54 protein-coding genes and 5 tRNA genes (2 of these 59 cut by a window edge) are annotated in these 55,930 nt (G+C 69.8%); 20 read left to right on the top strand and 39 right to left on the bottom strand.

Annotation, left to right across the window (positions count from 1 at the left end; translation table 11 throughout):
- The 4 genes from ACWGIH_RS26375 to nsdA form a co-directional block, all read right to left on the bottom strand.
- On the bottom strand, window positions 1–818 hold the 5' portion of the coding sequence (locus ACWGIH_RS26375) for a [protein-PII] uridylyltransferase (protein WP_453443619.1). It extends 1,636 nt beyond the left edge of the window; 818 of the gene's 2,454 nt are visible here — the first part of the coding sequence; it begins with the start codon at window positions 816–818; its stop codon lies beyond the left edge, outside the window.
- A 77-nt stretch (window positions 819–895) separates the two neighbouring features.
- Entirely contained in the window at window positions 896–1,234 is a 339-nt protein-coding gene (locus ACWGIH_RS26370) for a P-II family nitrogen regulator (RefSeq protein WP_150493276.1), read from the bottom strand.
- Complete coding sequence (locus tag ACWGIH_RS26365) at window positions 1,231–2,598, bottom strand: ammonium transporter (RefSeq protein WP_453443621.1); 1,368 nt, start codon at window positions 2,596–2,598, stop codon at window positions 1,231–1,233. The genes ACWGIH_RS26370 and ACWGIH_RS26365 overlap by 4 nt, the downstream gene beginning before the upstream one ends.
- A gap of 301 nt (window positions 2,599–2,899) precedes the next feature.
- Complete coding sequence (gene nsdA, locus ACWGIH_RS26360) at window positions 2,900–4,375, bottom strand: transcriptional repressor NsdA (RefSeq protein ID WP_453443622.1); 1,476 nt, start codon at window positions 4,373–4,375, stop codon at window positions 2,900–2,902.
- Between the two features lie 421 nt (window positions 4,376–4,796).
- Here nsdA and ACWGIH_RS26355 point away from each other — a divergent pair, with 421 nt between their 5' ends.
- Entirely contained in the window at window positions 4,797–5,459 is a 663-nt protein-coding gene (locus tag ACWGIH_RS26355) for a bifunctional DNA primase/polymerase (protein ID WP_453443624.1), read from the top strand.
- An 88-nt stretch (window positions 5,460–5,547) separates the two neighbouring features.
- On the opposite strand, the gene ftsY is transcribed toward ACWGIH_RS26355, so the two are convergent.
- On the bottom strand, window positions 5,548–6,756 hold the full coding sequence (gene ftsY / locus ACWGIH_RS26350) for a signal recognition particle-docking protein FtsY (RefSeq protein WP_453443626.1): 1,209 nt from the start codon (window positions 6,754–6,756) through the stop codon (window positions 5,548–5,550).
- A gap of 198 nt (window positions 6,757–6,954) precedes the next feature.
- Between ftsY and ACWGIH_RS26345 the strand changes: the two genes are divergently transcribed.
- Window positions 6,955–8,409: a purine-cytosine permease family protein gene (locus tag ACWGIH_RS26345; RefSeq protein WP_453443627.1), complete on the top strand. Its 1,455-nt coding sequence runs from the start codon at window positions 6,955–6,957 to the stop codon at window positions 8,407–8,409.
- 124 nt (window positions 8,410–8,533) lie between these two features.
- A complete protein-coding gene (locus ACWGIH_RS26340; protein ID WP_453443629.1) occupies window positions 8,534–9,514 on the top strand; it encodes an LLM class flavin-dependent oxidoreductase in 981 nt (326 codons plus the stop codon).
- Window positions 9,515–9,558: 44 nt separating this feature from the next.
- Here the strand turns inward: ACWGIH_RS26340 and ACWGIH_RS26335 are convergent, their stop codons facing one another.
- From ACWGIH_RS26335 to ACWGIH_RS26320, 4 genes are all read right to left on the bottom strand, one after another.
- A complete protein-coding gene (locus tag ACWGIH_RS26335; protein ID WP_453443630.1) occupies window positions 9,559–10,986 on the bottom strand; it encodes a sugar porter family MFS transporter in 1,428 nt (475 codons plus the stop codon).
- Window positions 10,987–11,216: 230 nt separating this feature from the next.
- Window positions 11,217–14,792, bottom strand: a complete 3,576-nt coding sequence (gene smc, locus ACWGIH_RS26330) for a chromosome segregation protein SMC (RefSeq protein WP_453443632.1) — start codon at window positions 14,790–14,792, stop codon at window positions 11,217–11,219.
- Between the two features lie 304 nt (window positions 14,793–15,096).
- Window positions 15,097–15,300 (bottom strand): hypothetical protein, encoded by a 204-nt coding sequence (locus ACWGIH_RS26325; RefSeq protein ID WP_135333243.1) that lies wholly within the window; start codon window positions 15,298–15,300, stop codon window positions 15,097–15,099.
- A 383-nt stretch (window positions 15,301–15,683) separates the two neighbouring features.
- Window positions 15,684–15,965 (bottom strand): acylphosphatase, encoded by a 282-nt coding sequence (locus tag ACWGIH_RS26320; RefSeq protein WP_361838089.1) that lies wholly within the window; start codon window positions 15,963–15,965, stop codon window positions 15,684–15,686.
- Between the two features lie 132 nt (window positions 15,966–16,097).
- Between ACWGIH_RS26320 and ACWGIH_RS26315 the strand changes: the two genes are divergently transcribed.
- Together ACWGIH_RS26315 and ACWGIH_RS26310 are read left to right on the top strand one after the other, a co-directional pair.
- The gene (locus ACWGIH_RS26315) at window positions 16,098–17,039 is read left to right on the top strand and encodes a CAP domain-containing protein (RefSeq protein ID WP_453443633.1); all 942 of its coding nucleotides are present in this window, start codon (window positions 16,098–16,100) and stop codon (window positions 17,037–17,039) included.
- Between the two features lie 75 nt (window positions 17,040–17,114).
- On the top strand, window positions 17,115–17,534 hold the full coding sequence (locus ACWGIH_RS26310) for a winged helix-turn-helix transcriptional regulator (protein WP_453443635.1): 420 nt from the start codon (window positions 17,115–17,117) through the stop codon (window positions 17,532–17,534).
- On the opposite strand, the gene mutM is transcribed toward ACWGIH_RS26310, so the two are convergent.
- From mutM to ACWGIH_RS26265, 9 genes are all read right to left on the bottom strand, one after another.
- Window positions 17,504–18,367, bottom strand: coding sequence for a bifunctional DNA-formamidopyrimidine glycosylase/DNA-(apurinic or apyrimidinic site) lyase (gene mutM, locus ACWGIH_RS26305; RefSeq protein WP_453443636.1), 864 nt, complete (start codon window positions 18,365–18,367; stop codon window positions 17,504–17,506). The genes ACWGIH_RS26310 and mutM overlap by 31 nt on opposite strands.
- A 103-nt stretch (window positions 18,368–18,470) precedes the next feature.
- Complete coding sequence (rnc, locus tag ACWGIH_RS26300) at window positions 18,471–19,337, bottom strand: ribonuclease III (protein WP_453443637.1); 867 nt, start codon at window positions 19,335–19,337, stop codon at window positions 18,471–18,473.
- Window positions 19,338–19,344: 7 nt separating this feature from the next.
- A complete protein-coding gene (gene rpmF / locus ACWGIH_RS26295) occupies window positions 19,345–19,518 on the bottom strand; it encodes a 50S ribosomal protein L32 (RefSeq protein WP_003965982.1) in 174 nt (57 codons plus the stop codon).
- A gap of 2 nt (window positions 19,519–19,520) precedes the next feature.
- Complete coding sequence (locus tag ACWGIH_RS26290; protein WP_453443732.1) at window positions 19,521–20,165, bottom strand: YceD family protein; 645 nt, start codon at window positions 20,163–20,165, stop codon at window positions 19,521–19,523.
- A gap of 166 nt (window positions 20,166–20,331) precedes the next feature.
- Window positions 20,332–21,387, bottom strand: coding sequence for a cell division initiation protein (locus ACWGIH_RS26285; RefSeq protein ID WP_453443639.1), 1,056 nt, complete (start codon window positions 21,385–21,387; stop codon window positions 20,332–20,334).
- Between the two features lie 98 nt (window positions 21,388–21,485).
- Window positions 21,486–21,965, bottom strand: a complete 480-nt coding sequence (gene coaD, locus ACWGIH_RS26280; RefSeq protein WP_453443734.1) for a pantetheine-phosphate adenylyltransferase — start codon at window positions 21,963–21,965, stop codon at window positions 21,486–21,488.
- 26 nt (window positions 21,966–21,991) lie between these two features.
- The gene (rsmD, locus tag ACWGIH_RS26275; RefSeq protein ID WP_453443641.1) at window positions 21,992–22,585 is read right to left on the bottom strand and encodes a 16S rRNA (guanine(966)-N(2))-methyltransferase RsmD; all 594 of its coding nucleotides are present in this window, start codon (window positions 22,583–22,585) and stop codon (window positions 21,992–21,994) included.
- An 80-nt stretch (window positions 22,586–22,665) separates the two neighbouring features.
- Window positions 22,666–24,876, bottom strand: coding sequence for an ATP-dependent DNA helicase RecG (gene recG, locus ACWGIH_RS26270; RefSeq protein WP_453443642.1), 2,211 nt, complete (start codon window positions 24,874–24,876; stop codon window positions 22,666–22,668).
- A gap of 70 nt (window positions 24,877–24,946) precedes the next feature.
- Window positions 24,947–26,677 carry a DAK2 domain-containing protein gene (locus ACWGIH_RS26265; RefSeq protein ID WP_453443644.1) on the bottom strand — a complete coding sequence of 577 codons (1,731 nt, stop codon included), beginning with the start codon at window positions 26,675–26,677 and terminating at the stop codon, window positions 24,947–24,949.
- A gap of 154 nt (window positions 26,678–26,831) precedes the next feature.
- On the opposite strand from ACWGIH_RS26265, the gene rpmB reads away from it, so the two are divergent.
- A complete protein-coding gene (gene rpmB, locus ACWGIH_RS26260; RefSeq protein ID WP_160507429.1) occupies window positions 26,832–27,017 on the top strand; it encodes a 50S ribosomal protein L28 in 186 nt (61 codons plus the stop codon).
- A gap of 114 nt (window positions 27,018–27,131) precedes the next feature.
- On the opposite strand, the gene thiD is transcribed toward rpmB, so the two are convergent.
- Window positions 27,132–27,953, bottom strand: a complete 822-nt coding sequence (gene thiD / locus ACWGIH_RS26255; protein ID WP_453443645.1) for a bifunctional hydroxymethylpyrimidine kinase/phosphomethylpyrimidine kinase — start codon at window positions 27,951–27,953, stop codon at window positions 27,132–27,134.
- Window positions 27,950–28,918, bottom strand: a complete 969-nt coding sequence (locus ACWGIH_RS26250) for a thiamine-phosphate kinase (protein WP_453443647.1) — start codon at window positions 28,916–28,918, stop codon at window positions 27,950–27,952. Before ACWGIH_RS26250 ends, thiD begins: the two co-directional genes overlap by 4 nt.
- Window positions 28,919–29,127: 209 nt before the next feature.
- Here ACWGIH_RS26250 and ACWGIH_RS26245 point away from each other — a divergent pair, with 209 nt between their 5' ends.
- Both ACWGIH_RS26245 and ACWGIH_RS26240 read left to right on the top strand, forming a co-directional pair.
- Entirely contained in the window at window positions 29,128–29,361 is a 234-nt protein-coding gene (locus ACWGIH_RS26245) for an Lrp/AsnC family transcriptional regulator (protein WP_016642988.1), read from the top strand.
- A 26-nt stretch (window positions 29,362–29,387) separates the two neighbouring features.
- Window positions 29,388–29,870, top strand: a complete 483-nt coding sequence (locus ACWGIH_RS26240; protein ID WP_453443736.1) for a DUF3515 domain-containing protein — start codon at window positions 29,388–29,390, stop codon at window positions 29,868–29,870.
- 16 nt (window positions 29,871–29,886) lie between these two features.
- Here ACWGIH_RS26240 and ACWGIH_RS26235 read toward each other — a convergent pair whose 3' ends face one another.
- The 3 genes from ACWGIH_RS26235 to ACWGIH_RS26225 are packed head-to-tail and all read right to left on the bottom strand — an operon-like array spanning window position 29,887 to window position 32,898.
- Window positions 29,887–31,065 carry a D-alanine--D-alanine ligase family protein gene (locus tag ACWGIH_RS26235; RefSeq protein WP_453443649.1) on the bottom strand — a complete coding sequence of 393 codons (1,179 nt, stop codon included), beginning with the start codon at window positions 31,063–31,065 and terminating at the stop codon, window positions 29,887–29,889.
- Window positions 31,066–31,099: 34 nt separating this feature from the next.
- Window positions 31,100–32,110: an NAD(P)H-dependent glycerol-3-phosphate dehydrogenase gene (locus tag ACWGIH_RS26230; protein WP_453443650.1), complete on the bottom strand. Its 1,011-nt coding sequence runs from the start codon at window positions 32,108–32,110 to the stop codon at window positions 31,100–31,102.
- Window positions 32,107–32,898 (bottom strand): lysophospholipid acyltransferase family protein, encoded by a 792-nt coding sequence (locus ACWGIH_RS26225; protein ID WP_453443651.1) that lies wholly within the window; start codon window positions 32,896–32,898, stop codon window positions 32,107–32,109. Before ACWGIH_RS26225 ends, ACWGIH_RS26230 begins: the two co-directional genes overlap by 4 nt.
- Window positions 32,899–33,062: 164 nt before the next feature.
- On the opposite strand from ACWGIH_RS26225, the gene cofC reads away from it, so the two are divergent.
- Both cofC and ACWGIH_RS26215 read left to right on the top strand, forming a co-directional pair.
- Entirely contained in the window at window positions 33,063–33,698 is a 636-nt protein-coding gene (gene cofC, locus ACWGIH_RS26220) for a 2-phospho-L-lactate guanylyltransferase (protein ID WP_453443652.1), read from the top strand.
- A gap of 13 nt (window positions 33,699–33,711) precedes the next feature.
- A complete protein-coding gene (locus ACWGIH_RS26215) occupies window positions 33,712–33,915 on the top strand; it encodes a hypothetical protein (RefSeq protein WP_160507421.1) in 204 nt (67 codons plus the stop codon).
- Window positions 33,916–33,988: 73 nt separating this feature from the next.
- On the opposite strand, the gene ACWGIH_RS26210 is transcribed toward ACWGIH_RS26215, so the two are convergent.
- The 4 genes from ACWGIH_RS26210 to leuC form a co-directional block, all read right to left on the bottom strand.
- Entirely contained in the window at window positions 33,989–34,672 is a 684-nt protein-coding gene (locus ACWGIH_RS26210; protein ID WP_453443654.1) for an HU family DNA-binding protein, read from the bottom strand.
- A gap of 173 nt (window positions 34,673–34,845) precedes the next feature.
- Window positions 34,846–35,082: an SCO5555 family protein gene (locus ACWGIH_RS26205; RefSeq protein ID WP_363212500.1), complete on the bottom strand. Its 237-nt coding sequence runs from the start codon at window positions 35,080–35,082 to the stop codon at window positions 34,846–34,848.
- Window positions 35,083–35,331: 249 nt separating this feature from the next.
- Window positions 35,332–35,925 carry a 3-isopropylmalate dehydratase small subunit gene (gene leuD, locus ACWGIH_RS26200; protein ID WP_453443655.1) on the bottom strand — a complete coding sequence of 198 codons (594 nt, stop codon included), beginning with the start codon at window positions 35,923–35,925 and terminating at the stop codon, window positions 35,332–35,334.
- 5 nt (window positions 35,926–35,930) lie between these two features.
- Entirely contained in the window at window positions 35,931–37,364 is a 1,434-nt protein-coding gene (gene leuC / locus ACWGIH_RS26195; RefSeq protein WP_453443657.1) for a 3-isopropylmalate dehydratase large subunit, read from the bottom strand.
- A gap of 180 nt (window positions 37,365–37,544) precedes the next feature.
- Here leuC and ndgR point away from each other — a divergent pair, with 180 nt between their 5' ends.
- Window positions 37,545–38,261 carry an IclR family transcriptional regulator NdgR gene (gene ndgR, locus ACWGIH_RS26190; RefSeq protein ID WP_053137572.1) on the top strand — a complete coding sequence of 239 codons (717 nt, stop codon included), beginning with the start codon at window positions 37,545–37,547 and terminating at the stop codon, window positions 38,259–38,261.
- 107 nt (window positions 38,262–38,368) lie between these two features.
- Here the strand turns inward: ndgR and ACWGIH_RS26185 are convergent, their stop codons facing one another.
- The gene (locus ACWGIH_RS26185) at window positions 38,369–38,827 is read right to left on the bottom strand and encodes a DUF4188 domain-containing protein (protein WP_453443737.1); all 459 of its coding nucleotides are present in this window, start codon (window positions 38,825–38,827) and stop codon (window positions 38,369–38,371) included.
- Window positions 38,828–38,960: 133 nt separating this feature from the next.
- Between ACWGIH_RS26185 and ACWGIH_RS26180 the strand changes: the two genes are divergently transcribed.
- Window positions 38,961–39,614 (top strand): MerR family transcriptional regulator, encoded by a 654-nt coding sequence (locus ACWGIH_RS26180; protein WP_453443659.1) that lies wholly within the window; start codon window positions 38,961–38,963, stop codon window positions 39,612–39,614.
- A 61-nt stretch (window positions 39,615–39,675) separates the two neighbouring features.
- Here ACWGIH_RS26180 and ACWGIH_RS26175 read toward each other — a convergent pair.
- The 9 genes from ACWGIH_RS26175 to ACWGIH_RS26135 form a co-directional block, all read right to left on the bottom strand.
- Window positions 39,676–39,748, bottom strand: a tRNA-Glu gene (locus tag ACWGIH_RS26175).
- Between the two features lie 40 nt (window positions 39,749–39,788).
- Window positions 39,789–39,860, bottom strand: a tRNA-Gln gene (locus tag ACWGIH_RS26170).
- Window positions 39,861–39,888: 28 nt separating this feature from the next.
- Window positions 39,889–39,961, bottom strand: a tRNA-Glu gene (locus ACWGIH_RS26165).
- A gap of 62 nt (window positions 39,962–40,023) precedes the next feature.
- Window positions 40,024–40,096, bottom strand: a tRNA-Glu gene (locus ACWGIH_RS26160).
- A 21-nt stretch (window positions 40,097–40,117) separates the two neighbouring features.
- A tRNA-Gln gene (locus ACWGIH_RS26155) sits at window positions 40,118–40,189 on the bottom strand.
- An 89-nt stretch (window positions 40,190–40,278) separates the two neighbouring features.
- Window positions 40,279–41,004 carry an HAD family hydrolase gene (locus tag ACWGIH_RS26150; protein WP_453443661.1) on the bottom strand — a complete coding sequence of 242 codons (726 nt, stop codon included), beginning with the start codon at window positions 41,002–41,004 and terminating at the stop codon, window positions 40,279–40,281.
- Window positions 41,005–41,073: 69 nt separating this feature from the next.
- On the bottom strand, window positions 41,074–42,555 hold the full coding sequence (gltX, locus tag ACWGIH_RS26145; RefSeq protein ID WP_453443662.1) for a glutamate--tRNA ligase: 1,482 nt from the start codon (window positions 42,553–42,555) through the stop codon (window positions 41,074–41,076).
- Window positions 42,548–43,336 (bottom strand): fumarylacetoacetate hydrolase family protein, encoded by a 789-nt coding sequence (locus ACWGIH_RS26140; RefSeq protein ID WP_190084715.1) that lies wholly within the window; start codon window positions 43,334–43,336, stop codon window positions 42,548–42,550. Before ACWGIH_RS26140 ends, gltX begins: the two co-directional genes overlap by 8 nt.
- Window positions 43,337–43,420: 84 nt before the next feature.
- Window positions 43,421–43,621, bottom strand: coding sequence for a hypothetical protein (locus ACWGIH_RS26135; protein ID WP_453443738.1), 201 nt, complete (start codon window positions 43,619–43,621; stop codon window positions 43,421–43,423).
- 575 nt (window positions 43,622–44,196) lie between these two features.
- Between ACWGIH_RS26135 and ACWGIH_RS26130 the strand changes: the two genes are divergently transcribed.
- The 8 genes from ACWGIH_RS26130 to ACWGIH_RS26095 all read left to right on the top strand — a co-directional run bounded on the left by ACWGIH_RS26130 (window position 44,197) and on the right by ACWGIH_RS26095 (window position 54,804).
- Entirely contained in the window at window positions 44,197–48,054 is a 3,858-nt protein-coding gene (locus ACWGIH_RS26130) for a nitrate- and nitrite sensing domain-containing protein (protein ID WP_453443665.1), read from the top strand.
- The gene (locus tag ACWGIH_RS26125; protein WP_098244998.1) at window positions 48,055–48,474 is read left to right on the top strand and encodes a roadblock/LC7 domain-containing protein; all 420 of its coding nucleotides are present in this window, start codon (window positions 48,055–48,057) and stop codon (window positions 48,472–48,474) included.
- Between the two features lie 119 nt (window positions 48,475–48,593).
- Complete coding sequence (locus tag ACWGIH_RS26120; protein WP_363212493.1) at window positions 48,594–48,998, top strand: DUF742 domain-containing protein; 405 nt, start codon at window positions 48,594–48,596, stop codon at window positions 48,996–48,998.
- The gene (locus ACWGIH_RS26115; RefSeq protein WP_160507410.1) at window positions 48,979–49,560 is read left to right on the top strand and encodes an ATP/GTP-binding protein; all 582 of its coding nucleotides are present in this window, start codon (window positions 48,979–48,981) and stop codon (window positions 49,558–49,560) included. The genes ACWGIH_RS26120 and ACWGIH_RS26115 overlap by 20 nt, the downstream gene beginning before the upstream one ends.
- Before the next feature lie 340 nt (window positions 49,561–49,900).
- A complete protein-coding gene (locus ACWGIH_RS26110) occupies window positions 49,901–53,128 on the top strand; it encodes a nitrate- and nitrite sensing domain-containing protein (RefSeq protein WP_453443667.1) in 3,228 nt (1,075 codons plus the stop codon).
- Between the two features lie 10 nt (window positions 53,129–53,138).
- Window positions 53,139–53,552 (top strand): roadblock/LC7 domain-containing protein, encoded by a 414-nt coding sequence (locus ACWGIH_RS26105; protein WP_135330751.1) that lies wholly within the window; start codon window positions 53,139–53,141, stop codon window positions 53,550–53,552.
- Window positions 53,553–53,645: 93 nt separating this feature from the next.
- The gene (locus ACWGIH_RS26100; protein ID WP_363212490.1) at window positions 53,646–54,239 is read left to right on the top strand and encodes a DUF742 domain-containing protein; all 594 of its coding nucleotides are present in this window, start codon (window positions 53,646–53,648) and stop codon (window positions 54,237–54,239) included.
- Window positions 54,220–54,804, top strand: coding sequence for a GTP-binding protein (locus tag ACWGIH_RS26095; RefSeq protein WP_030361923.1), 585 nt, complete (start codon window positions 54,220–54,222; stop codon window positions 54,802–54,804). Before ACWGIH_RS26100 ends, ACWGIH_RS26095 begins: the two co-directional genes overlap by 20 nt.
- 158 nt (window positions 54,805–54,962) lie before the next feature.
- Here the strand turns inward: ACWGIH_RS26095 and ACWGIH_RS26090 are convergent, their stop codons facing one another.
- Together ACWGIH_RS26090 and ACWGIH_RS26085 are read right to left on the bottom strand one after the other, a co-directional pair.
- Window positions 54,963–55,160: an acyl-CoA carboxylase subunit epsilon gene (locus tag ACWGIH_RS26090; RefSeq protein WP_451216329.1), complete on the bottom strand. Its 198-nt coding sequence runs from the start codon at window positions 55,158–55,160 to the stop codon at window positions 54,963–54,965.
- A 32-nt stretch (window positions 55,161–55,192) separates the two neighbouring features.
- A protein-coding gene (locus ACWGIH_RS26085) for an acyl-CoA carboxylase subunit beta (protein WP_451216326.1) crosses the window boundary here: on the bottom strand, window positions 55,193–55,930 show its 3' portion. It continues 858 nt past the right edge of the window; only the last 738 of its 1,596 coding nucleotides appear in the window; its start codon lies off the right edge, out of view; the stop codon is at window positions 55,193–55,195.

The raw sequence follows: 55,930 nt of genomic DNA, 5'->3' as shown, positions 1-55,930 counted from the left end.
TGACGGAGCAGCGTATCGGCGTCCAACAGGCCCAGTTCCGCGGCGACTTGGTCCTGTTCCTGCAGCGCGAGCCGGTCCGTGGCCCGCCCTGTGGTCAGATGCAGCGCGTCCCGTACGTCGAGGAGTCGCCGCCGGGCGTCGGCGAGCCCCTCACGAGGCGCGTCAGCCAGCCAGGAGGCAGCGACGGCCCGCAAGGCGGTCGCATCCCGCAGGCCACCCCGGGCCTCCTTCAGGTCAGGCTCCAGGAGATAGCTCAACTCCCCCTGCCGCTCGGCCCGTTCCTCGCACAGCTCCCGCAGCTCGGGCAGCCGCTTCGGTGCGAGGTTGCGCCAGTCGGCGAGCACCGCGGTGCGCAGCCCAGCGGTCAGCCCGAGGTCCCCCACGACGTGCCGCGCGTCGAGCAGCCCCAGCTGCACCTTGAGATCCTCGCCCGCGGTCTTGCGCGCCTCCGCGGGCGTCCGCACGGAGTGGTCGAGCGCGAGCCCGAGATCCCAGATGGGGTACCAGATGCGGTCCGCGAGGGCCGCCACCTCACCGGCGTCCGCGCTGCCGTCGTGCAGCAGGAGCAGGTCGAGGTCACTGCGCGGCGACAGCTCTCCCCTGCCGTACCCGCCCACGGCCACCAGTGCGGCCCCCCGTGGCGCACCCGCGGCCGTGAAAAGGCCGGTCAGCCAGCCGTCCGTGAGATCGGCCAGGGCCGAACGGCGCGGCGGCCCGGACCGCGCCTCCCCTTGAAGGAGGCGCAGCCGGGCCGCCGCATAGCCGCTGGGTCCGGAGTCTTCCGAGTCCGATTCACTACGTACGTCCACACTCGTCACCCAGCAGCTCCTGTCCGTCCTGCTCAGTCCCGCTCAGTTCCGCTCAGCTCTGGTGGCTCAGCCCTTGCCGTCCGAGCTCACAGCGCATCAGGTCCACGTTCGCCGGTCCGCACCCGCACCGCCGTGTCGACCGGGACGCTCCAGACCTTGCCGTCACCGATCTTGCCGGTTCGGGCGGCCTTGACCACGACATCCACGAGCTGTTCGGCGTCGTCGTCCTCGACCAGGACCTCGATCCGGATCTTCGGCACCAGGTCGACGGTGTACTCCGCGCCACGGTAGACCTCGGTGTGACCGCGCTGACGGCCGTAGCCGCTGGCCTCGGTCACGGTCAGGCCCTGGACGCCGAAGGCCTGGAGGGCCTCCTTGATCTCGTCGAGCCGGTGCGGCTTGACGACCGCGGTGATGAGCTTCATACGTCCACCCTCTTGTTCTTCTCGTTCGCAGCCTTGCCGGCGTCCTGGACCGGCGGGCCGGGCACGGCGGCGGTACGGGGCGCCGTGCCACCGCCCGCGCCACTGAAGTCGTACGCGGTCTCGGCGTGCTGCACCTGGTCGATGCCCGCGACCTCCTCGTCCTCGCTGACCCGCATCCCGATGGTCTTGTCGACCAGGAAGGCGAGGATCGCGGAGGCGATCATGGAGTACGCGAGGACGGCGCCGACACCGGCGGCCTGCTTGCCCAGCTGTTCGAGCCCGCCGCCGTAGAAGAGGCCCTTCGCGTCGGACTGGACGCCGCCGGTGGCGAAGAAGCCGACGAGCAGCGAGCCCACGACACCGCCGACGAGGTGGACACCGACGACGTCGAGGGAGTCGTCGTAGCCGAACTTGAACTTGAGGCCGACGGCCATGGCGCAGAGCAGACCGGCGATGGCACCGATGGCGATCGCGCCGAGCGGCGAGCAGGAGCCGCCGGAGGGGGTGATCGCGACGAGCCCCGCGACGGCGCCCGACGCGGCGCCGAGCGTGGTGAACGCGCCGTGCCGGATCTTCTCGTAGGCGAGCCAGGCCAGCATGGCCGCGGCGGTGGCGACCTGCGTGTTCAGGAACATCATCGCGCCGACGCCGTCGTCGTTGCCCAGCCACGACCCGGCGTTGAAGCCGAACCAGCCGAACCACAGGAGCGCCGCGCCGAGCATGACGAGCGGCAGGCTGTGCGGCCGCATCGGGTCCTTCTTGAAGCCGACGCGCTTGCCGATGACCAGGATCACGCCGAGCGCGGCGGCACCGGCGTTGATGTGCACGGCCGTACCGCCGGCGAAGTCGATGACGCCGAGCTCGAAGGCCCAGCCGCCCGTGCCCCACACCCAGTGCGCGACCGGGAAGTAGACGACCGTGGCCCAGAGCGCCACGAAGAGCGCCCAGGCGGTGAACTTCACGCGGTCGGCGAGCGCACCGCTGATCAGGGCGGGCGTGATGATCGCGAACATCAGCTGGAAGACCGCGAAGACATAGACCGGGATGGTGTAGCCGTCCCACAGCTCGGTGAGCCCTATGCCGCTGAGGCCCACGTAGTCGGACGACCAGCCGAAGAGGCTGCCGTGGTCGGTGCCGAACGCGATGGAGAAGCCGTACAGCACCCAGAGGATGGTGACGATCCCCAGACTGATGAAGCTCATCATCAGCATGTTCAGTGTGCTCTTGACGCGGACCATGCCTCCGTAGAAGAAGGCGAGTCCCGGCGTCATGAGCATCACCAGGGCGGAACAGATGAGCATGAACCCTGTGTTGGCGGCAGACAGCTGCGGGGCGTCTGCGGCGATCGTGATGCCTGGGGGCATCGGCGTCTCCTCGTCGTCGTATGCGGCCCGTGCGGGCGGGGCAAGAGGGGGTGGGCCGTTATGCGCCATGAGATTGGCGCAGCGCCGTTACCGGGGGTGCCCCTCGATGTTTCGCCGCAGTGACGAAGAGGGCGTGCGTGTTACGCGTCCATGAACTGCCGGGTCAGGCGGGACGCGCTTTCATACCCTGCGCACACCGAAAAAACCGGCCACGGCGGCCATCCGATTGACCTGGCGTGGGGGAGCCGAGTCGGGCAGTTCGGGATGGACCGGCCGCGGCCGGGGATCTGGTGGGGCGCCGTCAGACCGCCTCCGCGGTTTCGGGCATGTCGATGGCGAGCTGGTCGGTCAGCTGCACGACCTCGGCGATGTCGCCGAAGTCCCGCACGGCGGTGTCCACGGTCTTGCGCAGGCGGGTGTTGACCCGCTCGGAGCGCACCTTCTTGGCGATGGTCAGGGCCTGGCCCGCGAGGACCGTGCTCTGCTCGGGCTCACGCTGGAGCAGGTGGACCGTGGCCATGCCGATGAGGTTCAGTGCGTACGAACGCTGGTGCTCGGAGTCCTTGCCGAAGAGCTCGACTGCGCGCTCCATGACGGGCTCGGCGAGTGAGGCGTACGTCGGGCTGCGACCGGCCACATAGGCCAGGTCACGGAACGAGTGGGCGTTCTCTCCGTTCAGCTCGGCCTCGGAGAAGAAGCGGATCCAGTCCGGCTCGGGCTCGTCGAAGTCGGCGGCGTCGGCGAAGGTGTCCTCGGCCATGCGCACGGCCCGCTTGCACTTGCCGGGCTGGCCCATGCTGGCGTAGGCGCGGGCCTCCATCGCATACAGCATGGCCTGGGTGCGCGGGCTCGCGCAGTCACGGCTTCCGTACTGCGCGAGGTGGATCAGTTCGAGTGCGTCGTCGGGCCGTCCGAGGTGGATCATCTGGCGGCTCATGCTGGAGAGGATGTACGAACCGAGGGGCTTCTCGCCGGCTTCCTTCGCGGCGTGCAGGGCAAGCACGAAGTACTTCTGGGCGGTGGGCTGGAGACCGACGTCGTAGCTCATCCAGCCGGCCAGTTCGGCCAGTTCGCCCGCGACCTTGAAGAGCCGCTTGGACGTGGCCTCCGGCTGGGGCTCCTGCAACAGGTCCGTCACCTCGTGCAGTTGGCCGACGACCGCCTTGCGCCGCAGCCCGCCGCCGCACTGCGCGTCCCACTGCCGGAACATCACGGTCGTGGACTCCAGGAGGTCCAGCTCCGGCCTGGAGAGCCTGCCGGGCCTGCGCGACGGGGTGGGCGGCTCCGGGTCGCCGACCGGGGTCGTGGGCCCCGGGACCAGCCAGCGCTGCATGGGCTCGATGAGGGAGGGGCCGGCGGAGAGCGCGAGCGAGGTGCCGAGGAAGCCGCGCCGGGCCAGCATCAGGTCGCTGCGCGAGAACTCACTGATGAGCGCGACGGTCTGGGGCCCGGTCCAGGGCAGGTCGACGCCCGAGACGGACGGCGACTGGTGCGCGGCGCGCAGCCCGAGGTCCTCGACCGCGACCACGCAGCCGAACCGCTCGGAGAACAGCTCGGAGAGGATGCGCGGGATGGGCTCGCGCGGGTTCTCGCCGTCCAGCCAGCGCCGCACCCGCGAGGTGTCGGTGGAGATGTGGTGGGCGCCCAACTGCCGTGCCCTGCGGTTGACTTGGCGCGCCAGCTCGCCCTTCGACCAGCCGCTGCGCACGAACCAGGAATTGAGCAGTTCGTTGGGGCGCTTCTCAGCGTTCGCACCACTTCCGCCATTGCCGCCCACTGGAACGCCCCCATCCCTCAAGACTCTTACCCGCGGTCCTACGCCCAAGCCCTACCAGAATGCCGCGCGGTGCGGCTCTCCGTCCGGCGAACGTCACCCATCGAACAGGAAACCGACTTGCCTCCGGCATACCCACAAGTGCACCGCACTCAGGGCCCGTGCACTGAAAGTAATCCTACGATCACCCCTCCGGCGAGGGCGATCGCGGAAACGCCACCATTCGCCACCCCTTCGAATGAACTCCCGGGCCACGACAAGCGATTGACTTGACAGTGGACGACCGAAGGTGGGCGGAAGGGAGCACTTCGGGGCGCGCATGACCGGGTGCACCCCCCTTGAGCCACCGAGCGCCCGCACGAACTCAGGGTCACGATCCGATTCCGTCACGTAACCACACCGCGCTCGACCCGTTGGAGGGGGCATGGGCTTCACGATCGGCGGCATCAGGGGAACCGACAAGCCTCGCACCGGTTCACGGCGGCGCGGCCGCACGTCGGACTGCACCGCGGTGGCGGAGTACACCGGGCTGTGGGGATGGGCCGCGGTCCCCGGCGCACGCGCCCTGGACGGCCGCTGCTCCTGCGGCGCGGCCGACTGCGCCGCCCCCGGCACCCACCCTCTGGAGTTCGCCCCCGAGGTGCCCGCCGGGGCGACGCTCGACGAGGTGACCGAGGCCTGGACGCAGTACCCGGGCGCCGCCGTGCTGCTGCCCGTGGGCCGCGCCTTCGACATCATCGAGGTGGCCGAGGCGGCGGGCCGCAGGGCGCTGGTCCGCCTGGAGCGCATGGGCCTGCCGCTCGGCCCGGTCGCGGCCACCCCGGAGGGCCGCGCGCACTTCTTCGTCGCCCCCGGAGCCGCCGCCGAACTCCCCCAGCTGCTCTACCGCATGGGCTGGGACGACGCCGGCATCGATCTGCACGGCCTGGGCCCCGGCACACACATCACCGCCCCGCCCTCCGACCGCGCGGGCCTCGGCCCGGTCCGCTGGCTCCGCGCCCCGGACCTGGACTCGGCGACGCATCCACCGCAGGCGCGGCTGGTCCTCGGGACCCTGGCGTACGTGGCTCATCGCTCACCGGCGTAGCGGTCGGCGCCCGCACACGAAATGCCCCACCCCGGCTGCACCCCGGGGTGGGGCATTTCTTCGTGCGTGGCGCCGCGCGCCGGAGTGGCTACTCGCCGATCAGCGCGTCGACGAAGGCCTCGGGCTCGAACGGGGCGAGGTCGTCCGCGCCCTCTCCGAGCCCGATCAGCTTCACCGGTACGCCCAGCTCGCGCTGGACCGCGACGACGATGCCGCCCTTGGCCGTGCCGTCCAGCTTCGTCAGGACGATGCCGGTGATGTTGACGACCTCGGCGAAGACCCGCGCCTGCACCAGGCCGTTCTGCCCGGTCGTGGCGTCCAGGACGAGCAGCACCTCGTCGAGCGGCGCGTGCTTCTCGACGACGCGCTTGACCTTGCCGAGCTCGTCCATCAGGCCGGTCTTGGTGTGCAGGCGGCCCGCGGTGTCGATGAGGACGACATCGGCACCCTCCGCGATGCCTTCCTTGACCGCGTCGAAGGCGATCGACGCGGGGTCGCCGCCCTCGGGGCCGCGGACCGTGCGGGCGCCGACGCGCTCGCCCCAGGTCTGCAGCTGGTCGGCGGCGGCGGCACGGAACGTGTCCGCGGCGCCGAGGACCACGGAGCGGCCGTCGGCGACCAGGACGCGGGCGAGCTTGCCGGTGGTGGTGGTCTTGCCGGTGCCGTTCACACCGACGACCATCACGATGCCGGGCGTCTCCAGGCCCGACTCGGTCTTGACCGTGCGGTCGAGGTCCGGGTCGACCAGCGCCACGAGTTCCTCGCGCAGCAGCGTGCGCAGGTCGTCGGGGGTACGGGTGCCGAGCACGCGGACGCGCTCGCGGAGCCGCTCGACCAGTTCCTGCGTGGGGGCCACGCCCACGTCGGCGGTGAGGAGCGTGTCCTCGATCTCCTCCCAGGTGTCCTCGTCCAGGTGCTCGCGGGAGAGGAGCGTGAGCAGCCCCTTGCCGAGTGCGTTCTGCGAGCGCGAGAGGCGCGAGCGCAGACGGACCAGGCGACCTGCCGTGGGCTCCGGGGTCTCGACCTCCGGGGCGGCTTCGGGAGCCTCTTCGATGACGACCGGCGCCTCGGCACCGGCGCCCGGGAGTTCCACCTCCTCGATCGTGCGGCGCGGTTCGTCGCGCGGCGTCTCGGCCTCGTCGCCGATGTGCGGCTCGGCCGGAGGAGCGGTGATGGTGGGCGTGGACGACGGGGCCTTCGGGGGCAGCCGCTTCTTCTTGCGACTGCCGACCACGAGCCCGCCGAGCGCGCCGATCACGACCACGGCGATGACTACAGCAAGGATGACGATTTCCATAACCCACCCAGTATCAGCCATGGGGGCACCAGAGGCTCAGGCTGTAGCTTCCTCCAAAGAACATAAGCTCATAGAGGGCACTACTCGGACTAAAGTACGATGGAGCTCTCCGCATCAACGCGCGTAGAGTCCAACGCGATCACCCCCACGGACGGATCGCGGCGTTGCGATCCGAGCGAGAGGCACGGACCCCACCCCATGAGCACCACCGCCGAAAACGAAGGCGCCCTGGAGACACGCGGCCTCGAGCCCGTCCCCGACTCCGAGCGCACAGGCAAGGCCCGCGAGCTGTTCCCCACGTGGGTGGCGGCCAACATCAGCGTCCTGCTGCTCACCATGGGCGCCGGCCTCATCGTGACCAACGGCCTCAACTTCTGGCAGGCCCTGGTCGTCGCCCTGGTCTCGCCGCTCCTGAGCTACGGCCTCGTCGGTCTGATCTCGATCTCGGGCAAGCGCGGCGGCTCCCCCGGCATGACGCTCTCGCGCGCCGTCTTCGGCCAGCGCGGCAACCTCTTCCCGGGTGCACTGATCTGGGTGGCCCGCTGGGGCTGGGAGACGATCAACGCGGTCACGGGCGCGTACGCGATCATCACCGTCCTGGACATCTGCTTCGGCGTGAAGTCCAGCACGTGGCTGACGATCGTGACGCTGATCGCCTTCGTCGCCTGCACGTTCGTCATCAGCGGCCTGGGCCGCAAGGTCCTGCACATCTGCAACACCTGGGCGACGTACCTCTTCGGCGCGTTCAGCGTCCTCGTGCTCGTCTACCTCGTGGCCAACACCCCCTGGTCGGACGTCTTCTCGCAGTCCGCGGGCTCCACCGCGGCGATGGTCGCGGGAGTCGGCGTGATCGCAGCGGGCGGCATCAGCTGGGTCCCCACGGGCCCGGACTTCACCCGCTACCTCCCGCGCAAGGCCTCCAACAAGGCCCTCGTGGGCAACGCCATCGGTGGCGCCGGCATCGTCGTCGTCCCGATGGTCCTGATGGGCGCGGTCATGGCGGTCAGCACGCCGAGCCTGTCGAAGGCCTCGGACCCGGTCTCCTTCCTCGGCCAGCTCCTGCCGACGTGGATCGCGGTGCCTTACCTGATCATGGCCCTGATCGGCATGCTGCTCATCAACTCGATGTCGATGTACTCCGCGGGCTTCACCGCCATGACGCTCGGCATCAAGGTCCCGCGCACGTGGGCGGTTTCCATCAACGCCATCATCAGCCTGATCTTCGGCTACCTCCTGATGAACGTGGCCACCAGCTTCATCGGTTCGTTCATCTCCTTCCTGACCCTGCTCGCGGTCGCCTTCTCCGCCTGGATCGGCGTCTTCGGCATCGACATGCTGAGCAGGAAGACGTACGACGGCGAAGCGCTGATGGACACCAAGCGCACCAGTGCCTACTGGTACAAGGCGGGTTTCGCCTGGCAGGCCATGACCGCGTGGGCGATCGCGCTGGTGGCGGGGCTGCTCTTCACGAAGGTCGACTGGTTCAGCGGCCCACTCGCCACCTCCTGGATCGGCCGCAACGGCCTGGGCTGGCTGGCCACGATCCTCATCGCCGCCGCGCTGTACGCGGTGCTTCCGAGGACCCCGGCCGTCGAAGCCCCCGAGGGCCCCAAGGGCCACGGCGACGGCGAGACGGAGCTGGTCTCGGCCTGACGGCGTCCAGCACCTGACGCCACACCGCGCCCGATCCGGATCAACTGCCCCCGGGCTATGGTCATCTGACATCGCGTCATCTAACGTCCCTCTTCGCCCGCACACGGTGAAGGGGGACGTTTCCATGCCCGTCACAGTCGTACGCTTCAACCTCGTCGATCCGGATGCCACGCCCTCCTCGCTGAGCGACCGCTACAAGGCCGCCGTGGAGATGGCCACGTACGCCGACGACCGGGGCATCTCCACCGTGCAGACCGAGGAACACCACGGCGTCGCCAACAACTGGCTGCCCTCGCCCTTCACTTTCGCCGGCGCGGTCTTCGGGGCGACCCGGCGCATCGCGGTCACGGTCTCCGCGATCATCGGCCCGCTGCACGATCCGCTGCGGCTCGCCGAGGACATCGCCGTACTCGACCTACTCAGCGGCGGCCGCCTCGTCACGGTGGCGGGGATCGGCTACCGGCCCGAGGAGTACGAGGCGTTCGGCGTCGAGTGGAAGCGGCGCGGCAAGCTCCAGGACGAGCTCCTGGAGACCCTGCTGCAGGCGTGGACGGGCGAACCCTTCGAGTTCCGCGGCCGCACCGTGCGCGTCACCCCGCGTCCGTACACCCGGCCGCACCCGATGCTCCTGGTCGGCGGCTCCTCGCAGGCGGCGGCCCGGCGCGCGGCCCGGCTCGGGCTGCCGTTCTTCCCCAGCGCCCATCTGCCGGAGCTCGAGGCGTACTACAACGAACGCCTCGCGGAGTACGGCACCGAGGGCTGGACGATGATGCCCGCCGCCGAGACCCCGCTCCTGCACATCGCGGACGACCCCGACCGCACCTGGGCCGAGCACGGCGAGCACTTCCTGCACGAGGCCCGTACGTACGCCTCCTGGCAGTCCAAGGACATCCGCTCGGCGGTGAAGTCGAGCGCCACCACGGTCGACGAGCTGCGTGCCGAGGGTGTCTACCGTGTCCTGACGCCCGACCAGTGCGTGGCGTACGTGCAGGGCGGCGCCGCCAATCTCGTGCTGCATCCGCTCTCCGGCGGGATGCCGGTCGACGAGGGATGGCGCAGCCTGCACCACTTCTGCGAAAACGTACTGCCCCGGCTCAAGGAATAGGTCCTTGAACCGGGGCAGCATCCTCAGAGGAGGGGCAGCGGGGATTAGCCCATCTCCTCCAGGGTCTTGCCCTTCGTCTCCTTGACGAACTTCATGACGAAGGGGATCGAGATCAGGGCGAAGGCCCCGTAGATGATGTACGAGCCGGTCAGGCTCCACTCGGACATGCTCGGGAACGTCTTGGTGATCGCGAAGTTGGCGAGCCACTGGGCCGATGCGGCCACACCGAGAGCGGCGGCGCGGATCCGGTTCGGGAAGATCTCGCCGAGCAGCACCCAGACCACCACGCCCCAGGAGAGGGCGAAGAAGAGCACGAAGAAGTTGGCGGCGATGATCGCCGTCAGGCCCTGCGCGTCCGGCAGCGAGACGTTGTCACCGCTGCCGGTGCGGTAGGAGAACGCCCAGGCGCAGGTGAAGAGCGCGAGCGCCATGCCGGCCGAACCGATGATGGCCAGCGGCTTGCGGCCGATGCGGTCGACGAAGATCATCGCGATGACCGTGCCGACGATGTTCACGATCGACGTCTCGAACGAGTACAGGAACGAGCTGCTCGGGTCCTTGCCGATCGACTGCCACAGCTGGTTCGAGTAGTAGAAGATCACGTTGATGCCGACGAGCTGCTGGAACACCGAGAGGCCGATGCCGATCCAGACGATCGGCAGGAAGCCGACCTTGCCGAGCAGGTCCTTGAACGAGGACTTGTGCTCGCGGCGCATGCCCTCCTCGATCTCGGTGACGCGGGCGTCGAGGTCGATCTTGGTGCCCTCGACCTCGCCGAGGACCTTCTTGGCCTCGGTGTTGCGGCCGACCGAGATGAGGAAGCGCGGCGACTCGGGGATCGCGAAGGAGAGCAGGCCGTAGAGGAGGGCCGGGATGACCATGACGCCGAGCATCAGCTGCCAGGCCTCCAGGCCGAGGAGCTTGCCGCGCTGGTCACCGTCCGCCATGTTCAGGATGGCCCAGTTGACCAGCTGGGAGACGGCGATGCCGATGACGATCGCGGCCTGCTGGAACGAGGCGAGGCGGCCTCGGTAGGCGGGCGGTGCGACCTCGGCGATGTAGGCCGGGCCGATGACGGACGCCATGCCGATGCCGATGCCGCCGATGAAGCGCCACATCGTCAGGTCCCACGCCGCGAACGGCAGGGCCGAACCGACGGCGCTCGCCGCGAAGAGGACGGCGGCGATCTGCATGCAGCGGATGCGGCCGATGCGGTCGGCGATACGGCCGGCGATCGCGGCACCGACGGCACAGCCGAGCAGTGCGGTGGCGATGATCCAGCCGAGCATGTTGGCGTCGACGTCGAATCGGTGCTGGATGGCGACGGTCGCGCCGTTGATCACCGAACTGTCGTAGCCGAACAGGAAGCCACCCATCGCGGCGGCCGCCGTAATGAAGATGACATGGCCGAGATGGTCCGGCTGGGCCTCTCTGCCGTGGCCGGGCTGCGGCGCCTTCGTTGTGCTGGTCACATGGACTCCTCGGGCCACCGGCAACATCGCCGGGGGTGGGGGTGAGCACTTCAAGTGGCGCACAACTTCACGCCGCCCACCACCTGAAGGTAAAAGCAACGTTGCAGAGACTATGCCTTCAAGTTTCGAAGTCAATACCTGGGTTCCTGTGACTTTCAGGGACTCCTGAGGTGTGGTTCGTTCAAGTCTTGAAGTTATGGAGATGCGGTGACGAGGTGGGTCGGCGAGGGCTACCGGAGCCGCTGACTGATCACCTTCGAGACGCCGTCCCCCTGCATGGACACGCCGTACAGCGCGTCCGCGACCTCCATCGTCCGCTTCTGGTGCGTGATCACGATGAGCTGCGAGGCCTCCTGCAGCTCCTCCATGATCCGGATGAGCCGCTGCAGGTTGGTGTCGTCGAGCGCGGCCTCGACCTCGTCCATCACATAGAAGGGACTCGGCCGCGCCTTGAAGATCGAGACGAGCAGCGCGACGGCGGTCAGCGACCGCTCACCGCCGGAGAGCAGCGAGAGGCGCTTGACCTTCTTGCCGGGCGGGCGCGCCTCGACGTCGACACCCGTGGCGAGCATGTTGTCGGGGTCGGTCAGGATGAGCCGTCCCTCACCGCCCGGGAAGAGCCGCGAGAAGACGCCCTCGAACTCACGGGCGGTGTCCCGGTAGGCCTCGGTGAAGACCTGCTCGACGCGCTCGTCGACCTCCTTCACCACCTGCAGGAGGTCGGCCCGCGTCTTCTTCAGGTCCTCGAGCTGCTCGCTCAGGAACTTGTGACGCTCCTCCAGGGCGGCGAACTCCTCAAGGGCCAGCGGGTTCACCTTCCCGAGCTGCTGATACGCCCGTTCGGCTGACCTCAGCCGCTTCTCCTGCTCACCGCGGACGTACGGCACGGGCCGGTTGCGCGGGTCGTCGGGGTCCTCGGGGAGCTCCTCGCCCTCGGCCGCGGGGGAGGGCGGCACGAGCTGGTCGGGGCCGTAGTCGGAGACGAGTCCTGCCGGTTCCACACCGAGTTCCTCCAGTGCCTTGGACTCCAGCTGCTCGATCCGCAGCCGCTTCTCGGCACCGAGTACCTCGCCGCGGTGGACTGAATCCGTCAATGTGTCGAGCTCGGCCTTGAGGTCGCGGCCCTGGCTCCGCTCGGCGGTCAGATCTCGCTCCCGCACCTCCTTGGCGTGCTCGGCGGCGGCGCGTTCCTCCTGAGCCCGTACGAGGGACACCTCGACGTGCGCGAGCAGCTGCCGCGCACCACGGGCGACGGCCTCGGCGACCGCGGCCTCGTGCCGCATCCGGGCCTTGCGCTGCTCGGCACGCGCGCGTGCCTCGCGTTCGGCGCGCGCCGCCCGGTCGAGCGAGTCGGCGCGTCCCGCCAGGCCTTTGACCCGCTCCTCGTGCGTACGCACCTGGAGCCTGGCCTCCATCTCGGTCTGCCGGGCGTTGGCCCCGTCGGCGGCGAGCCGGTCGCGCACCGAGGTGTCGGGCTCCTCCTCCCCTCCTTCCGAGGAGGCCGTCTCTTCTGCCACGGCGAGCCGCTCTGCCAGCTCCTCGGCGTCCTCGACCGCCTTGTCCAGCGCTTCCTGAGCCTTCGCCGCGGCGGCCGCACTGCGCTCGGCCTCGCCCGCGGCGCCGCGCGCCTGCCCGGCAAGGGCGCCCAACTGCTGGGCCACGGCGGACTTCTCCCGGTCGGCCGCGCGTCGGCGCTCCCCCAACTCCTCGACGAGCGCGGCCGCCTCCTTGCGCCGCTCGCCCGCCTCCTGCTGGGCGTGCGCCAACTCCTCGCACTGATCGGCGAGTTGTTCGAGCTCGGCGGCCGCCTCGTCGACGGATGCCTGTACTTCGAGCAGGCTGGGCGCCCCGGCCGACCCGCCCTGCGCGAAGTGCGCCCCGAGCAGGTCGCCTTCGGCGGTGACGGCGGTGAGCTCCGGGTGGGCGTAGACGAAGTCCTCGGCGTCCTCAAGAGTGCCGACGGCAACCATTCCCCGCAGCAGCCGCCGCACCGCGGGCATCAACTCCTCCGGCCCGCGCACCAGTTCGGCGACCATGGGCGGCCCTTCGGCACTCCGCTGCCGGGTGTCACCGGGGCCGGTTCCGGGCGCCCCCGCCAGCAACAGCGCGGCCCGTCCCGCGTCCTGCTTGCGCAGCAGCCGGATGGCCTCCGCCGCCGACGCCGGTGTGGTCACGGCGATCGCGTCCGCCGCCGCACCGAACGCCGCCGCGATCGCGACCTCGTACCCGGGGGTGATCGAGAGCAGCTCGGCCGCGGGACCGAGCAGCCCCGTGAGACGGTCCTTGGCAGCGAGCAGCGCCCCCGTACCGTCCTTGCGCCGCAGGCCGAGCGCGAGCGCCTCGTGCCGGGCGGCGACCGCGGCCCGCTTGCGTTCGGCGGCGGTCGCCGCCTCGCGGGCGGCCGTCAGCGCGCCCTCGGCCTGCGTGAGGGAACGCTTCGCCTCGTCGTGCCGCTCGCCGAGCTCCGCGTCACCGGCGTCGAGGCCTTCGACCTCCGCCTTCAGCTGCTCGTACTCCTCCTGGGCGGCGACCGCGCGCTCCCCCGCCTCGTCACGCGCCAGGGCGAGCCGGTCGATCTCGGCCTGCGCGGAGCCCGCCCGCGAGCGCGCCGCGTTGACCTGGCCGGTCAGCCGGGCGAGCCCTTCGCGCCGGTCGGCGATGGCCCGCGCCACGTCCTTGAGGCGGCGCTCCTCGACGGCCAGCTCCCGCTCCAGGTCGCCGCGGTGGCCGACGGTGTCCTCAAGGGCGTGCTCCGCGGCCTCCAGGGCGGCTGCGAGCTCCGCCTCCTGCTCGCGGATCCGCGCGGCCTCGCGCTCCATGTCCTCGGGGTCACGGCCACGCCGCTCCTCCGGGGGCGCGGCGGTGGCGCTCTTGACCCGGGCGTCGGCCAGCGACACCGTGCCGCGCACCCGCTCGGCCAGCTGTGACAGCTCGTACCACGTCTGCTGCGCCCGCTGGAGCCGTGGCGTGAGGCGGCGCACCTCGTCCTCAAGATCGGCCTCCCGCTGGAGCGCCTTCTTCAGCTCGGCCTCGGCGGTGTCCTTGCGCCGCTTGAGCTCCGCCTCGTCGGCGACCTCGGTCCGCAGCGCGTCCCGCATGCGTACGAGGTCGTCGGCGAGCAGCCGCAGGCGGGCGTCGCGCAGATCGGCCTGGATGACGGCGGCCCTGCGCGCCACGGCGGCCTGCCGGCCAAGGGGCTTGAGCTGCCGCCGCAGCTCGTCGGTCAGGTCCTGTACGCGCGCGAGGTTGGCCTGCATCGCGTCGAGCTTGCGCAGCGCCTTCTCTTTGCGCTTGCGGTGCTTGAGGACGCCCGCGGCCTCCTCGATGAAGGCGCGGCGGCCCATGGGGTCGGCGTGCAGGACACCGTCGAGCTGCCCCTGGCCGACGATCACGTGCATCTCGCGCCCGATGCCGGAGTCGGAGAGCAGTTCCTGGATGTCGAGCAGCCGGCAGGTGTCGCCGTTGATCTGGTACTCGCTGCCGCCATTGCGGAACATGATCCGCGTGATGGTGACCTCGGCGTACTCGATGGGCAGCGCGCCGTCGGAGTTGTCGATGGTGAGGGACACCTCGGCACGGCCGAGCGGCGGGCGCCCGGTGGTGCCGGCGAAGATGACGTCCTCCATCTTGCCGCCGCGCAGCGACTTGGCGCCCTGCTCGCCCATGACCCAGGACAGCGCGTCCACGACATTGGACTTGCCGGAGCCGTTCGGTCCGACGACGCAGGTGATGCCCGGCTCGAACTTCAGCGTCGTCGCCGACGCGAAGGATTTGAAACCGCGCAGAGTCAGGGCCTTGAGGTGCACGCCGTCGGACTCTACCTTCCGCCCGTCTCCCACCACCGTCCTTGTCGGCGGGGCGGTGCGCGCCGCACCTTCCCTTCCACCGTTTCACCCAGGAACATGCAGGGCACATCAGGTGTAACGGAAGCGGACCATGCGGCGACAAGAAAGAAGGGACGCCGAAGCGTCCCTTGCAGATCTGGACAAGCGGCTGACATGGGCAGCCTGACCACATGCGTTATCAGGCATCCCACAGACCGGAGAATGCGTGACGCGGACAGGCGTTACGCGCGGTCGTGTGAGATGAGCGCCTTGCTGAAGGTGATGGTCAGGTGAGCGCAGGCTCCGCCTGGGGTACGTCGATGCTCTCCAGGAGCGATTCGTGAGAAGCGGCAGCCGCGAGCGCGTCGTTCTCGGCCTGGATCTTCACGAGCTCAGATTCCAGGTCCTGGACGCGTTGCTGGAGCCGTCGCATCTCGGCGAGAAGTCGCGGGTCGGAACCGCCGACGTAACCGAGAAGCGCCTTTGCCATGATGGATGGTCCTCCACAATGAGTGACCGACCGAAGCGGTGTGGGTCGTGAGGGAATCGCACCCGCGGTGCTTGGCACTCGTTGTTCGTGCTGGTCTTGCAGGGCCGTTCTCACATGCCAAACAGCTAAGGTGCGCGGGGCTTCCAGAGTCTCACCAAAAAGTTTGACGGTCAACACGATCACGCCCCGTATTGGCGGGCAACCCGGGGGCCTGCGGCCGTTGAAACGGCGGCGCTGCCTCTGCTGCGGGGCCCTGAGGGCGTGTCGATCTTCCTTCACCCGGGAGCCTGCCACGACGGGACGTTCTTGGCAACCACCAGGCGTTTTCTGCCCCGGGCAGTTGCCACGGCCGCATCGGAGCGGGCCCGCCCGACAGCTCTTCGTCAGCGAATCGCGAAGGTGTCGTAGATGCCGCGCGGAGTGTCCCAGATCTCAGTGACGCCGTCGACGCGGCCGGGTGTGTCGCCCGTGCGCAGCCAGTCGAGCAGCCCCTGGGCACCCGCGCGGGGACCCTCGGCGACGACCTGCACACGGCCGTCCTCCAAATTGAGAGCAAAACCACTCAGACCGCCGATCTCCAGAGCCTTGGCCCGCGTGAACCAGCGGAAACCCACGCCTTGCACCTGGCCACGCACCCAGGCCGTGACTCTGACTTCTTCGTTCATGGGTGCACGCTAACCGGCCAATTGCTCTCGGAGCACTTCGTCCCCATGCGCCATCGCGTACAGTCCCGACTCGATGAGCCTCACTCGTATGGGTGAGCCACGTTGACCGCTGAGGACGAGGAAGGCCAGGAGATGGGACGCCACCGACGCTCCGGCGCAGGGGCAGCCGCCACCGGCCGCGCCACTGGGGTCTCCGACACATACGCGGGCGGCCACGCCGGCGTCCCGGAGCCCCGCCCCGCCACCGTGTCACACCGCCGCAAGGGCCGTGCCGCACCGGTGCGCACCGGCCTGCTCGGGGTCTCGGCAGCCGTGGCGATGGGTGCCGTGGCGGTCGCGTCCGGCCTGATCCCGGGAGCCGACAACTACTCCCTCGGCGGTGGCGGCGACTCGAACAAGGTGCGTGCCGCCACGACTCCCAGCGAGGTGTCCCCCCAGGGCGGCGACACGGGCACCGCCGAGCGCGAGTCGGCCCCGCCGAGCCGTGGCTCCGAGCGCCCGGACGCCCCGGCCTCCACCCCGTCGCAGTCCACCTCCACCGAGAAGCCCTCGGCCGAGCCGTCGAAGAAGCCGTCGTCCAAGGCGCCCGCGCCCCGGACCGACGAGAAGAAGAAGACGACGCCCCCGAGCCCGTCCCGCAAGCCTGCAGAGAAGCCCAAGGCCCCGCCGGCCACCGGATCGAAGTCGCCGTCCGCGGAGAGCGTCGCCGAGGCGGACGTGCTCACCCTGGTCAACCAGGAGCGGGCCAAGGTGGGCTGCTCCCCCGTGAGCGGCGACGCCGCGCTCGCCTCGCTCGCCGGAGACTTCAGCTCGGACATGGCCGAGCGCGACTTCTTCGACCACACCGACCCGGACGGCGCGACCCCGTGGGACCGCGCCGAGAAGGCCGGGATATCGGACCTCGGCGGCGAGAACATCGCCCGGGGCCAGGCCAACGCGCAGTCCGTGATGGACGCCTGGATGAACAGCCCCGGCCACCGGGCCAACATCCTCAACTGCGACTACAAGACCTTGGGCGTCGGCGCGCACTTCGCGCCGGGCGGCCCGTGGTGGACGCAGGACTTCGGCTTCTAGAGCACATCACCGGTTGCGCTAACCCTCGGTTAGCGCAACCCCTGGGTCAGCGCTGTGCGGGAGTATGCTGGCTGCATGGACTCCCCCGCTCAGACCGGCGCCGCCCGGGCCGACGACGCCCAGGACCTGGCGTACGACGTGTTCTCCAAGCAGTGCCCCTCGCGCGGCACCCTGGAGCACGTCACCGGACGCTGGGGCGCGCTCACCCTGGGCGCGCTGCACGACGGCACGTTCCGTTTCAACGAACTGCGCCGCCGGGTCGACGGCGTGAGCGAGAAGATGCTGTCCCAGACGCTGCACGCCCTGGAGCGCGACGGCCTGGTCCACCGCGACGCGCAGCCCACCAACCCGCCGCGCGTGGACTATCGGCTCACCCCGCTGGGGCGGGAGGTCACCGACCGTCTGATGCACCTCATCCACTTCGTCGAGGGCAGGATGGACGGCGTGCTCGAAGCGCGCGACCGCTACGACAAGGGGGCGGCGGGCGGCCGCTGACAGCGCGGGCAGAAGTAGCTGGAGCGGTTCATCCAGGGGCGCCGGCGCATGGCGGTACCGCAGCGACGGCACGGCTCGTCCTCACGCCCATAGGCATCGAGTGACCGCTCGAAGTACCCGGATTCGCCGTTCACGTTCACGTACAGGCTGTCGAAGCTCGTGCCGCCGACAGCCAGCGCCGCGTTCATCACATCCCTTACGTGGCCCAGGAGTTGGGCCGTGCGGGGGCGCGTGAACGTGGCGGTGGGACGCTCGTAGTGCAGCTTCGCCCGCCAAAGGGCCTCGTCCGCGTAGATGTTGCCGACGCCGCTGATCAACGACTGGTCGAGCAGGGCCCGTTTGATCGTCGTACGCCGGCGGCGCAGCGCGGCGTGGAAGGCAGCGTCGTCGAACTGCTCGTCGAGCGGGTCGCGTGCGATGTGCGCGATGACGTCCGGCAGTCCGTCCGGGGTGTTCTCGTGCAGCGAGAGACCACCGAAGGTCCGCTGGTCGACGAAGCGCAGCTCGGTGCCGAGCGCGTCGGCGAACCGTACGCGAATCCTCAAGTGCTTCTCGTCGGGCGCCTCTTGGGGCTGGACGAGCAGCTGCCCGCTCATGCCGAGATGGGCGAGGATCGAGGTACCGCTGTCCTCGACGGGCAGCCAGAGATACTTTCCGCGCCGCATCGCCGTACCGACCCGGTGCCCCTTGAGGCGCAGGCCGAAGTCGTCACCGCCCGCGAGGTGCCGCCGCACGGCACGCGGATGGCGCACCTCTACATCGGCGACGGTCCGATGAGCCACCCACCGCTCAAGACCACGCCGGACGACTTCGACCTCGGGCAGCTCGGGCATGTAGAGGACTCCGGGTCAGCGGGCGGGTGGGAGAGATGCCGCGAAGCGGCGAAATGACTGGTGCCGGCCACCCAGAGGGCGACCGGCACCACCATTGGAGCTGTCAGGCAGAGGAGGCTTCGGCAGCCCCGTCAACCTCCGCGGCAGCGGGAGCAGCAGTCGTAGCGACGGCGGCGATTTCCGCCGCCTTGATCCGCTCATCCGCGGCAGCGCGAATTTCGCGCCATGCGGACTCCGCGGCCTGCTGCTCCGCTTCCTTCTTGCTGCGGCCGGTGCCGGTGCCGTACGAGACGCCTCCGACGCGGGCGGCAGCAGTAAAGGTCTTCTCGTGGTCCGGGCCGCTCTCCGTGACGAGGTACTCGGGAACACCGAGGCTCTCGGTCGCGGTGAGCTCCTGGAGGCTGGTCTTCCAGTCCAGGCCCGCGCCCAGGTTCGAGGACTTCTCGATCAGCGGGTCGAAGAGCCGGTGCACCAGCTCGCCCGCCGCGTCCAGACCCTGGTCCAGATAGACCGCGCCGATCACCGCTTCAAGGGTGTCGGCGAGGATGGATGCCTTGTCCCGGCCACCCGTGCCCTCTTCGCCCCGGCCGAGCCGGATAAAGAGACCGAGTTCGAGGCCACGACTGACCTCCGCCAGCGCACGCGAATTGACCACCGCGGCCCGCAACTTGGCCAGCTGGCCTTCGGGCAGGTCGGGGTGGGTGCGATAGAGCGTGTCCGTGACGACGAGACCGAGCACCGAGTCCCCGAGGAACTCGAGCCGCTCATTCGTCGGCAGACCGCCGTTCTCGTACGCGTACGAACGGTGGGTCAGTGCACGCACCAGAAGGGCGGACTCGAGCTTGTACCCGAGCCGCCCTTCCAAAAGCGTGTGGGACGAGGCCGTGTTTTCCGCCTGCTTCTTGGCGATTGCAGCCTTTTCAGCGTTGGCGTCTTCCGCCATCTTGTGGCTAGACACGGTGCCTCTCACCAGCCGCTCAGACCTCGAGGACCTGGCGCTTGTTGTACGTGCCGCAGCTCGGGCACGCGATGTGCTGCAGCTTCGGCTCCTGGCAACGCTCACACGAAACCAGAGTGGGGACCGCAGCCTTCCACTGCGACCGGCGGTGGCGCGTGTTGCTGCGCGACATCTTCCGCTTCGGAACAGCCACGGCTACTTCTCCTGCTTCTCGTCGACGCCGGCTTCGGCGCCGCTCACGTCGTCCTTCTCGCCGTCCTGGATGGTCCCGGCGAGTCCCTGCAGTGCCGCCCAACGAATGTCGACGGCGTCATGGTGGTGGTCCGGGTCGTCCGCGAGCCGTGCCCCACACTGGGAACACAGACCCGGACAGTCGTCCCGGCACACCGGCTGCATCGGCAGTGCAAGCACCACCGCATCGCGCAGCACAGGCTCGAGGTCGAACAAGCCGTCCTCGAGATAGAGCCTGTCCTCGTCGTCCTCGGCGTCGTCGGCCGGTTCCGCGGTGCGGCCCCGGTCGTCGGCGTCAGGGTACGAGAACATCTCCTGGAAGTCCGCTTCCACCTCAAGCTTCAGCGGCTCCAGACACCTTACGCACTCCCCCTCGGCCGACGCACGGGCGGTGCCTGTGACAAGCACCCCTTCCATGACCGACTCAAGGCGGATCTCCAGCTCGACCGGGGCACCCTGCGGCACTCCGATCACCCCGTCGATACCGAGGACGTCCGGAGAACCGGGGGCCTCGATGGAACGGGTCAGCCGCTGCAGCGCACCGGGACGCCGACCCAGCTCGTGTGTGTCGAACACGAGTGGGTTGCGGTGGTCAAGGCGAGCACTCAGGGCTTTTCCTGCTTTCGAATCCTGGAAGTTCAAGGGCCGCCCCCGGACGAGCTTCGCTCGTCAGCCGGGCAGCCTGGATCGCGGACGTACGCGCGACCGAAGAACCAGGATACTGGACCTTTCGCTCACGGCCCAATCCGGCCCCGCGAGGGCAACGGACCCGGCGTCACCGGCCCTGTTCGTACTGGCGCAGCTGCTCCGCCGTGATCATGCCGGTGTCGAAGAGGCTGGTCTCGTCGAGCACGCCGGGAGCCTGCTGCTGCGGCTCCGCGTAACCCTGCTGCTGGGTCTGGTCGTATCCCTGCTGCCCGTAGCCGTACGGATCCTGCTGCTGGTAGCCGTACGGATCCTGCTGGGCGTACTGCTGCTGGTAGCTGTACTGGTCCTGCTGCTGGTACGCGTACGGGTCCGGTTCCTGCTGAGGCGGCGCGTACGGCTGCTGGGCCGGGATCTGCGGGGGCGCCTGGGGAGGCTGCGGGGCCGCGGGGGCGGGAGCGGCGGGCGCCGTGGGGTCGGTGAGGCCCGCGAGGTACTCGGCGTCCGTGGTGTGCGCCTGGGAGGCGAGGCCCTCGGCGAGGCCCGCGAGGTCGTCGGCGGGCGCCCGGCCGTGCAGGGTCTGGCGGCCCCGGCCGACCGCCTCCAGGGTCTTGGCGAGGACCGCCTCGAAGGCACCGAGCTTGGCGTCGACGTACGCGTCGGCGTCGCGGCGCAGCGTCTCGGGGTCGTGGCTGCGCTGCGGGGCGTCCTCGTCCTCGTAGCCCTGCTCGTCGAGGCCGGGTCCGGTGCCGAGGAGCTTCTCGCGGCCGCGGCCGACCGAGCCGAGTGTCTTGGTGAGGACGACCTCGAAGTTGGCCAGCTTGCTGTCCACGTAGTCGTCGGCCTCGACGCGGACCTCTTCGGCGGCCTGCCGGGCCTCGGCGAGGATGCGTTCGGCCTCGCCCTGGGAGTTGCGGGCGACCTCCGTGTCGGAGATCAGCGAACCGCGCTCGGCGTGCGCGGTCTCGATGATCCGCTCCGCCTCCTGGCGGGCCTGCTCGACGAGCTGCTCGCGGCCGCCGATGAGCTCCTGGGCCTGGGCGAGGGAGCCGGGCAGCGCCTGGCGCACCTCTTCGAGCATCGACAGCAGATCGGCGCGGTTGACCACGCACGAGGCCGACATCGGCATGGACCGGGCACTGCCGACCGCGTCGACGATCTCATCGATCTTCTTCTGCACGTCCACCGTGTGCTCGCCACTCTCTACAGCTGGTTGGAGACGGACGGCACGACTGTAAGGCCAGTCGGCCGCCGCCCGACACCGGGTGACGGGCTGTCAGTGCGTCACTTCTTGCCGAGGCGCTCGGTGAGCGCCTCGTGGACCACCGGCGGCAGCAGGTGGGCGACGTCGCCGCCCCAGGCCGCGACCTCCTTGACGAGCGAGGAGGACAGGAAGCTGTAGGTGGGGTTGGTGGGCACGAAGAGGGTCTCGACACCGGAGAGGCCGTTGTTCATCTGGGCCATCTGGAGTTCGTAGTCGAAGTCGCTGACCGCGCGCAGACCCTTGACGATGGCCGGGATGTCGCGCTGCTTGCAGAAGTCGACGAGCAGGCCGTGGAAGGCCTCGACCTCGACGTTCCCGAAGTCGGCGGTCACCTCGCGGATCAGCTCGATCCGCTCGTCGACGGTGAACAGGCCCTTCTTCGACTGGTTGATCATCACCGCGACATGCACCACGTCGTACAGCCTGGAGGCGCGGGCGATGATGTCGAGGTGTCCATTGGTGATGGGGTCGAATGACCCCGGACAGACGGCGCGGCGCAACTGAAGTCCCTCGCTCTCCGGTCCGGTCATGGCGCGATCACTGAGTCGTCGCACGTAGAGGCGGCGCGACCGTACCAAAACGTGCCTTCGCCGTAGCGACGGGACCTCAGTGCTTCGAAGCCGTCGGGCCAGCTGAATTCTCCGCCTCTGGTACTGCGTTCAACGGTGACGAGCGCATCGTCCGTGAGCCAGCCCCCCGCACGGAGTGTGAGCAGTATCTCGCGAAGATCGTCATCGGTGACGACGTACGGAGGGTCGAGAAAGACCAGGTCGTACGGGGTGGTGGGGGCGCCGCCCTGGATGATCTGGGCCGCTTTGCCCGCCCTGACCTCGGCACCGGGCAGGCCGATCGACTTCACGTTCTCCCGGACGGTGCGCGCCGCGCGGGCGTCCGCCTCGACGAGCAGGGCGTGGCCCGCGCCGCGCGAGAGCGCTTCGAGGCCGATGGCTCCGGACCCGGCGTACAGGTCGAGGACGCGCGCGCCGTCCAGCGTGCCCTGCAGGGCCTGCCAGGTGGAGAACAGGCCCTCGCGTGCGCGGTCGGTCGTGGGCCGTGTGCCGGTTCCCGGCGGGACGGCGAGGCGACGTCCGCCGGCCACACCGGCGATCACGCGGGTCATCTGAGTCCTTGTCGGTGTACGTACGGGTGGTCCGGCCCCAGTCTCTCAGCCCCGGCGGTCACGCCGCCTGTCAGCCCTTGTCAGCCCTTGTCGAGGTACTGCTCGCGCTCGTCGTCCAGGAGGGCGTCGAGGGCGGTGCGCAGCTCGGGCAGGTGCTCCAGATCCGGGTCGGCCGAGACCACCGACACGGCCTCTTCGCGGGCCTCGGCGATGATCTCCTCGTCCTCGATGACGGCGAGCATGCGCAGGCTGGAACGGACACCGGACTGCGCCTGGCCCAGTACGTCGCCCTCGCGGCGCTGCTCCAGGTCGATCCGGGAGAGCTCGAAGCCGTCGAGCGTGGCGGCCACGGCCCCGAGGCGGCCGCGGGCGGGGCTCGCCTCGGGCATCTCGGTGACCAGGAGGCAGAGGCCGGGGGCCGAGCCACGGCCGACGCGGCCGCGCAGCTGGTGCAGCTGCGATACGCCGAAGCGGTCGGCGTCCATGATCACCATGGCGGTGGCGTTCGGGACGTTCACCCCGACCTCGATGACCGTCGTCGCGACCAGGACCTGCGTCTCGCCCGCGGCGAAGCGGCGCATCACCGCGTCCTTGTCGTCGGGCTGCATGCGGCCGTGCAGGACCTCGACCTTGAGGCCGCTCAGCGGTCCGCGGGCGAGCTGCTCGGCGACCTCGATGACGGCGAGCGGGGGCCGCTTCTCGGCGGTGGCCTCGTCCTCGGCCTTTTTCTTGGCCTTCTTCGGGTCGTCGGCTCCGTCGATGTCGTCGCCGATCCGGGGGCAGACCACGTACGCCTGGTGGCCGTTCTCCACCTCCTCGCGCACGCGCTCCCACGCGCGCGCCAGGAAGTGGGGCTTGTCCTCGGCCGGCACCACGTGGCTGGCGATCGGGGAACGGCCGGCCGGGAGCTGGTCGAGGACCGAGGTCTCCAGGTCGCCGAAGACCGTCATCGCGACCGTGCGCGGGATGGGCGTGGCCGTCATGACGAGGAGGTGCGGGGGCTGCTTGCCCTTGCCGCGCAGGGCGTCGCGCTGCTCGACCCCGAAGCGGTGCTGTTCGTCGACGACGACCAGGCCCAGGTCGTGGAACTGGACCTTGTCCTCGATCAGCGCGTGGGTGCCGATGACGATCCCGGCCTCGCCGGTGACCAGGTCGAGCAGGGCCTGACGACGGGCCGCCACGCCCATGGAGCCAGTGAGCAGCGTGACCTTGGTGCCCTGGTCCGAGCCGCCGAGCATGCCGCCCTCCGCCAGCTCACCCATCATTTCGGTGATCGAGCGGTGATGCTGCTGGGCCAGGACTTCGGTGGGCGCGAGCATGGCGGCCTGCCCGCCCGCGTCGACGACGGCGAGCATGGCGCGCAGGGCCACCATCGTCTTGCCCGAGCCCACCTCTCCCTGGAGGAGGCGGTGCATCGGGTGCTCGGTCGCCAGGTCGTCGAAGATCTCCTTGGAGACCTTCTCCTGGCCCTCGGTGAGGGTGAAGGGCAGTTTGGCGTCGAAGGCGTCGAGCAGGCCGCCCTCGCGGGGGCGGCGGGCGGTCGCGGGAAGTTGGCCGTCCGCGTACCGGCGCCTGGCGAGGGCCACCTGGAGGACGAAGGCCTCGTCCCACTTCAGGCGGTCGCGGGCTGATTCGATGTCGGCCTTCGTCTGCGGCCGGTGGATCTTCAGGAGCGCTTCGGGGAGCGGGATCAGTTCCCGTCCTTCGCGCAGGCTCGGCGGCAGCGGGTCGACGGCCTCCTGGGCGCTGGGCAGCACCGCGTCGACGGACTTGGCGATCTTCCAGGACTCCAGCTTGGCCGTGGCCGGGTAGATCGGGATGAGGGCACCGGCCCAGGAGTCGACCGCTTCGCCGGCGTTGTCGGGGTCGCCCTTCAGGAGTTCGTACGCCGGATGCGCGAGCTGCATCTTGCGGTTGAAGACCGATGCCTTGCCCGCGAACATCGCGCGTGTGCCCGGCAGCAGGTCCTTGTGCGGCTTGTGGATGCCCCGGCCGAAGAAGACCAGCTGGAGCTGGCCGCTGCCGTCGGTGATCGTGACTTCGAGGCGCTGGCCCCTGCCGCCGTTGAACGTCAGGATGCGCGCCGTGGCGACCTGGGCGACCACCGTGACGTGCTCGTCCAGCGGGAGGTCGGCGAGGCGGGTGAGCTCGCCCCGCTCCGCGTACCTCCGCGGGTAGTGGTGCAGCAGGTCGCCGACCGTGTGCAGGTCCAGGTGCTCGGCCATCACCTTCGCGGTGGCGGGGCCGACCACTTTCTTCAGGGGTTCTTCGAGCGCGGGCACGAGATCCATTGCACACCACGCCACTGACAATTCGGCGTACGTCCCCGAAATCCGCTGGTCAGCAAGGCCGGAGGCAGGGCTACTCCACGCCGATCAGCAGCAGGGCCGACTGGCGTCCGCCGCGGTAGACCACCGTGTCGACCGCCAGATGCACCTCGCGCACGTGCTTCTCCAGCTCGTCGCCGAGGCTGTCCGGCACGTCGTCGCCGAGCACCAGCGTGACCATCTCGCCGCCCGCCGCCAGCATCCGGTCGAGCACGGAGCGTGCGGTGCGCGTGGTGTCGTCGCCGATCAGCGCGACATCGCCGTCGATCAGGCCGAGGACGTCCCCGGCCTGGCAGATGCCCGCCATGGTCCACGACTGGCGCTCGGCGACGGCCAGTTCGGCGTATCGCGTCGCGCCGGCCGCCGAGGTCATCGCGACGACGTCCTCGTCGAAGCGGCGGTCCGGCTCGTGCACGGCAAGCGCCGCGATGCCCTGGACCGCTGACCGGGTCGGGATCAGCGCGACCCGCACCCCCTCGGTGCGGGCCTGTTCGGCCGCGGCCGCGGCGGTGTGGCGCAGCTCGGCGTCGTTGGGCAGGAGCACCACCTCGCGCGCGTGGGCCCGCCTGATCGCCTCGACGAGCTCTCCGCTGGCGGGCGGCTCCCCGGGGCGTGTGGGCACGGTGGTCGCACCGGCGTCGGCGTAGAGCCCGGCGAGCCCCTCCCCCGGCACGACGGCGACGATCCCGCGCTGCGCCCGCTCGCGGGACGGCTGCGCGGCGCCCGTGGTGTGTGCGTCGCCCACCCCGAAGTGAGTGATGCGGATGCGGTGGGGCCGCCCTGCCTCGACGCCCGCCTCGACGGCGGCACCGGCGTCGTCCACATGGACGTGGACGTTCCACAGCCCGTCACCGCCGACGACCACGAGCGAGTCCCCGAGCCCGTCAAGCCGTGTCCGCAGCCGGGCCACCGCCGTGTCGTCGGCCTCCAGGAGGTAGATGACCTCGAAGGCGGGTGCCGCGGCGTCGGCAGGGGCGTCCTGGCACTCGACGGCGGCGCCGCCTGTGCCCTCGGCCGTACGCGGGGAAGCGGCCCGCGGCGGCAGCGCCCCGCCCGACAGGGCTCCCACGAGCGCTCCGAGCACCGCCACGAGCCCGCGCCCCCCGGCGTCCACCACTCCCGCACGGGCGAGCACCGCGAGCTGATCCGGTGTCGCGTCCAGCGCCCGGCACGCACCGTCGTACGCGGCCCGCGCGACCGTCCCGCAGTCGCCGTCGGCGCCCGAGGCCGCGTCGGCAGCGGCGGCGGCCACTGTCAGGACCGTGCCTTCCACGGGGTGGGCCACCGCCTGGTGGGCCGACTCGGCGGCCCGGCGCAGCGCGAGCGCCAGTGCCCGGCCGTCGGCGTGATCAGTGTCACGGTCGGCGCCCAGGACCTGCGCCATCCCCCGCAGCAGCTGCGACAGGATCGTGCCCGAGTTCCCGCGGGCCCCGATCAGCGCTCCGTGTGCCATCGCCCGCGCGGCCTCGGCCAGCGTGGGGTGGGTCGGGTCCAGGCCGGTGAAGGCGGCGTCGACCGCCTGGGACGCGGATTCCACGGTCAGGTAGAGGTTGGTTCCGGTGTCTCCGTCCGCGACCGGGTAGACGTTGATCGCGTCGATCTCCTCGCGGGCCCTTCCCAGGGCGTCCAGAGCGAGGCCGCACCAGGCGCGCACCGCGACGGCGTCGAGGTTCTGCGGCACCTGCTCGCCTCCTAAGGCATCCGGAATGGACGCAGCGTAGACCGGGAAGGGCGAAAGGCCCGGGGCGGGGCCGGGGCGAGACATGGTAGTTTCGTTCTACCGAAGCAGTCGTTGTATGCTGCTCCGGTTGCCCGATACCCATCGGGACATTCCTCCTGGCAACGCCACCCACGATCATTGCACTGATCCCGGCATGCCGGGATTAACCGTAAGTGCATCTGAAGTCTTGGAGTGACCCGTGGCTGCCAACTGCGACGTCTGCGGCAAGGGGCCGAGCTTCGGCAACAACATCTCGCACTCTCACCGCCGTACGTCCCGTCGCTGGAACCCGAACATCCAGCGCGTTCGTGCCGTGGTCAGCGGGACGCCGAAGCGGCTCAACGCCTGCACCTCGTGCATCAAGGCCGGCAAGGTCTCGCGCTGACGCATGTAAGCGCGGCCACCTAGCTGGTTGCTGAAAGAGCCGGTTCCCCTCGGGGAACCGGCTCTTTCGTGTGCCCGCACAAGTCCACGGGCACCGTTCGTCCGACGCCAGTACTTACTGCTCCCTGAATCGCCACCCATGATCCACGGGCCCGATCCCGCCGCCGAGCGCGAATCCGGCCTCGATCGCCCCGGTCACGTACTGCTTCGCCGCCGCGACCGCCTCCGGTACCGCCAGGCCCTTGGCCAGGTGGGAGGCGATGGCGCTCGCGAGGGTGCAGCCCGTGCCGTGCGTGTGCCGGTTGTCGTGGCGGGGCGCGCGCAGCCAGTGCTCCTCGGAGCCGTCGGTGAGCAGGTCCACCGCGTCACCCGGGAGGTGGCCGCCCTTGATGAGCGCCCATGCCGGGCCGTACGCGAGGAGGGCGGCGGCGGCTCGCCGCATCCCGTCCTCGGACTCGACGTGGACGCCCGTGAGCTGTGCGACCTCGTCGAGGTTGGGGGTCGCGACGGTGGCGGCGGGCAGCAGCTTCGTACGCACGGAGTCGAGTGCCGAGGCGGCCAGGAGCGAGTCGCCGTGCTTGGAGACGCCCACCGGGTCGACGACGGCGGGGGCGTCCGTGCCGGCGATCAACTCGGCCACCGCTTCGACCAGTTCGGCCGAGGCCAGCATGCCGGTCTTGACGGCCTGTACGCCGATGTCGTCGACGACGCTGCGGTACTGCGCGCGCACCGCCTCCACCGGCAGCTCCCAAAAGCCCTGTACGCCCAGGGAGTTCTGCGCGGTGACGGCCGTGACGACGCTCATGCCGTGCGTGCCGAGCGCCAGCATCGTCTTCAGGTCGGCCTGGATGCCCGCGCCGCCGCCGGAGTCGGATCCGGCGACGGTCAGGACGCGGGGCGGGGCGGTGTCCACTCCGGTGCCCGCGCCGGCGCTCACTCCATGTCCCCGTTGTCCCCGAAGTGGTCCCAGCCCTTGCTGGTCCAGGGCGCTCCGTCCACCGTCACCTGGGGCAGGGCCGAGGGGTTGAGGACCTCGCCGATGACCTTCCAGCGTGCGGGCAGCTTCACGTCCGGCGGGAACGTCGCCACGATGGCGTGGTCCTCGCCGCCGTTGAGCACCCACTGCAGCGGGTCGACGCCGACGGCCTGGCCGATGTCGTTCATCTGGGAGGGCACGTCGACGGCTCCGGAGCGGATGTCGATGCGCACCTTGCTGGACTCGGCGATGTGGCCGAGGTCGGCGATGAGCCCGTCGCTCACGTCCGTCATCGAGGTGGCACCGAGACCGGCGGCCGCGGGGCCCGCGTGGTACGGCGGTTCGGGCCTGCGGTGGGCCTCCACGAACGCGCGGGGCGAGCGGAAGCCGCGCGAGAGCACCGCGTGCCCGGCGGCGGACCAGCCCAACCAGCCGGTGACGGCGACGACATCGCCGGGCTGCGCCCCGGCGCGGGTGACCGGCTCGTGGTTGCGCAGATCGCCGAGCGCGGTGATCGCGACGGTGATCGTGTCGCCCCGTACGACATCGCCGCCCACCACCGCCGCTCCCGCGACCTGGCATTCGTCCCGCAGGCCGTCCATGAGCTCGGTGGGCCAGCTGGCGGGGAGTTCGGCGGGCACGACCAGGCCGAGCAGGAGCGCGGTCGGTACGGCGCCCATGGCGGCGATGTCCGCGAGGTTCTGCGCGGCGGCCTTGCGGCCCACGTCGTACGCGGTGGACCAGTCGCGGCGGAAGTGCCGGCCCTCCAGGAGGATGTCGGTGCTGGCCACGACCCTGCGGTCGGGGGCCGACACGACGGCGGCGTCATCGCCGGGCCCGAGCCGGACGGCCGGGGTGGAGGTGAGCCGGGAGGTGAGTTCCCTGATGAGCCCGAACTCCCCCAACTCGCCGACGGTTCCCTTCACCGGGACTCACCATGCCCTTTCACGCTGCTCGGCTTGCGGTCGCGAGCCGTCACTGTCATAGGTACGGTCGATATGACCGTCAACTTCTGTTGCCCGTCCACCGCGATGTGCGCGCCACAGCTCCCCCGGGTCTCCCCGTGGGAAGCGGCGACGCGGTACCGTGGCGTCCCTTCTCCCCACATGATCCTCGTGGCCGCCCTGGAGGTTCCGTGGTACAGGCGTACATCCTGATCCAAACAGAGGTCGGCAAAGCGTCGACCGTCGCCGAGCTGATCGGCAAGATCCCAGGAGTGATCCAGGCCGAGGACGTGACCGGACCCTACGATGTCATCGTGCGCGCCCAGGCGGACACGGTCGACGAACTCGGCCGCATGGTGGTCGCCAAAGTCCAGCAAGTGGACGGCATCACCCGCACCCTGACCTGCCCCGTCGTGCACCTGTAGCCCCCGTCTACCCTTGGCCGGTGAAGATTTCCCGTCGCCGGCGTCGCTGCCTCGTCTCCGCTCCCGCCCTCGCACTGCTGATCGCGTCCGCGGGCTGCTCCTCAGCAGACGAAGCGGTGAAGGCAGCGGTTCCCACCCCGGACAGCAAGGTCACCGAACTGTGCCGGAACCTGGACGAGCGGCTGCCGAAGAAGGTGGACGGTCTGGAGCGCGCTGATCCCGAGCCGAAGTCGGAGCTGACCGCCGGGTGGGGAGACCCGGCGATCATACTGCGCTGCGGTGTCGCCAGACCGCCGAAGATGAACGACCCCGAGGCGGACGGCGTGACGGCTGACGGCGTCAACTGGCTGATGGAGCAGCAGGACGACGGTTCGTTCCGCTTCACGTCCACGCTGCGCAAGGCGTACGTGGAGATCACGCTGCCCGAGGAGCGCGCGGGGAGCGGCGTGGGTCCGCTGACGGACTTCGCCGCCCCCGTCAAGAAGGCGATCCCCAAGGGGATCGCCTAGCGCCTCCCGCGAGGGGCTAGCGCAGCCCGGTCGACCGGTTGAGGGCCGCCTGGACGAGGCGGTCCACCAGCTCGGGGTAGCTGACGCCGCTCGCCTCCCACATCTGCGGGTACATGGAGATGGGCGTGAAGCCCGGCATCGTGTTGATCTCGTTGATCACGAACCCGTCCTCGGTGAGGAAGAAGTCCGTGCGCACCAGGCCCTCGCAGGACGTGGCCTCGAAGGCGTCGACCGCGAGCCGCTGGATCTCGGCGGTCTGCTCGGGCGTCAGCGGGGCGGGCACGATCCCGGGTGTCGAGTCGATGTACTTCGCCTCGAAGTCGTAGTAGTCGTGCGACTGCACCGGCGGGATCTCGGCGGGCAGGCTCGCGCGCGGCCCGTCCTCGAACTCCAGGACCCCGCACTCGATCTCACGGCCGCGCAGCAGCGACTCGACGAGGATCTTGGGGTCGTGACGGCGGGCCTCCTCGATCGCCTCGTCGAGGCCGTCGAAGGAGTCGATCTTCGTGATGCCCATCGAGGAGCCCCCGCGTGCGGGCTTGATGAACAGCGGCCAGCCGTGCTCGCCGGCGAACTCCGCGATCTTCTTGCGGGCGGCCGACTCGTCGCGGTCCCACTCGCGCGGGCGGATCACCAGGTACGGGCCGACGGGAAGACCGAAGGAGGTGAACACCCGCTTCATGTACTCCTTGTCCTGGCCGACGGCCGAGGCGAGCACTCCGGCGCCCACGTAGGGCACTCCGGAGAGCTCCAGGAGTCCTTGCAGGGTGCCGTCCTCCCCGTAGGGGCCGTGCAGCATCGGGAAGACGACGTCGACTTCTCCGAGCGCCTTGGGCACGGCGCCGGGCTCGCTGTAGACGACCTCGCGGTTGCCGGGGTCCAGCGGCATCACGACGCCGCCGTCCGCCGACTCGGCGAGCGCGTCGACGTTGGGCACCTGCCGGTCGGTGATCGCCATGCGGTCGGGATCGTCGGCGGTCAGGGCCCAGCGGCCGTCCGTCGTGATGCCGATGGGCAGGACGTCGTACTTGGTGCGGTCGATGGCACGCAGTACGGCGCCGGCCGTGACGACCGAGATGCCGTGCTCCGAGCTGCGGCCGCCGAACACGACGGCCACACGCGGCTTGCGGAGCGGCAGCTCAGAGCTCTGCTCGGGGCGCGGCTCGGGGCTCTGGGGGAGGTTCTCGCTGCTCATATCGGCTTGAGGGTACCCGCTGGCCCGGGGAGAGTCAGCGGCGCTCGGGCTTGGCGCTGCGCGACATCAGCTCCTTGAGGGCGACCACCGGGGGTGTGCCCTCGTGCACGATGCCCACGACCGTCTCGGTGATGGGCATGTCGACGCCGTGCCTGCGGGCCAGATCGAGCACCGACTCGCAGGACTTGACGCCCTCGGCGGTCTGCTTGGTGACCGCGATGGTCTCCTCCAGCGTCATGCCCTTGCCGAGGTTCGTGCCGAAGGTGTGGTTGCGCGAGAGCGGCGACGAGCAGGTGGCCACCAGGTCGCCCAGGCCCGCGAGTCCGGAGAACGTCAGCGGGTCGGCGCCCATCGCCATGCCCAAGCGGGTGGTCTCGGCGAGCCCGCGCGTGATGAGCGAGCCCTTCGTGTTGTCTCCGAGGCCCATGCCGTCCGCGATGCCGACGGCGAGACCGATGACGTTCTTGACGGCGCCGCCGAGTTCGCAGCCGACGACGTCCGTGTTCGTGTACGGGCGGAAGTACGGGGTGTGGCAGGCGGTCTGGAGGCGTTGCGCGATCGATTCGTCGCGGCAGGCGACCACGGCGGCGGCGGGCTGCCTCGCGGCGATCTCGCGGGCGAGGTTGGGGCCCGTGACGACGGCCACGCGGTCGGCTGCGACCTTCGTGACGTCTTCGATGACCTCGCTCATCCGCATCGCGGAGCCCAGTTCGACGCCCTTCATGAGGGAGACGAGCACGGTGTCGGGGGCGAGCAGCGGGGCCCACGCGGCGAGATTGCCGCGCAGCGTCTGCGAGGGCACCGCGAGCACGGTGAAGTCGGCGCCGGCCGCGGCCTCGGCCGGGTCGGTGGTCGCCCTGAGGTTCTCCGGGAGTTCGACACCGGGGAGGTAGTCCGGGTTGCTGTGCGTGGAGTTGACGGCGTCGGCGAGTTCGGCGCGGCGGCCCCACAGGGTGACGTCGCACCCGGCGTCGGCGAGCACCATGCCGAAGGCCGTACCCCAAGATCCGGTTCCGAAGACGGCCACCCTCACCGGGTTCGTCACTTGCTGTCCTCCGTGGTGTTCTCGGGGGTGTTCTCGGGGACGCCTGAACCGCTCAGGTCGGTCGCCTTGCGGCGCTGCGCGAGCCGTGCCTTGCGCGGGTCGTAGGGGACCGCGGGGGCCTTCTCCTGCCGGATCTCCTCGAGGAGTTCGGTGACTCCGGCCATGATCTCCTCGGTCACCTCCCGCAGGATCTCGGGGGTGGGCTCCTTGTCGTAGAAGCGCGAGAGGTCGACCGGCTTGCCCGCGAGGACCTGGAGCTTCTTGCGCGGGAAGAGGCTGAGCTTCTTGCTGTACGGGGGAAGCGCGAGGTTGGCGCCCCACTGGGCGACGGGGATCACCGGGCACTTGGTCCGCAGGGCGACCCGCGCGGCACCGGACTTGGCGGTCATCGGCCACATCTCGGGGTCCCTGGTGAGGGTGCCCTCGGGGTAGAACGCCACGCACTCACCGCGCTCGATCGCGTCGACCGCGGCACGGAAGGCGTCGAGCGCATTCGTGGTCTCGCGGTAGACGGGGATCTGGCCCGTGCCCTTCATGACCTTGCCGACGAAGCCGTCCTTGAAAAGGCCGTCCTTTGCCAGGAAACGGGGCACTCGTCCGGTGTTGTACTGAAAATGCGCGTACGAGAGCGGGTCGATATACGAGTTGTGATTCACCGCCGTGATGAATCCACCGTCGGCCGGAATGTGCTCCATTCCATGCCAGTCCCGCTTGAACAGAACCACCAGCGGCGGTTTTGCGATGACCGCGGCCAGGCGGTACCAGAAGCCGATTCTGCGGCGGGACACTCGGACACCTTCCTCCATGAACCTGGTCGGCCGCACAAGTGTCGCCCCAGGCTTCCTGTCTGTCGAGAACACCGTACGCCCACCCGTCTCCCGGAGCCCGGCCCCGGCGGTGCCCCCACCAGCAGGCCACAATGGGCCCGACGCGAAGGACGGAGCCGCCACCCGTGCAGTGGACCCTGGTGATACCCCTGAAACCGCTGGAGCGCGCCAAGAGCAGGCTCACCGCCACCACTGGCGACACCTTGCGCCCCGGCCTGGCCCTGGCCTTCGCGCAGGACACCGTGGCCGCCGCGATGGCCTGCCCCGCGGTACGGGATGTGGTGGTCGTCACGGGCGACGGCCTCGCCGGGCGCGAGCTGGCGGCGCTGGGGGCCAGGATCGTCCGCGACGAGCCCGTGGGGGGCCTCAACGCGGCCCTGGCGCACGGAGCGGCGGATGTGCGCGCCGTGCGGCCCGGAACGGCCGTCGCGGCGCTCAATGCCGATCTCCCCGCACTGCGCCCCCCGGAATTGAAGCGGGTGCTCGACAGCGCTGCCCGATTTCCCCGTTCTTTCCTCGCGGATGCCGCCGGTATCGGCACGACGTTGCTCTCCGCCACCCCCGGCATGGAATTGCGTCCGGCATTCGGCGCGGCGTCCCGTTCCCGGCACGCGGCCTCCGGGGCGGTGGAACTTCCGCTCGACGACGTCGACTCCGTACGCCAGGACGTGGACACCGGCGACGACCTGCGGGCCGCGCTCGCGCTGGGCGTGGGGCCGCGCACGGCGGCGGCTGCCGCGAGGCTGCTGATCGCCGACTGAGTACGCTTCCCCCATGCAGGCGACCGCGTACACGTACGACTCCGAGACCCGCAGCGGCAGCGTGCTGCTCGACGACGGCACTCCGGTGCCCTTCGACCCCCCGGCGTTCGACGCGGGCGGCCTGCGGCTGCTCAGGCCCGGCCAGCGGGTGCGGATCGAGGTCGAGGGAGAGGGCGAGGGCCGCCGCATCACGCTGGTGACACTGCAGACGTTCTGAGAAGCTCCCGCACACGCCGCGGGCCGGGCTCCCAGTTGGGAGCCCGGCCCGGCGCGTGAGTGCCCTCGTGCCCTTACTTCTTGCGGGCGGTCGCCTTCTTGGCGGTGGTCTTGCGCGCCGTCGACTTCTTGGCCGGAGCGGTCTTCTTCGCGGTGGCCTTCTTGGTGGCCGGCGCGGTCTTCTTGGCGGTGGCCTTCTTGGCGGGGGTCGCCTTCTTCGCCGTCGCCTTCTTGGCCGTGGCCGCCTTCTTGGCGGTCGCCGTCGTCTTCTTGGCGGTGGCCTTCTTGGCCGTGGCCGCCTTCTTCGCCGTCGCCGTGGTCTTCTTGGCGGTGGCCTTCTTGGCGGGGGTGGCCTTCTTGGCCGTCGCCTTCTTGGCGGTGGCCTTCTTGGCCGCGGCCTTCTTGACGGTCGCCGAGGCGCTGCCGCCCGAAAGGCTGCCCTTGGGCGCCTTCTTGACCGCGACGTCGTTCTTCGGGAGCTTCTTCGAGCCGCTCACCAGGTCCTTGAAGCCCTGACCGGCGCGGAAGCGCGGAACCGAGGTCTTCTTGACCCGAACGCGCTCCCCGGTCTGCGGGTTGCGGGCGTAACGGGCCGGACGGTCAACCTTCTCGAACGAGCCGAACCCGGTGACCGAAACACGGTCTCCGCTGACCACGGCACGGACGACTGCGTCCAGAACCGCGTCCACGGCGTCGGCGGCCTGCTGGCGGCCGCCCACCTTGTCGGCAATCGCTTCTACGAGCTGCGCCTTGTTCACGTCTTCCCCTTCGGAGACCTCGCCCGAGCGTATTCGCCAGGCTTTTTCGCACGTTAGGCAGATATATACCGCAAATCAAACACGAAACGGGCTAATCACCCTTGTGCCGCAACGAACTCGACTGTCCATGAGTTCCTCGAAGGTTCCTCGAAGGGCCGTTTGAGCCTTGCGGCTCAGGCATCTTCGGGGAATCGGCCCTCTTCAGCTTCGTCGAGGGACGCCATCAATCGCTCCAGACGCCTTGCCGCATCGGCGAGATCGTGTTTGGCCGCGGCCGTAATGACCAGCAGCTTCCGGGTCAGCGCCATCCGTACGCCCTCCGGGACTTGCAGTGCACGCACCCTTGAGTGCGCTTCCTTCAGTTGGTCCGCAACAAGCCCGTAGAGCTCGAGTTGGCTGTCACGTTCCATGCACCGATTGTGCCATCTGGGGCGAGTTGTCGCCTCCGCAGGGGGTAACTACCCACATCCGGCGCCCTCCTGAGGGTACCCGGTCGGACCGAGTACAAGGGGATTTCAAGCCTCTTCTGCCGTCCGAATCAAGGGAGTTGAGACCACCCGTTCAGGCCAGCGGGCCCCGCCCGGGCCCGGACACAGATGTACCCCCAACCGTCCACGATTGGGGGTACACCAGGGTGCTGCGGGGGTCTTGCGGGGGTGTCAGACCTGCACGGTCCGCGGCTTGTACGAGCGTCGCCCGGCCTCGTACGCGGCGATGTCCGGCTCGTTCTGGAGCGTGATGCTGATGTCGTCCAGGCCGTTCAGGAGACGCCAGCGGGCGTTCTCGTCGAGCTCGAAGTCGGCGGTGACGCCCTCGGCGCGGACCTGGCGATCCTGCAGGTCAACGGTGATCTCGGCCTGCGGGTCGGCCTCCGTCAGCTCCCAGAGCGCGTCCACGATCTTCTGGTCGAGCACGACGGTGAGCAGGCCGTTCTTCAGCGAGTTGCCGCGGAAGATGTCGGCGAAGCGCGAGGAGATGACGGTCTTGAAGCCGAAGTTCTGCAGCGCCCAGACGGCGTGCTCGCGCGAGGAGCCCGTACCGAAGTCGGGGCCGGCCACCAGGACCGTGGCGCCCTGGCGTTCGGGCTTGTTCAGGATGAACTCGCCGTCCTTGCGCCAGGCCTCGAAGAGCCCGTCCTCAAATCCGTCCCTGGTGACCTTCTTCAGCCAGTGGGCGGGGATGATCTGGTCGGTGTCGACGTTGCTGCGGCGCAGCGGAACGGCCCGGCCGGTGTGCGTGGTGAATGCTTCCATGGCTCTCAGACTCCGGCGGTGACAGGGGCGTCAGGGGCATCGGTCAGGTCGGCGGGCGACGACAGGTGGCCCGTCACCGCGGTGGCGGCGGCGACCTGGGGCGACACCAGATGGGTGCGGCCGCCCTTGCCCTGCCTGCCCTCGAAGTTGCGGTTGGAGGTCGACGCGGAGCGCTCGCCGGGCGCCAGTTGGTCGGGGTTCATGCCCAGGCACATCGAGCAGCCGGCGTGCCGCCATTCGGCGCCCGCGGCGACGAAGACCTTGTCCAGGCCCTCCGCGACGGCCTCGAGGGCGACCCGGACCGAGCCGGGGACGACCAGCATCCGTACGCCGTCGGCGACTTTGCGGCCCTCGACGATGGAGGCCGCCGCACGCAGGTCCTCGATGCGGCCGTTGGTGCACGAACCTACGAAGACGGTGTCGACCTTGATGTCACGGAGCGCCTGCCCCGCGGTCAACCCCATGTATTCCAGGGCCTTTTCGGCGGCGTACCGCTCCGAGGCGTCTTCGTACGAAGCGGGGTCGGGGACCTGTGCCGAGAGCGGCGCGCCCTGGCCCGGGTTGGTGCCCCAGGTGACGAACGGCGCCAGCTTGGTGGCGTCGATGTAGACCTCGGCGTCGAAGACCGCGTCGTCGTCCGTCCTCAGGGTCTTCCAGTACGCGACCGCCGCGTCCCACTCCTCGCCCTTCGGGGCGTGGTCACGGCCCTCGATGTAGTCGAAGGTGGTGGCGTCGGGGGCGATCATGCCCGCGCGGGCACCGGCCTCGATCGACATGTTGCAGATGGTCATGCGGGCTTCCATCGAGAGTTTCTCGATGGCGGAGCCGCGGTACTCCAGGACGTAGCCCTGACCGCCGCCGGTGCCGATCTTCGCGATGATCGCGAGGATCAGGTCCTTGGCCGTGACGTCGTCGGGCAGTTCACCGTCGACCGTGATGGCCATGGTCTTCGGCGGGGCCATCGGCAGCGTCTGCGTGGCCAGGACGTGCTCGACCTGGGAGGTGCCGATGCCGAACGCCAGCGCGCCGAAGGCGCCGTGCGTGGAGGTGTGGGAGTCGCCGCAGACCACGGTGGTGCCGGGCTGGGTCAGGCCCAGCTGGGGGCCCACCACGTGGACGACGCCCTGCTCCACGTCGCCCAGCGAGTGCAGCCGTACGCCGAACTCGGCGCAGTTCTTGCGCAGCGTCTCCAACTGCGCCCGCGAGACGGGGTCCGCGATGGGCTTGTCGATGTCGAGGGTCGGGGTGTTGTGATCCTCGGTGGCGATGGTGAGGTCGAGCCGCCGCACCGGGCGACCTGCCTGGCGGAGGCCGTCGAAGGCCTGCGGGCTCGTCACCTCGTGCAGCAGGTGCAGATCGATGAAGAGGAGGTCGGGCTCGCCTTCGGCGCGCCGGACGACGTGGTCGTCCCAGACCTTCTCCGCGAGTGTCCTACCCATCGCTTTCCCTCCGACCGGCTGTGTTGGGCCGGCCCAACTAGAGAATTGTTCGTCCACGCCCGTACCCCTCGTGCCGCGCGTGGACCGCTTTCCGTTGGTCCGCGGATCGCACCTACAGGGTGACGTGTTCCATGGAAAATTGAACTTGCGTTTCACAGAGTGAGACGCGAGTATCGACGCATGGACAACTCTAGCGGCGTCGGCGTTCTCGACAAGGCGGCTCTCGTCTTGAGCGCCCTGGAGTCCGGCCCGGCCACCCTCGCGGGTCTGGTCGCGGCCACCGGACTCGCACGACCCACGGCACATCGTCTCGCCGTGGCACTGGAACACCACCGGATGGTGGCGCGCGACATGCAGGGCCGCTTCATTCTCGGCCCGCGGCTCGCGGAACTCGCGGCGGCGGCCGGCGAGGACCGCCTGCTCGCCACGGCCGGCCCGGTCCTCACGCACCTGCGTGACGTGACGGGCGAGAGCGCGCAGCTCTATCGCCGCCAGGGCGACATGCGCATCTGCGTCGCGGCGGCCGAGCGCCTCTCGGGCCTGCGGGACACGGTCCCCGTGGGCTCGACGCTCACGATGAAAGCGGGCTCGTCCGCGCAGATCCTGATGGCCTGGGAGGAGCCGGAGCGCCTGCACCGCGGCCTCCAGGGTGCCCGCTTCACGGCCACGGCCCTTTCGGGCGTACGCCGCCGGGGCTGGGCCCAGTCCATCGGCGAGCGGGAGCCGGGCGTCGCGTCCGTCTCCGCCCCCGTGCGCGGCCCCTCGAACCGCGTGGTCGCCGCCGTCTCGGTCTCCGGGCCGATCGAGCGCCTGACCCGCCACCCGGGCCGGATGCACGCCCAGGCCATCATCGACGCCGCGGGGCGCCTGTCCGAGGCCCTGCGCCGCACGGGCTGACCCGCACCTCCGCACAGCACACGGAACGCCCGAGGGGCCGCCTCAACGCCGCGGCTGCCCCTCGGGCGTTTTCATGCCCCCGCCCTTTCCGCCCCCGGACCCCGGCCTCAGACCGCCTTGAGCCGGTCGGCGGCCCTCTCCCCCCGGCGGCCCACGGGGATCACGCCGGTGGCCTTGCCCAGACCGAACTCCGGCATGTTGACGTAGACCGCCTCATGGGCGCCGGGCGGCACCACGTACGTCTCGTGCCAGAAGCCGACCTTCCCCTTGCCGTCCCGCATCCGCCGGTTGAAGGCGGCCCAGGCGGGCCGGTGCTCCTTGCCCTGCTCCGACGCGTAGGCGAGGAGCTTCTCCGGCGACTCCCAGTACTGGACGACGTACAGCACGCGTGGACTGCCGAGCAGCAGCTGATAGCCGAGCATGCCGCTCCCCGGATCCCGCGACAGCTCCTTGAGCATCCGGGGCATCGCCCGGAAGACGGGCCACCAGCTGCGCACGGCACGGAAGTTGTTGATGCGCATCCCGATGTTGAAGACGGTGACCGGGCCCTGTGCATCGGCGGTCATGCGCCCTTCGATCGGCTTGGTGCTCACGATGGTTCCCCCTTCGGAGAGCGTTGGATAGCTTTGCTATCCATGATTGGATAGTGACACTCCCCAAGGGGAAGCGCAAGAGAGAACCAAGAGAAGGAGCGAGCCGATGAGACTGGCGGAGCTCAGCACGCGCAGCGGGGTCTCGACGGCCACGATCAAGTACTACTTGCGCGAGGGGTTGCTCCCGCCGGGCCACCGCGTGACGGCCACGCAGGCCGAGTACGACGAGAAGCACCTGCGGCGACTGCGTCTCGTCCGGGCGCTCATCCAGGTGGGGCGGGTCCCGATCGCGTCGACCAAAGAGGTGCTCACCGCCCTGGAGGACGACTCCCTGGACCACAACTCCCGTCTGGGCACGGCCGTCTGGGCGCTCCCCCACGGTCCGGAGACCGCCGAGGACGACCCGCACGCACAGGCGGCGCGGCGCACCGTCGACGCACTGCTCGCACGGCTCGACTGGGAGCACGCCCAGGCATACGGGGCCCATTCCCCGGCGTACGGGATGCTGGTGACCGCCGTCACGACCCTGGCCAGGCTCGGATATCCGTGCGCCGTGGAGGACTTGGCGCCCTACGCGCGTGCGGGGCGCCAACTGGCCGTCTCCGACCTGGACTTGATCGAGCGTTACGAGTCCTCGGACGAACAGTTGCAGGCGGCTGTCGCGCTCACCGTGCTGTACGAGCCGGTGCTGCTGGCGCTGCGCCGGATCGCTCAGGCGGAGGAGTCCAACCAGCGCTTCGCGCAAGGGACTTCGGAGTAACGACGAAGGGGGTAACGACGAAGGGGCCCTCCCTTGCGGGAAGGCCCCTTGTCCATTCGCGTACCCCCGACCGGATTCGAACCGGCGCTACCGCCTTGAGAGGGCGGCGTGCTAGGCCGCTACACAACGGGGGCTAGCTTTTCCTGCTGTACTGCTTGGTCCTGCCGTACTGCGCTGGGCTACCAGGACTCGAACCTAGAACAACGGAACCAGAAACCGTCGTGTTGCCAATTACACCATAGCCCACTGTGGTCTAGACCAGCTAGACCCTGCGTACCCCCGACCGGATTCGAACCGGCGCTACCGCCTTGAGAGGGCGGCGTGCTAGGCCGCTACACAACGGGGGCCCTAGCGATCCTGCATCGGCTGCAGTGGGTGCGACCCGGACTGCTTCCATGGGAAGGATCTGTACCCCCGACCGGATTCGAACCGGCGCTACCGCCTTGAGAGGGCGGCGTGCTAGGCCGCTACACAACGGGGGCGTTGCAGATAAGCTCTGCGAGCTGGCCTACCAGGACTCGAACCTAGACTAACGGAACCAGAAACCGTCGTGCTGCCAATTACACCATAGGCCATCGATACGCAACCCCTTCAAGGGGTTTTGCTTCGATTTACGTCTCCCTGTCCGGACCTTTCGGCCTTCTCGGGCGGCGCAGGAAGAACATTACCCGAAGGTGGACGGCGCTCCAAAACGGGTATCCGCGCGGAGCAGCGGCGGCAGCTCGGTGAGACGCGTGATGCGGTGTACGCCCGACGGGCCTTCTTGGTCGGTGCTGTTGCGGTCGAGCCAGATCCCGAGGAGACCGGCGTCCCGGGCGCCCCCCGCGTCGATCTCCGGCTGGTCCCCCACGTAGGCCACTTCCTCGGGGGCGAGACCCATCGTCGTGCAGACCGCGAGGAAGGCCTCCGCCGCGGGCTTGGAGACGCCCAGTTCAGCGGCGCACAGGACGGTCTCGAAGCGGTCGCGCACCCCGAGGATGCGCAGCTTGCGCTCCTGGACGGTCAGGGCGGAGTTGGAGAGGACCGCGTGACGGTAGTCACCGGCGAGGGTGTCCAGGACGGGGACGGTGTCGGGGAAGAGCTTCCACGCGGATTCGTAGTGCACGAGATAGCGCGCGAACCAGGCGTCCGCGTCCTGGTCGGTCAGGACCTCGTCCAGGAACTCGCGTACGCGGTCGCGCCGCTGGGCCTCGAACTCGATCCCGCCGGCGCTGAAGCGCGCCCAGTGGCGCTCGGTGACCTCTTTCCACAGCACGAGGGCACGCTCGGCGGTCTCGTACCGCTCGATGATCCCCTCGGCGGTGAGATGGGCGTGCATGCCCGCCGTATCGGCGTGCGCGTAATCGAAGATCGTGTCATCGACGTCCCAGACCACGGCTTTGATCGGCATGGTCCGAACGTACGCGAAGGGCCCGGACGCCGTGGTGGCTTCCGGGCCCTTCATGCCGAGCGGGAGTGCTTACGCGGCCAGCTTCGCCAGGGCCGCGTCGATGCGCGTCAGCGACTTCTCCTTGCCCAGGATCTCCAGGGACTCGAAGAGGGGCAGGCCGACCGTGCGGCCGGTGACGGCGACGCGGACCGGGGCCTGGGCCTTGCCGAGCTTCAGGCCGTGCTCCTCGCCGGCGGCCAGGACGGCCTCCTTGAGCGACTCGGGGGACGTCCAGTCGGCGGCGTCGAGCTTGGCGCGGGCCGTCGTCAGGAGCGCGGCCGGGTCGCCCTTGCCCATGGCCTTGGTCCAGGACGCCTCGTCGTCGACGGGCTCGTCGAGGAAGAGGAAGTCCACGTTCTCCGTGATCTCGGAGAGGACCTTGATGCGGGTCTGGGCGTGCGGGGCGATGGCCTCCCACGCGGCCTGGTCGAAGGCCTCGGGGGCCCAGTTGGCGTGCGGGGCCTTCAGCCAGGGCTCGCAGGCCGCCGCGAACGCCTTCACGTCCAGCATGCGGATGTGGTCGGCGTTGATCGCCTCGGCCTTCTTCAGGTCGAAGCGGGCCGGGTTGGCGTTCACGTCCGCGAGGTCGAACTTGGCGACCATCTCGGGGATCGTGAAGACGTCCTGGTCCGCGGAGAACGACCAGCCCAGGAGGGACAGGTAGTTCAGGAGGCCCTCGGGCAGGAAGCCGCGCTCGCGGTAGAGGTTGAGCGAGGCCTGGGGGTCGCGCTTGCTCAGCTTCTTGTTGCCCTCGCCCATGACGTACGGGAGGTGGCCGAAGGCCGGGGTCTCCTTGGCGATGCCCAGGTCCGTCAGCGCCTTGTAGAGGGCGATCTGGCGCGGGGTCGAGGAGAGCAGGTCCTCGCCGCGCAGGACGTGGGTGATCTCCATCAGGGCGTCGTCGACCGGGTTCACCAGGGTGTAGAGCGGTGCTCCGTTGGCGCGGACGATGCCGTAGTCCGGGAGGTTCTCGGGCTGGACGGTGACCTCGCCGCGGACGAGGTCCGTGAACGTGATCGCCTCGTCGGGCATGCGGAAACGGACGATGGGCTTGCGGCCCTCCGTCTCGTACGCGGCACGCTGCTCGGTGGTCAGGTCGCGGCAGTGGCCGTCGTAGCCGGACGGCTTGCCGGCTGCGCGGGCGGCCTCGCGGCGCTCGTCCAGCTCCTCCGTGGAGCAGTAGCAGTAGTACGCGCGGCCCGAGTCCAGGAGCTTGGCGGCGACGTCCTGGTAGATGTCCATCCGCTGCGACTGGCGGTACGGCGCGTGCGGGCCGCCGACCTCGGGGCCCTCGTCCCAGTCGAAGCCCAGCCAGCGCATCGCCTCGAGCAGCTGCTCGTACGACTCCTCCGAGTCGCGGGCCGCGTCGGTGTCCTCGATGCGGAAGACCAGGGAGCCCTCGTTGTGCCGGGCGTAGGCCCAGTTGAAGAGAGCGGTGCGGACCAGGCCCACGTGGGGGTTGCCGGTCGGCGAGGGACAGAACCGTACGCGTACGGGAGTCGCGTTAGCCACGCTTGATCACCTTGTTGGTGAGAGTGCCGATGCCTTCGATGGTGACGGCGACCTCGTCGCCGACGTTCAGGGGGCCGACCCCTGCCGGGGTGCCCGTGAGGATGACGTCGCCGGGGAGCAGCGTCATGGCCTCGGAGATGTGCACGATCAGGTCCTCGATGGAGCGGACCATGTCGGTCGTACGCCCCAGCTGGCGCTGTTCGCCGTTGACCGTGCACTGGATGGTGAGGTCGGAGGGGTCGAGGTCGGTCTCCACCCAGGGGCCGAGCGGGCAAGAGCTGTCGAAGCCCTTGGCCCTGGCCCACTGCTTCTCGCGCTGCTGCACGTCACGCGCGGTGACGTCGTTGGCGCAGGTGTAGCCGAGGATGACGTCACGGGCGCGCTCGCGCGGGACCTCGCGGCACATGCGGCCGATGACCACGGCCAGCTCGGCCTCGTAGTGCACCTCCTGCGAGAAGGAGGGGTACGCGATCGAGTCGCCGGGGCCGATCACCGAGGTGGACGGCTTGAAGAAGGCGACGGGGACGTCGGGGACCTCGTTGCCGAGTTCCTTGGCGTGGTCCGCGTAGTTGCGGCCGATGCCCACGACCTTGTTGGGGAGCACCGGAGGCAGCAGCCTGACCTTGCTCAGCGGGACCTTCGTGCCGGAGAGCTCGAAGTCCGCGAACGGGATGCCCTTGATGATGTCGAGGACGAGACCGTCGGTCGTTCCGGGGGGACTTTCGCCCTCGACCGCGCCGAAGGCGACGTTGCCGTCGATGGAGAACCTGGCGATGCGCAAGAGCGGTGCCCTTTGCTGGAGGGAGAGACTGACACCCCAGGCTAACGTGGCCGCCTGCCCCCAGGCCTCCCGTGCTCCCGCGGCTCAGGCCGCCGACGGGCTGAAGGCCTCCGGGGCGTCCATCAGGACCGTGCGGCGGGGGTTGGCCGTCACCGTCGGCAGTTCGAGCGCGTGCTCCGGCTGGTCGGCGGCCGGGCTGACCTCGTCGGCGTCCGTGAGGTGGGCGAGGGTGGTGCGGCGCGGGTTGGCTATGTTGCGGAACATCGCCGACTTGACGGTCTTCATCTGCTGTTCATGCCCTGTCAGTTGAGGCGTCGGGGGGTCGACGCGGGTTGTCGGATTCGCCATCCCTGTAAAGCGTCAGGCTAAACATCCAATTCCCGCCCAAAGCCCGGATGAGGCCTTGATCTTCATGTGAGTTTGCTCACGAGGTAGCGGGCAAAAGGGTCAATTCAGGCCCGTGAAGGCCTTGTTGGAATCGGACATTGCGCCACTGAAGCCATCATTCCGCTCCCGATCATGAACACTGGGACACCCATCGGCCAGAGCTTTACTGGGGTCAATGGACCGTTTTGCCCCAGATCACTTTCTACGTCTCGTGACGCGTCACTCACGCCCAGTCACGGAGGTCGCGGCGCGACACACGGGCCTTGTTGGAGATCCTGCACTGTGCTGGAATTCCCGGGACCGCCGCGGGATCGAACCGGCGCGCAGGGGCGCAACGCAGCGCCGAGTGGCGGCGGGAAAGGGGAGCCAGCGCCGGTCACTCACGACCACCATGGGGCGTTCTGCGCCCCACGACGCCGACACCGTCCCGCCGTTTGTGCGGAGGGACGCCTGGTCCAGAGGTTGCGACGCTAGTGCAGGGACGTTTCAAGAGGGATGGCAGCAGCGCTGCGGCGGAGCCGGAGCGCGGCGGGACCGACCGCGGCTCCTCGGCCCAGCACGCCCAGAACCCCGGGCAGATACCGTCCGGCGAGACCGGCCGCGGGGCCGGCGGCGTGAGCCTGCCCACGGCCACCGCGTCGTCGGGCGGCACGACGGGCACCGTGAAGTCGCCCACCGGGCCCGGCTCGCGAATAGCCCTGCGCAACTGGCGCATCTCCACCCGACTGGTCTCGCTGCTCGCGCTCCCCGTGATCACCGCGACCTCCCTCGGCGCGCTGCGCATCAACGAGTCCATGGACGAGATCCAGCAGCTCAACAACATGAAGCTGCTGACCGACATGACCAAGCGCGCCACCGAGCTGGCCTCCGCGCTCCAGGAGGAGCGCGACCGCTCGGCAGGCCCCCTCGCGCACGGCGCGAACTCCTCGGACTACGTGGTCAAGGGCGCCCGGCAGAAGACCGACCGCGCCTACAACCGCTTCCTCCAGGAGACGCAGGACCTCGACAACACCGACGGCGACAAGGGCCTCCTCGGCGTCCGCGCCAACACCGTCGAGATCACCCAGCAGCTCCAGAAGATCAACGACGTACGCAAGAACGCCTACGACGACGAGAACTCCACGTCGCAGACGGTCGATGCGTACAGCCAGCTCATCGAGCAGTTGCTCACCCTGTCCTCGGACATGGCGCAGGCGACCAGCAACCCGGACATGATCCAGCGCACCCGCGCCCTGACGGCCTTCTCCTCCGCCAAGGAGTACGCCTCGGTGCAGCGCGCCGTGATCGCCGCCTCGCTCCCCGCGGGCGACAGCACGTTCGGCAAGATCTCCGAGACCGACCGGCGCTACGGCTGGTCCGCGCTCGACAAGGAGAACTCCGAACTGGATGCCTTCAAGGGCATCTACTCCGGTAACCCCGACGAGCTCACCAAGCCCATCGACGGCGGAAACTCCTCCATCAAGGGCGCCGACTCCTACGCCAAGCGTGTGCTTGAGCAGGAGGGCGGCATCAAGCTCCAGGACAAGCGGTCGTACAAGGACTGGGTGGACGCCGACACCACCAAGATCGACGCGATGTCCAAGATCGAGCTCACGCTGCTCAACGAGATGGAGCAGAAGGCCCGCGAGCTGCGCAACGAGTCCGAGCAGGCCGCCATCCTCAACGGTGCGCTGATCCTGCTCGTCCTCGGTGTCTCGCTCGTCGGCGCCTTCGTCGTGGCCCGGTCCATGATCCGCTCGCTGCGGCGCCTCCAGGACACCGCGACCAAGGTCGCCCAGGACCGGCTGCCCGAGCTCGTCAAGCAGCTCTCCGAGGCCGACCCGCAGGACGTCGACACCTCCGTCGAGTCCGTCGGTGTGCACTCCCGGGACGAGATCGGCCAGGTGGCCGCGGCCTTCGACGACGTGCACCGCGAGGCCGTCCGCCTCGCCGCCGAGCAGGCGTTGCTTCGAGGCAACGTCAACGCGATGTTCACCAACCTGTCGCGCCGTTCGCAGGGCCTCATCCAGCGCCAGCTCTCGCTCATCTCCGAGCTGGAGTCGCGCGAGGCCGACCCGGACCAGCTGTCCTCGCTCTTCAAGCTCGACCACCTCGCGACCCGCATGCGCCGTAACGGCGAGAACCTCCTCGTTCTCGCCGGTGAAGAGCCCGGCCGTCGCTGGACCCGGCCCGTCCCGCTCGTCGACGTGCTGCGTGCCGCCGCGTCCGAGGTGGAGCAGTACGAGCGCATCGAACTCTCCGCGGTCCCGACGACCGAGGTCGCCGGACGCGTGGTCAACGACCTCGTGCACCTGCTCGCCGAGCTCCTGGAGAACGCCACGTCGTTCTCCTCGCCGCAGACGAAGGTCAAGGTCACCGGTCACGCGTTGCCCGACGGGCGTGTGCTCATCGAGATCCACGACACCGGCATCGGTCTGTCGCCCGAGGACCTCGCCGCGATCAACGAGCGGCTCGCCTCGCCGCCCACCGTGGACGTCTCGGTCTCGCGCCGCATGGGTCTGTTCGTGGTCGGCCGCCTTTCGCAGCGTCACGGCATCCGCATCCAGCTCCGTCCCTCGGACTCCGGCGGCACGACCGCGCTGGTCATGCTGCCCATCGATGTCGCCCAGGGCGGCAAGAAGGCGCCGAACAAGCCCGGTGCCCCCGCTCCCGGCCAGGGGGGTGGCCCCGTCGCCGCGCAGGCGTCCGCGGGTGCCGCGGCAGCGCGTCGCGGAGTCGGCGCCGGTAACGGTGCGCCCGGCTCGGCAGGCCCCGCGGGATCCCAGGGCAGGCTCGGCGCCGGTCCGCCGCGTGGTCAGGTCACGGGTGCGGGGCCGCGTGCCGCGCTGCCCTCGCGTGACGCGGGACCGGGGCCGCGCAACGGTTCGCCGTCCGCTCCCGCGGGCCCGCCGTCCGGTCAGCAGCCTCCCCGCCAGGGGCCGCCCGGACAGGGTGCCGGCGCCCCGGGCTCGTCCGGCGGCAGCCTCTTCGGGGGCGGGCAGGGCGGTGGCCGCGGTCAGGCTTCCGCGCCGCAGCCTCCGGTGCCCCAGCAGCGTACGAACCCGGTGAACCCCGCGGGGCCCGCGAACCCCGCAGGTCCGGCGAACCCCTCCGCGCAAGACGCCGGAGACCAGGGCCGCAGGCCGCAGCTCCCGCCGCGCGGTGGTCCGCGTGCCGAGCTTCCCGGGGGCAACCCGCAGCCGCGCGTGCCCAGTTGGAGCGACGAGAACGCGCAGCCGCAGATATCGCGCGAGCCGTTCGACACCCCGCGCGGGCACGAGGAGCCGGAGTCCACCGGACAGTTCCCGCACCCCTCGGCCGGCGCCGCACAAGGCCCCGGATCGACCGCCGAGTTCGCGCGGCCGGACTTCAACGGGCCGCCGCCCGGCACGGGTTCGCCGCAGAACGCGGGCCAGCAGGGTGGTCAGGGTCAGCAGGGTCAGGGCCAGCAGGGTCAGGGCTCGGGTCAGGGTCAGCAGGGCACCGGTCAGTTCGTCCGGCCGGACGTCTTCGGTGGCCAGGACTCCTCTTCGGGCACGGGCCAGTTCCAGCGTCCCGGCACCAGCGCTCCCGGATACAACGGCGGGGCGCCCCGGCGCGGTCAGAACCCCGGGCAGAACCCCGGCCAGCGCCCCGGCCAGGGCCAGGGTGCGCAGAGCCAGGGCGGTCAGGGCCAGGGCGGTCAGGGCCAGGGCGGTCAGCTCGGCATCCCGCCGGTCCCGCCGCAGCCTCAGCAGCCCGTACGCCCCTCGCAGCCGGACGAACTGCCGCCCGCCGGTCCCGGTGACGGCCGTACCCCGCTGTTCGACACGCTGGAGACCAACTGGTTCCAGCAGCAACAACAGCAGCAAGGGCAGCAGCCCCAGGGCGGCGCCCCCGAGCAGCAGCAGCCCCAGCGGCAGCAGCCGTCGTCGTCCTCGTCGTCCCTTCCGTCGAGGCCGCAGGCACAGCAGCCGCAGCACCCGGGCGCCTCCCAGCGTCCGAACGGAACGCCCGCCGCCCCCTCCTCGCCGGCCAACGGAACCGGTGGCGGGAACGGCAGCCACGTCACGAACGGCAGTGCCGCCTCCTGGCGCACCTCGCCCAACGACGAGCTGGGCCGCCAGGCCGAGCGCGTCCGGCAGCCGTCCGCCGGTGGCGTCACCACATCCGGCCTGCCGCGCCGCGTCCCGCGAGCCAACCTCGTCGCGGGCACCGCTCAGCAACAGCAGGACAGCACAGGTCCGCAGGTCTCGCGTGCGCCCGACGACGTGCGCGGCCGGCTGACGAATCTCCGTCGGGGTATCCAGCAGGGTCGTCAGGCCGGTACCGGCCAGACCGGCAGCTTCCCCACTCACCAGCAGGAGCGTTAGTTGAGTCCGAGCCAGGCGGCACAGAATCTGAACTGGTTGATCACGAACTTCGTGGACAACACCCCCGGGGTGTCGCACACCGTCGTGGTCTCCGCCGACGGCCTGCTTCTGGCGATGTCCGAGGGATTCCCGCGTGACCGCGCCGACCAGTTGGCCGCGGTCGCCTCAGGGTTGACCTCCCTCACCGCCGGGGCCTCGCGGATCTTCGAGGGCGGCGCCGTCACCCAGACCGTGGTGGAGATGGAGCGGGGGTTCCTCTTCCTCATGTCGGTCTCCGACGGTTCGTCCCTCGCCGTGCTCGCGCACCCCGAGTGCGACATCGGCCTCGTCGGCTACGAGATGGCGCTCCTCGTGGACCGCGCGGGCGCCGTCCTGACCCCGGACCTCCGCGCCGAACTGCAGGGCAGCCTGCTGCACTAGCTCTCTTCATCGGCCGCCCCACCGACCGAACGTACTGACCACCGTCCGGCCAACCTGGTGCCCCCCACCGGCTCTATCAGACGGCACGCAGACCACCTGCTGTCCCGCCCGGAGGATCCATGACCCCGCCCAACGCCTCTCACGAACCGTACGGCTCTCAGGCGTCGTACGGCTATGAAGGCGACCAGCCGCTGGTGCGTCCTTACGCGATGACCGGCGGCCGGACAAGGCCCCGCTACCAGCTCGCGATAGAGGCGCTGGTGAGCACGACGGCCGACCCGGCGCAGCTGATGGGGCTGCTCCCGGAGCACCAGCGCATCTGCCACCTGTGCCGCGAGGTCAAGTCGGTGGCCGAGGTTTCGGCTCTGCTCTCCATGCCGCTCGGCGTGGCCAGGATTCTCGTGGCCGACCTGGCCGAGGCCGGGCTCGTCGCCATTCACCAGCCCGGCGGCGACGAGAACGCCGGCGGCCAGCCAGACGTGACACTGCTCGAAAGGGTGCTCAGTGGACTTCGCAAGCTCTAGCAGCGGCGGAGGCCGCTCCACCACCAGCGCGAAGATCGTGGTGGCGGGCGGCTTCGGCGTGGGCAAGACCACGTTCGTCGGGGCGGTCTCTGAGATCAACCCGCTGCGCACCGAGGCCGTCATGACGTCCGCCTCCGCGGGCATCGACGACCTCACCCACACCGGCGACAAGACGACGACGACCGTCGCCATGGACTTCGGCCGCATCACCCTGGACCAGGACCTGATCCTGTACCTCTTCGGTACGCCCGGACAGGACCGCTTCTGGTTCATGTGGGACGACCTCGTACGCGGCGCCATCGGTGCCGTCGTGCTCGTCGACACCCGCCGTCTCGCGGACTGTTTTCCGGCCGTCGACTACTTCGAGAACTCCGGCCTGCCCTTCGTCATCGCCCTCAACGGCTTCGACGGCCACCAGCCGTACACCCCCGATGAGGTGCGCGAAGCTCTCCAGATCGGTCCCAACACCCCGATCATCACCACGGACGCCCGACACCGTGCGGACGCAAAGAGTGGCCTGATCACACTGGTCGAGCACGCACTTATGGCCCGACTCAAGTAGACGAGGGCGTACGGCAGTTGCCGTAGATTCCACAGAGTGGTCTGTGTCTTTTGACACGGATGACCGCTCTGTTCATAACGTTTCGACAGAGAATTCACCGGGCGCCGCCACGCGTCGCGGTCATTCGGTGTCGCTGCGCGCACAAGAGCCCCGCCTTTTGGCGGGGCTCGCTCTTTTTGACCGTTTTATCTGAGGCTTACACCACTCGGAACTTGCCCTTCCCACTGTTTGGTAGAGGACCCCCTGACGTGCTGGAATGCGCTGAACTGCCCAGTAGCACGGGCCTTGGAGACGACAGCGGGACCGGTGTAGGTCCCGCCGCCGAGAGGTTGTTGGTCGAGTGAGGCGAAGCAAGACGAGCCCCGCACCGCCGCAGACGCGGGACACGCGGGGCAACTTCACCCCGCCGCCGCGCACAGCGGCGTCCCCCGCCGATGTGCAGGGCATGGAACCGCCGGCGCCCTCCGGCGGCAGAATGTCCCCGCGCAACTGGCGCGTGCCGACCCGCCTGAACGCGATCCTCCTCATACCCGTGCTCGTCGGCCTCGTCATGGGCGGCTTCCAGGTCAAGGGCTCGATCGACACCTGGAACGAGGCCCAGGACGCCGAGAACACGGCCCGCCTCGTGCAGGCCTCCCTGAACTACGGCAACCGCCTCATCGAAGAGCGCGACATCTCCGCCGCCCCGCTGCTGCGCGGCGAGAAGAACGCCCCGGCCGTCGTGAAGGCCCGCAAGGCCACCGACAAGGCCGCCGACGAGTTCGACGCCGCCGCCGAGAACATGCCGCAGAAGGAAGGCCTCAAGCGCCGCCTCGACGGCTTCCACAAGGTGGAGCCGGGCCTTCAGTCCCTGCGCCAGGCCGCGTACACCTCCAAGCTCCCCGGCGCGCAGACCGAAGAGGCCTACGTCGGTATCCAGCACCCCCTGATGGAGTTCGCCAACGAGCTCGGTCTGGGCACCGGAAACATCACCAGCTACGGCCGGACCGTCTACGCCATCTCACTGACCAAGGCCGCGCTCTCCCTCGAGCGCTCCATCGGCATGCACCTGCTGGTCAAGCCCGGTCCCACCGCGAGCAGCTTCGGCAAGCAGAAGGTGGCCCTCTCCTCGTACGCCTACCTCGAGGGCATCGCCATCGAGGAGTACACGGGCGGTGGCACCCCCGAGGACGTCGCCAAGCTCGAGGCCGCCAAGAAGAAGCTGAAGGCCGACGGCGAGAAGCAGGCCAAGCAGGCGGCCGCCGCCGCGAAGGCCCAGGGCAAGACGTTCGTCCCGCCGCCGTCCGCCGAGGACATGGTCTCCGCCATCGCGACGCTGCCGAGCACGCAGCCCAGCGCCCGCGTCACCCTCGCCGGCAAGGGCGTCACCAAGGAAGCCTGGTGGGCCACGACGTCCGCCAAGTTCGACGCCTACCGCACCATCGAGTCCGACCTCGCCGACAAGGCGGTGACCGAGGCGTCGGACATCGCCGCCGACGCCCAGCGCAACGCGTACATCACCGGCGCCATCGTCGTGATCGCGCTGCTCGCCGCCTTCATCCTGGCCGGGATGATGGCCCGCCAGATGTCCAAGGCGATGCGCCAGCTGCGTACGGCCGCCTTCGGCATCGCCGAGCAGCGTCTGCCGATGCTGGTCGACCAGCTCTCGCGCACCGACCCCGGACGCGTCGACACCCGCGTGCAGCCCATCCCGATCTCCTCCACGGACGAGATCGGCGAGGTCGCCCGCGCCTTCGACCAGGTGCACCGCGAGGCCGTCAGGCTCGCCGCCGAGCAGGCCCTGCTGCGAGGCAACATCAACGCGATCTTCACCAACCTCTCGCGCCGCAACCAGTCCCTGATCGAGGGCCAGCTGACCCTCATCACCGACCTGGAGAACAACGAGGCCGACCCGGACCAGCTGGAGAGCCTCTTCCGCCTGGACCACCTGGCGACCCGTATGCGACGCAACGGCGAGAACCTCCTGGTCCTCTCCGGCGAGGAGCCGGGCCGCCGCTGGGACCAGCCGGTCCCGCTGGTCGACGTCCTGCGCGCCGCCTCCTCCGAGGTGGAGCAGTACGAGCGCATCGAGCTCTCCGGCGTGCCGGAGGCCGAGATCCACGGCCTCGCCGTGACCGACCTCGTGCACCTGCTCGCCGAGCTCCTGGAGAACGCCACCACGTTCTCCTCGCCGCAGACCAAGGTCCGCGTCACCGCGACCCGTCTCCCCGACGGCCGCATCATGGTCGAGATCCACGACAAGGGCATCGGCCTCACCGCCGAGGACTTCGCGGACATCAACCACAAGCTGGCCAACCCGCCGACGGTGGACGCCGCGATCTCCCAGCGCATGGGTCTGTTCGTGGTCGGGCGGCTCTCCGACCGGCACGGCATCCGCGTCCAGCTGCGCCCCTCGGGCGAGCAGGCGGGCACGACCTCGCTGGTCATGCTGCCCGACGGGATCACGCACGGTGGCGGCGGCGAGAACCAGCTGCCGGAGTCCGAGTTCACGGTCTCCTCGATCATGCCGGAGCAGCAGGCCCCGGAGCAGCCCGCGTTCAACCACCAGCCGATGCGTACGGCGGCCGAACTGGGCTTCGACGACAGCCGGTACAACAGCGACGCCGTCGAACCCGCGGACCTCGACCCCGTCGGTCGCTCGCTGATGCGCGAGGAGCGGCGTGCCGCCCTGGAGGCGCAGGCCCAGTCCGGCGACGGCCGTCCGCTCTTCCGCGACGAGATATCCCCGCAGCAGCAGGGCTTCGAGCAGCAGGGCGGTTTTGATCCCGCGTACGACCAGCAGGCCCCGGTGTACGACGAGTACAACCAGGGCCAGGCCGCGCAGCCGGCGTACGACGACGCGTACTACCCGGCGCGTGACGGTTACCAGGACGCCCCCTATACGGAGGCCGGTCACGACGATCACGCCGCTCGTACGGGTGCTGTCTCCGAGCCGTTCGCGGCCTACCCCGACCGCTCTCACCAGGACGACTGGCCGTCGAGCGACGGATATGAGAACAACTCGGGTGCGTATCAGGCCGAGTACTCTCCGGAACCGGAATCCGGTCCGGCGGCTCCCGCGAACGGCGCCGAGCGCGTAGGCTTCGAGCGTCCCGGACCGGTCCCGTCCGCAGTCCACGACACCACCGCCGCGGGTCTTCCGCGCCGCGGATCCACCGGTGCGACGGGCAACGACAGCGCGTCGGCCCCGATGGGCGACGCGTTCGGGAACAACACCGGCGACGCCTTCGGGAACAATGTCGGCAACAGCGAGAGCAACTGGCGTTCGTCGTCCAACGACGACCGCTGGCTGCGCGCCGAGTCGCTGAAGGAGCCCAAGGCGGGTGGCGTCACCCCGTCCGGTCTCCCGAAGCGGGTGCCCAAGGCCAATCTGGTCGAGGGCACGGCGGAACAGACCCCACAGGGCGGCCCTCAGGTCTCCCGCGACCCCGAGGACGTTCGGGGTCGGCTGAGCAACCTGCGCCGCGGCGTCCAGCGGGGACGCAGCGCAGGCAGTGACACCACGAATGGCCAGGACACCGGTAATCACCGCGGTGGACCTGACAGCACCTACAACCAGGAGCGTTAGTGTGAGCCCGATGAGCCAGGCGGCGCAGAACCTGAACTGGTTGATCACCAACTTCGTGGACAACACCCCTGGGGTGTCCCACACGGTGGTGGTCTCCGCCGACGGACTCCTTCTGGCGATGTCCGAAGGCTTCCCCCGCGACCGGGCCGACCAGCTCGCGGCCGTCGCATCCGGTCTGACCTCCCTCACCGCCGGGGCCTCCCGGATCTTCGAGGGCGGTTCCGTGACCCAGACCGTTGTGGAGATGGAGCGAGGATTTCTCTTCCTTATGTCCATCTCTGACGGCTCCTCGCTGGCCGTCCTCGCCCACCCGGATGCGGACATCGGTCTCATTGGGTACGAGATGGCACTTCTTGTCGACCGTGCCGGGACCGTGCTCACGCCCGACCTGCGTGCGGAGCTGCAGGGGAGCCTTCTCAACTAGTAGACGTACGGTGCGTTTTCGCGTCCCGTGCCCGTAAGGTTTCGGGACGCGGCTCCAGAATGATGGTGCCCGGCACAGTCGGAGGAGGAGTACGTGGCAGGCTCAGGAACACCCCCGGACGGTTCGTCATCGGCCAACTGGTCGCCTGGTCACGGCCAGGGGCAGGGACCGCACGACGGGGCGCCCAACCGTTACAACTTCCCCTCCGCGCCCAGCCAGCACCGCAGGCCCTACCAGCAGCCGCAGCAGCCGGGCCCCCGCCAGAGCCCGTACGAGCAGCCTCACACCCCCAGGATCCAGCCAGTGCAACCACAGCGACGCGCGCCCGAGTCGGCGCCCGCTGCGAGCAACCCCCTGGTGCGCCCGTACGCCATGACGGGCGGCCGCACCAGGCCCCGGTACCAGCTCGCCATCGAGGCGCTGGTGCACACCACCGCCCAACCGCATCAGTTGCAGGGCCAGTTGCCCGAGCATCAGCGAATCTGCAATCTGTGCCGCGAGATCAAGTCAGTCGCTGAGATCTCGGCACTTCTCACCATTCCTCTCGGCGTCGCCCGGATCCTCGTAGCCGACCTGGCGGAGGCCGGACTTGTCGCCATCCATCAGCCTGGCGGCGACGAGTCCGCCGGCGGCCAGCCAGACGTGACACTGCTCGAAAGGGTGCTCAGTGGACTTCGCAAGCTCTAGCGGCGGAGCAACAGCTCGCTCCACCACCTCCGCGAAGATCGTGGTGGCGGGCGGCTTCGGCGTGGGCAAGACCACGTTCGTCGGGGCGGTCTCTGAGATCAACCCGCTGCGCACCGAGGCCGTCATGACGTCCGCCTCCGCGGGCATCGACGACCTCACCCACACCGGGGACAAGACCACCACCACGGTGGCCATGGACTTCGGCCGCATCACCCTGGACCAGGACCTGATCCTGTACCTCTTCGGTACGCCGGGTCAGGACCGCTTCTGGTTCATGTGGGACGACCTCGTACGCGGCGCCATCGGCGCGGTGGTCCTGGTCGACACGAGGAGGCTCGCCGACTGCTTCCCCGCCGTCGACTACTTCGAGAACTCCGGCCTGCCCTTCGTCATCGCCCTCAACGGCTTCGACGGCCACCAGCCGTACACGCCGGACGAGGTGCGCGAGGCGCTGCAGATCGGCCCGGACACCCCGATCATCACGACGGACGCACGGCATCGCGCCGACGCGAAGAGCGCGCTGATCACGCTCGTGGAGCACGCGTTGATGGCGCGCCTGCGCTAGCGGTCCTCGCCTGTACGTGGACGGGCCCCGCACCCTCAGGTGGGTGCGGGGCCCTTCGCGTACCCGTCTCCGGGCGGCGCGACGTCGTGGCAGCGCGAAGGCCCCGGTACTCCGTGGAGTACCGGGGCCTTCGCGGTGTGCCGTCGGGCGGCTGGGGCTCAGCCCTGCCAGCTGTGCGGGGCACGGAAGCCGGGGGTGCGCTCCAGGCGGCGCCAGCCGGCCTTGTCGCGGCCTCGGCGGGGCGTGGGGGCCTGCGCGGTGGCGGCGGCGCTACGGGCCAGCAGGATCGCCGTGATGGCGGCGACCTCCTCGGGCTCGGCGTGGCCCTTCTCGACGCGGATGTCGGGAGTGTTCATGTGCAGCGTTCTCCTTGTGGGCTACTGCAGGATTACTGCGGGGGGTTGCCGTGCTTGCGCGACGGCAGGTCTGCGTGCTTGTTGCGGAGCATCGCGAGGGAGCTGATGAGCACCTCGCGGGTGGCGGCGGGGTCGATCACGTCGTCGACCAGGCCGCGCTCGGCCGCGTAGTAGGGGTGCATGAGCTCGGCCTTGTACTCCTTGACCATCTTCTGCCGCATGGCCTCGGGGTCCTCGGCCGCCGCGATCTGCCGGCGGAAGATGACGTTGGCGGCGCCCTCGGCGCCCATCACCGCGATCTCGTTGGTGGGCCAGGCGTAGGTCAGGTCGGCGCCGATGGACTGGGAGTCCATGACGATGTACGCGCCGCCGTAGGCCTTGCGCAGGATCAGCGAGATGCGCGGCACGGTGGCGTTGCAGTACGCGTACAGGAGCTTGGCGCCGTGCCGGATGATCCCGCCGTGCTCCTGGTCGACGCCCGGCAGGAAGCCGGGGACGTCCAGGAGGGTCACGATCGGGATGTTGAAGGCGTCGCACATCTGGACGAAGCGGGCCGCCTTCTCGGAGGCCTCGATGTCCAGGACACCGGCCAGCGACTGCGGCTGGTTGGCGACGATGCCGACGACCTTGCCGTCCAGGCGGGCCAGGGCGCAGATGATGTTGCGCGCCCAGCGCTCGTGGACCTCCAGGAAGTCGCCGTCGTCGACGAGCTCCTCGATGACCTTGGCCATGTCGTACGGACGGTTGCCGTCGGCCGGGACCAGGTCGAG

The organism is Streptomyces sp. NPDC054872 (genome assembly GCF_053610705.1).
The sequence above is the reverse complement of the archived record's forward strand: the minus strand, read 5'-3'. Positions and strand labels throughout refer to the sequence as shown.

Excerpts from the sequence above, each read along its gene's own strand:
- ACWGIH_RS26370 (WP_150493276.1), bottom strand. The coding sequence starts at position 1,234 with ATGAAGCTCATCACCGCGGTCGTCAAGCCGCACCGGCTCGACGAGATC.
- ACWGIH_RS26365 (WP_453443621.1), bottom strand. The coding sequence starts at position 2,598 with ATGCCCCCAGGCATCACGATCGCCGCAGACGCCCCGCAGCTGTCTGCC.
- ACWGIH_RS26355 (WP_453443624.1), top strand. The coding sequence starts at position 4,797 with ATGGGCTTCACGATCGGCGGCATCAGGGGAACCGACAAGCCTCGCACC.
- ftsY (WP_453443626.1), bottom strand. The coding sequence starts at position 6,756 with ATGGAAATCGTCATCCTTGCTGTAGTCATCGCCGTGGTCGTGATCGGC.
- ACWGIH_RS26345 (WP_453443627.1), top strand. The coding sequence starts at position 6,955 with ATGAGCACCACCGCCGAAAACGAAGGCGCCCTGGAGACACGCGGCCTC.
- ACWGIH_RS26340 (WP_453443629.1), top strand. The coding sequence starts at position 8,534 with ATGCCCGTCACAGTCGTACGCTTCAACCTCGTCGATCCGGATGCCACG.
- ACWGIH_RS26325 (WP_135333243.1), bottom strand. The coding sequence starts at position 15,300 with ATGGCAAAGGCGCTTCTCGGTTACGTCGGCGGTTCCGACCCGCGACTT.
- ACWGIH_RS26320 (WP_361838089.1), bottom strand. The coding sequence starts at position 15,965 with ATGAACGAAGAAGTCAGAGTCACGGCCTGGGTGCGTGGCCAGGTGCAA.
- ACWGIH_RS26315 (WP_453443633.1), top strand. The coding sequence starts at position 16,098 with ATGGGACGCCACCGACGCTCCGGCGCAGGGGCAGCCGCCACCGGCCGC.
- ACWGIH_RS26310 (WP_453443635.1), top strand. The coding sequence starts at position 17,115 with ATGGACTCCCCCGCTCAGACCGGCGCCGCCCGGGCCGACGACGCCCAG.
- mutM (WP_453443636.1), bottom strand. The coding sequence starts at position 18,367 with ATGCCCGAGCTGCCCGAGGTCGAAGTCGTCCGGCGTGGTCTTGAGCGG.
- rsmD (WP_453443641.1), bottom strand. The coding sequence starts at position 22,585 with ATGACCCGCGTGATCGCCGGTGTGGCCGGCGGACGTCGCCTCGCCGTC.
- recG (WP_453443642.1), bottom strand. The coding sequence starts at position 24,876 with ATGGATCTCGTGCCCGCGCTCGAAGAACCCCTGAAGAAAGTGGTCGGC.
- ACWGIH_RS26265 (WP_453443644.1), bottom strand. The coding sequence starts at position 26,677 with ATGTCTCGCCCCGGCCCCGCCCCGGGCCTTTCGCCCTTCCCGGTCTAC.
- ACWGIH_RS26235 (WP_453443649.1), bottom strand. The coding sequence starts at position 31,065 with ATGAGCAGCGAGAACCTCCCCCAGAGCCCCGAGCCGCGCCCCGAGCAG.
- ACWGIH_RS26215 (WP_160507421.1), top strand. The coding sequence starts at position 33,712 with ATGCAGGCGACCGCGTACACGTACGACTCCGAGACCCGCAGCGGCAGC.
- ACWGIH_RS26205 (WP_363212500.1), bottom strand. The coding sequence starts at position 35,082 with ATGGAACGTGACAGCCAACTCGAGCTCTACGGGCTTGTTGCGGACCAA.
- leuD (WP_453443655.1), bottom strand. The coding sequence starts at position 35,925 with ATGGAAGCATTCACCACGCACACCGGCCGGGCCGTTCCGCTGCGCCGC.
- leuC (WP_453443657.1), bottom strand. The coding sequence starts at position 37,364 with ATGGGTAGGACACTCGCGGAGAAGGTCTGGGACGACCACGTCGTCCGG.
- ndgR (WP_053137572.1), top strand. The coding sequence starts at position 37,545 with ATGGACAACTCTAGCGGCGTCGGCGTTCTCGACAAGGCGGCTCTCGTC.
- ACWGIH_RS26185 (WP_453443737.1), bottom strand. The coding sequence starts at position 38,827 with ATGACCGCCGATGCACAGGGCCCGGTCACCGTCTTCAACATCGGGATG.
- ACWGIH_RS26180 (WP_453443659.1), top strand. The coding sequence starts at position 38,961 with ATGAGACTGGCGGAGCTCAGCACGCGCAGCGGGGTCTCGACGGCCACG.
- ACWGIH_RS26150 (WP_453443661.1), bottom strand. The coding sequence starts at position 41,004 with ATGCCGATCAAAGCCGTGGTCTGGGACGTCGATGACACGATCTTCGAT.
- ACWGIH_RS26135 (WP_453443738.1), bottom strand. The coding sequence starts at position 43,621 with ATGAAGACCGTCAAGTCGGCGATGTTCCGCAACATAGCCAACCCGCGC.
- ACWGIH_RS26120 (WP_363212493.1), top strand. The coding sequence starts at position 48,594 with ATGACCCCGCCCAACGCCTCTCACGAACCGTACGGCTCTCAGGCGTCG.
- ACWGIH_RS26105 (WP_135330751.1), top strand. The coding sequence starts at position 53,139 with ATGAGCCAGGCGGCGCAGAACCTGAACTGGTTGATCACCAACTTCGTG.
- ACWGIH_RS26090 (WP_451216329.1), bottom strand. The coding sequence starts at position 55,160 with ATGAACACTCCCGACATCCGCGTCGAGAAGGGCCACGCCGAGCCCGAG.